The organism is Aliidiomarina iranensis, assembly GCF_003987135.1.
Taxonomy (GTDB): domain Bacteria; phylum Pseudomonadota; class Gammaproteobacteria; order Enterobacterales; family Alteromonadaceae; genus Aliidiomarina; species Aliidiomarina iranensis.
Genome location: NZ_PIPJ01000001.1, coordinates 230,686 through 288,356 on the forward strand (window position 1 = coordinate 230,686; position 57,671 = coordinate 288,356).

General features: G+C 47.0%; 51 protein-coding genes and 1 tRNA gene (2 of these 52 only partly in view). 32 read left to right on the forward strand and 20 right to left on the reverse strand.

What is annotated here, in order from left to right:
- The 15 genes from CWE08_RS01055 to CWE08_RS01125 all read left to right on the forward strand — a co-directional run.
- Positions 1–589, forward strand: partial view of a Brp/Blh family beta-carotene 15,15'-dioxygenase gene (locus tag CWE08_RS01055; RefSeq protein ID WP_126764815.1) — the 3' portion only. 239 nt of this gene lie to the left of the window's left edge; 589 of the gene's 828 nt are visible here — the last part of the coding sequence; its start codon lies off the left edge, out of view; its stop codon occupies positions 587–589.
- Entirely contained in the window at positions 582–1,571 is a 990-nt protein-coding gene (gene fni / locus CWE08_RS01060; RefSeq protein WP_157981209.1) for a type 2 isopentenyl-diphosphate Delta-isomerase, read from the forward strand. The genes CWE08_RS01055 and fni overlap by 8 nt, the downstream gene beginning before the upstream one ends.
- 85 nt (positions 1,572–1,656) lie before the next feature.
- Positions 1,657–3,741, forward strand: coding sequence for a TonB-dependent receptor (locus tag CWE08_RS01065; RefSeq protein ID WP_241973796.1), 2,085 nt, complete (start codon positions 1,657–1,659; stop codon positions 3,739–3,741).
- Between the two features lie 30 nt (positions 3,742–3,771).
- Complete coding sequence (locus CWE08_RS01070; protein ID WP_126764818.1) at positions 3,772–4,860, forward strand: hypothetical protein; 1,089 nt, start codon at positions 3,772–3,774, stop codon at positions 4,858–4,860.
- Between the two features lie 30 nt (positions 4,861–4,890).
- A complete protein-coding gene (locus CWE08_RS01075) occupies positions 4,891–5,433 on the forward strand; it encodes a response regulator transcription factor (protein ID WP_126764819.1) in 543 nt (180 codons plus the stop codon).
- 127 nt (positions 5,434–5,560) lie between these two features.
- A complete protein-coding gene (locus CWE08_RS01080; protein WP_157981210.1) occupies positions 5,561–6,103 on the forward strand; it encodes a c-type heme family protein in 543 nt (180 codons plus the stop codon).
- A gap of 36 nt (positions 6,104–6,139) precedes the next feature.
- Entirely contained in the window at positions 6,140–6,409 is a 270-nt protein-coding gene (locus CWE08_RS01085) for a DUF2798 domain-containing protein (RefSeq protein WP_241973797.1), read from the forward strand.
- 212 nt (positions 6,410–6,621) lie between these two features.
- Positions 6,622–7,266 carry a peroxiredoxin gene (locus CWE08_RS01090; RefSeq protein WP_126764821.1) on the forward strand — a complete coding sequence of 215 codons (645 nt, stop codon included), beginning with the start codon at positions 6,622–6,624 and terminating at the stop codon, positions 7,264–7,266.
- A 172-nt stretch (positions 7,267–7,438) separates the two neighbouring features.
- Positions 7,439–8,308: an MBL fold metallo-hydrolase gene (locus CWE08_RS01095; RefSeq protein ID WP_126764822.1), complete on the forward strand. Its 870-nt coding sequence runs from the start codon at positions 7,439–7,441 to the stop codon at positions 8,306–8,308.
- Positions 8,309–8,389: 81 nt separating this feature from the next.
- Positions 8,390–9,157 carry a sulfite exporter TauE/SafE family protein gene (locus CWE08_RS01100; protein ID WP_126764823.1) on the forward strand — a complete coding sequence of 256 codons (768 nt, stop codon included), beginning with the start codon at positions 8,390–8,392 and terminating at the stop codon, positions 9,155–9,157.
- A 372-nt stretch (positions 9,158–9,529) separates the two neighbouring features.
- The gene (locus CWE08_RS12360; protein ID WP_126764824.1) at positions 9,530–13,498 is read left to right on the forward strand and encodes a S8 family serine peptidase; all 3,969 of its coding nucleotides are present in this window, start codon (positions 9,530–9,532) and stop codon (positions 13,496–13,498) included.
- A 128-nt stretch (positions 13,499–13,626) separates the two neighbouring features.
- Complete coding sequence (locus CWE08_RS01110) at positions 13,627–14,073, forward strand: hypothetical protein (protein WP_126764825.1); 447 nt, start codon at positions 13,627–13,629, stop codon at positions 14,071–14,073.
- Positions 14,074–14,171: 98 nt separating this feature from the next.
- Positions 14,172–14,855 (forward strand): 2OG-Fe(II) oxygenase, encoded by a 684-nt coding sequence (locus CWE08_RS01115; protein WP_126764826.1) that lies wholly within the window; start codon positions 14,172–14,174, stop codon positions 14,853–14,855.
- A gap of 29 nt (positions 14,856–14,884) precedes the next feature.
- On the forward strand, positions 14,885–15,469 hold the full coding sequence (rrtA, locus tag CWE08_RS01120; protein ID WP_126764827.1) for a rhombosortase: 585 nt from the start codon (positions 14,885–14,887) through the stop codon (positions 15,467–15,469).
- A gap of 46 nt (positions 15,470–15,515) precedes the next feature.
- A complete protein-coding gene (locus CWE08_RS01125; RefSeq protein ID WP_198677029.1) occupies positions 15,516–16,118 on the forward strand; it encodes an SAM-dependent methyltransferase in 603 nt (200 codons plus the stop codon).
- A gap of 43 nt (positions 16,119–16,161) precedes the next feature.
- Here CWE08_RS01125 and CWE08_RS01130 read toward each other — a convergent pair whose 3' ends face one another.
- The 4 genes from CWE08_RS01130 to CWE08_RS01145 all read right to left on the reverse strand — a co-directional run bounded on the left by CWE08_RS01130 (position 16,162) and on the right by CWE08_RS01145 (position 23,210).
- On the reverse strand, positions 16,162–19,215 hold the full coding sequence (locus CWE08_RS01130; protein ID WP_126764828.1) for a ligand-binding sensor domain-containing diguanylate cyclase: 3,054 nt from the start codon (positions 19,213–19,215) through the stop codon (positions 16,162–16,164).
- Positions 19,216–19,305: 90 nt separating this feature from the next.
- On the reverse strand, positions 19,306–20,040 hold the full coding sequence (locus tag CWE08_RS01135) for a TVP38/TMEM64 family protein (protein ID WP_157981211.1): 735 nt from the start codon (positions 20,038–20,040) through the stop codon (positions 19,306–19,308).
- Positions 20,041–20,065: 25 nt separating this feature from the next.
- Positions 20,066–22,321, reverse strand: a complete 2,256-nt coding sequence (locus CWE08_RS01140; RefSeq protein WP_126764830.1) for a glycosyltransferase — start codon at positions 22,319–22,321, stop codon at positions 20,066–20,068.
- A 1-nt stretch (position 22,322) separates the two neighbouring features.
- Positions 22,323–23,210 (reverse strand): LysR family transcriptional regulator, encoded by an 888-nt coding sequence (locus CWE08_RS01145; RefSeq protein WP_126764831.1) that lies wholly within the window; start codon positions 23,208–23,210, stop codon positions 22,323–22,325.
- 114 nt (positions 23,211–23,324) lie between these two features.
- Between CWE08_RS01145 and CWE08_RS01150 the strand changes: the two genes are divergently transcribed.
- From CWE08_RS01150 to CWE08_RS01160, 3 genes are read left to right on the forward strand one after another with little or no spacing between them, the layout of a single operon-like run.
- A complete protein-coding gene (locus tag CWE08_RS01150; RefSeq protein ID WP_126764832.1) occupies positions 23,325–24,881 on the forward strand; it encodes an NADH-quinone oxidoreductase subunit L in 1,557 nt (518 codons plus the stop codon).
- Positions 24,868–27,330: a YbcC family protein gene (locus tag CWE08_RS01155; RefSeq protein WP_157981212.1), complete on the forward strand. Its 2,463-nt coding sequence runs from the start codon at positions 24,868–24,870 to the stop codon at positions 27,328–27,330. Before CWE08_RS01150 ends, CWE08_RS01155 begins: the two co-directional genes overlap by 14 nt.
- A gap of 10 nt (positions 27,331–27,340) precedes the next feature.
- Entirely contained in the window at positions 27,341–28,147 is an 807-nt protein-coding gene (locus CWE08_RS01160) for a DUF6671 family protein (protein WP_126764834.1), read from the forward strand.
- A gap of 10 nt (positions 28,148–28,157) precedes the next feature.
- On the opposite strand, the gene CWE08_RS01165 is transcribed toward CWE08_RS01160, so the two are convergent.
- Entirely contained in the window at positions 28,158–28,583 is a 426-nt protein-coding gene (locus CWE08_RS01165; protein WP_126764835.1) for a DUF4920 domain-containing protein, read from the reverse strand.
- A gap of 32 nt (positions 28,584–28,615) precedes the next feature.
- Positions 28,616–28,777, reverse strand: a complete 162-nt coding sequence (locus CWE08_RS12145) for a hypothetical protein (RefSeq protein ID WP_157981213.1) — start codon at positions 28,775–28,777, stop codon at positions 28,616–28,618.
- Positions 28,778–29,104: 327 nt separating this feature from the next.
- Between CWE08_RS12145 and pgsB the strand changes: the two genes are divergently transcribed.
- Genes pgsB through pgsW form a run of 3 tightly spaced genes read left to right on the forward strand, consistent with a single transcriptional unit; the run spans position 29,105 to position 32,047 of the window.
- The gene (gene pgsB / locus CWE08_RS01170; protein WP_126764836.1) at positions 29,105–30,310 is read left to right on the forward strand and encodes a poly-gamma-glutamate synthase PgsB; all 1,206 of its coding nucleotides are present in this window, start codon (positions 29,105–29,107) and stop codon (positions 30,308–30,310) included.
- The gene (gene pgsC / locus CWE08_RS01175) at positions 30,307–30,882 is read left to right on the forward strand and encodes a poly-gamma-glutamate biosynthesis protein PgsC (protein ID WP_126764837.1); all 576 of its coding nucleotides are present in this window, start codon (positions 30,307–30,309) and stop codon (positions 30,880–30,882) included. Before pgsB ends, pgsC begins: the two co-directional genes overlap by 4 nt.
- A gap of 13 nt (positions 30,883–30,895) precedes the next feature.
- Positions 30,896–32,047 (forward strand): poly-gamma-glutamate system protein, encoded by a 1,152-nt coding sequence (pgsW, locus tag CWE08_RS01180; protein WP_126764838.1) that lies wholly within the window; start codon positions 30,896–30,898, stop codon positions 32,045–32,047.
- A 112-nt stretch (positions 32,048–32,159) separates the two neighbouring features.
- On the opposite strand, the gene CWE08_RS01185 is transcribed toward pgsW, so the two are convergent.
- Positions 32,160–33,527, reverse strand: a complete 1,368-nt coding sequence (locus CWE08_RS01185; protein ID WP_126764839.1) for an amidohydrolase family protein — start codon at positions 33,525–33,527, stop codon at positions 32,160–32,162.
- 455 nt (positions 33,528–33,982) lie between these two features.
- Between CWE08_RS01185 and CWE08_RS01190 the strand changes: the two genes are divergently transcribed.
- Positions 33,983–34,501: a DUF805 domain-containing protein gene (locus CWE08_RS01190; protein ID WP_126764840.1), complete on the forward strand. Its 519-nt coding sequence runs from the start codon at positions 33,983–33,985 to the stop codon at positions 34,499–34,501.
- Positions 34,502–34,662: 161 nt separating this feature from the next.
- Positions 34,663–35,298, forward strand: a complete 636-nt coding sequence (locus tag CWE08_RS01195; protein WP_126764841.1) for a hypothetical protein — start codon at positions 34,663–34,665, stop codon at positions 35,296–35,298.
- A 21-nt stretch (positions 35,299–35,319) separates the two neighbouring features.
- Here CWE08_RS01195 and CWE08_RS01200 read toward each other — a convergent pair whose 3' ends face one another.
- The 3 genes from CWE08_RS01200 to CWE08_RS01210 are packed head-to-tail and all read right to left on the reverse strand — an operon-like array spanning position 35,320 to position 38,102.
- Complete coding sequence (locus CWE08_RS01200) at positions 35,320–36,585, reverse strand: amidohydrolase family protein (protein WP_126764842.1); 1,266 nt, start codon at positions 36,583–36,585, stop codon at positions 35,320–35,322.
- 28 nt (positions 36,586–36,613) lie between these two features.
- Complete coding sequence (locus CWE08_RS01205; RefSeq protein WP_241973798.1) at positions 36,614–37,369, reverse strand: ABC transporter permease; 756 nt, start codon at positions 37,367–37,369, stop codon at positions 36,614–36,616.
- The gene (locus CWE08_RS01210) at positions 37,356–38,102 is read right to left on the reverse strand and encodes an ABC transporter ATP-binding protein (protein WP_126764843.1); all 747 of its coding nucleotides are present in this window, start codon (positions 38,100–38,102) and stop codon (positions 37,356–37,358) included. Before CWE08_RS01210 ends, CWE08_RS01205 begins: the two co-directional genes overlap by 14 nt.
- A 168-nt stretch (positions 38,103–38,270) precedes the next feature.
- Between CWE08_RS01210 and CWE08_RS01215 the strand changes: the two genes are divergently transcribed.
- Together CWE08_RS01215 and CWE08_RS01220 are read left to right on the forward strand one after the other, a co-directional pair.
- A complete protein-coding gene (locus CWE08_RS01215; protein ID WP_126764844.1) occupies positions 38,271–39,353 on the forward strand; it encodes a sensor histidine kinase in 1,083 nt (360 codons plus the stop codon).
- Complete coding sequence (locus CWE08_RS01220; RefSeq protein WP_126764845.1) at positions 39,350–39,946, forward strand: response regulator transcription factor; 597 nt, start codon at positions 39,350–39,352, stop codon at positions 39,944–39,946. The genes CWE08_RS01215 and CWE08_RS01220 overlap by 4 nt, the downstream gene beginning before the upstream one ends.
- Positions 39,947–40,083: 137 nt before the next feature.
- Here CWE08_RS01220 and CWE08_RS01225 read toward each other — a convergent pair whose 3' ends face one another.
- Entirely contained in the window at positions 40,084–40,830 is a 747-nt protein-coding gene (locus tag CWE08_RS01225) for a hypothetical protein (protein WP_126764846.1), read from the reverse strand.
- Positions 40,831–40,902: 72 nt separating this feature from the next.
- Between CWE08_RS01225 and CWE08_RS01230 the strand changes: the two genes are divergently transcribed.
- From CWE08_RS01230 to CWE08_RS01245, 4 genes are all read left to right on the forward strand, one after another.
- Positions 40,903–42,123, forward strand: coding sequence for a sensor histidine kinase (locus CWE08_RS01230; protein ID WP_241973815.1), 1,221 nt, complete (start codon positions 40,903–40,905; stop codon positions 42,121–42,123).
- Positions 42,120–42,800, forward strand: a complete 681-nt coding sequence (locus CWE08_RS01235) for a response regulator (RefSeq protein WP_241973799.1) — start codon at positions 42,120–42,122, stop codon at positions 42,798–42,800. The genes CWE08_RS01230 and CWE08_RS01235 overlap by 4 nt, the downstream gene beginning before the upstream one ends.
- A gap of 294 nt (positions 42,801–43,094) precedes the next feature.
- Positions 43,095–43,370 (forward strand): helix-turn-helix domain-containing protein, encoded by a 276-nt coding sequence (locus CWE08_RS01240; protein ID WP_126764848.1) that lies wholly within the window; start codon positions 43,095–43,097, stop codon positions 43,368–43,370.
- Entirely contained in the window at positions 43,370–44,008 is a 639-nt protein-coding gene (locus CWE08_RS01245) for a HipA domain-containing protein (RefSeq protein ID WP_241973800.1), read from the forward strand. Before CWE08_RS01240 ends, CWE08_RS01245 begins: the two co-directional genes overlap by 1 nt.
- Positions 44,009–44,063: 55 nt before the next feature.
- Here CWE08_RS01245 and CWE08_RS01250 read toward each other — a convergent pair whose 3' ends face one another.
- From CWE08_RS01250 to CWE08_RS12450, 8 genes are all read right to left on the reverse strand, one after another.
- Positions 44,064–44,249 carry a transposase gene (locus tag CWE08_RS01250; protein WP_126764849.1) on the reverse strand — a complete coding sequence of 62 codons (186 nt, stop codon included), beginning with the start codon at positions 44,247–44,249 and terminating at the stop codon, positions 44,064–44,066.
- Positions 44,250–44,328: 79 nt separating this feature from the next.
- Positions 44,329–45,015, reverse strand: a complete 687-nt coding sequence (locus tag CWE08_RS01255; protein WP_126764850.1) for a response regulator transcription factor — start codon at positions 45,013–45,015, stop codon at positions 44,329–44,331.
- A complete protein-coding gene (locus CWE08_RS01260; RefSeq protein WP_126764856.1) occupies positions 45,012–47,696 on the reverse strand; it encodes a sensor histidine kinase in 2,685 nt (894 codons plus the stop codon). The genes CWE08_RS01255 and CWE08_RS01260 overlap by 4 nt, the downstream gene beginning before the upstream one ends.
- Positions 47,697–48,431, reverse strand: a complete 735-nt coding sequence (locus CWE08_RS01265) for a TorF family putative porin (protein WP_126764858.1) — start codon at positions 48,429–48,431, stop codon at positions 47,697–47,699.
- Between the two features lie 22 nt (positions 48,432–48,453).
- Entirely contained in the window at positions 48,454–49,056 is a 603-nt protein-coding gene (gene kdpC / locus CWE08_RS01270; RefSeq protein ID WP_241973801.1) for a potassium-transporting ATPase subunit KdpC, read from the reverse strand.
- Between the two features lie 10 nt (positions 49,057–49,066).
- Entirely contained in the window at positions 49,067–51,064 is a 1,998-nt protein-coding gene (gene kdpB / locus CWE08_RS01275) for a potassium-transporting ATPase subunit KdpB (RefSeq protein WP_126764860.1), read from the reverse strand.
- A gap of 5 nt (positions 51,065–51,069) precedes the next feature.
- Positions 51,070–52,797: a potassium-transporting ATPase subunit KdpA gene (kdpA, locus tag CWE08_RS01280; RefSeq protein WP_126764861.1), complete on the reverse strand. Its 1,728-nt coding sequence runs from the start codon at positions 52,795–52,797 to the stop codon at positions 51,070–51,072.
- A 9-nt stretch (positions 52,798–52,806) separates the two neighbouring features.
- The gene (locus CWE08_RS12450) at positions 52,807–52,887 is read right to left on the reverse strand and encodes a potassium-transporting ATPase subunit F (protein ID WP_420837069.1); all 81 of its coding nucleotides are present in this window, start codon (positions 52,885–52,887) and stop codon (positions 52,807–52,809) included.
- Positions 52,888–53,033: 146 nt separating this feature from the next.
- On the opposite strand from CWE08_RS12450, the gene CWE08_RS01290 reads away from it, so the two are divergent.
- A complete protein-coding gene (locus tag CWE08_RS01290) occupies positions 53,034–53,237 on the forward strand; it encodes an NAD-binding protein (RefSeq protein ID WP_126764863.1) in 204 nt (67 codons plus the stop codon).
- A 416-nt stretch (positions 53,238–53,653) separates the two neighbouring features.
- Here CWE08_RS01290 and CWE08_RS01295 read toward each other — a convergent pair.
- Positions 53,654–53,730: transfer RNA gene (locus CWE08_RS01295), tRNA-Arg, on the reverse strand.
- A gap of 164 nt (positions 53,731–53,894) precedes the next feature.
- Between CWE08_RS01295 and CWE08_RS01300 the strand changes: the two genes are divergently transcribed.
- Together CWE08_RS01300 and CWE08_RS01305 are read left to right on the forward strand one after the other, a co-directional pair.
- Entirely contained in the window at positions 53,895–56,663 is a 2,769-nt protein-coding gene (locus CWE08_RS01300; RefSeq protein WP_126764864.1) for a bifunctional diguanylate cyclase/phosphodiesterase, read from the forward strand.
- A gap of 127 nt (positions 56,664–56,790) precedes the next feature.
- Positions 56,791–57,671, forward strand: the 5' portion of a protein-coding gene (locus CWE08_RS01305; protein ID WP_126764865.1) for a leucyl aminopeptidase family protein. The gene runs 664 nt beyond the window's last position; 881 of the gene's 1,545 nt are visible here — the first part of the coding sequence; its start codon is at positions 56,791–56,793; the stop codon falls past the right edge of the window.

Here is a 57,671-nt window from a genome sequence, read left to right on the forward strand (position 1 = left end):
CCGTGATTACTACCCTCAACAACACGGGCTAGCCCTTGCTGCGGGTACTATAATTTTAGGGCTGCCAATGCTGTTTAACGCAACTATTGTAAACACTATCTTCAATCAACTTATGGTAACTCCCGTGCAAGCTGAGTGGATTATAAATATCACGCTTGTGTTCATGGCGGTTGCCGCCGGGATGATTTTTCTAGATTTGCTGAAATCGGGGAAAAAAGCGCTGAGCCAGAGAGCTAACCTAATCATTGCGCTCGGAGCACTGTTTTGGAGTGCTGTTTTATTTCACCCTCTCATCTATTTCGCACTATTTTTTGCCTTATTACATAGCCCAAAACATATGCGCGAACAGTGGGCGAAACTCGATAGCAACCAACGCAAAACAGCGCTTGGCGTGATTGCTGCACTTACAGTAATGCCTATATTGGCGGCGGGCGTTGTTGGCACTATGCTGCAGGGTACATGGGACCAACGCCTTATTACGCTTATATTTATTGGTTTAGCAGCCTTAACCATGCCGCACATGGTTTTGTTAGAACGGGAGCACCATGCACTCGGTATGGCCAACAGGGATGATAAAACGGATGGATAGAAAGCAATCACACATTGATTTAGCTCTTGAACAAACCTTTGCCGCCGGCTTTGATGATATTCAATTACCACACTGGGCTTTGCCTGATTTCAATTTTTCTGCCATTGATACCCGTTGCCAATTCCTAGATTTTCAACTGGCGGCACCGGTTATGATTGCTTCGATGACCGGGGGAACCGCGGAATCCGCGATGATCAATAGAAATTTGGCAGAAGCGGCTCACGAATGTGGAATTGCCCTAGGTGTGGGCTCCCAAAGAATTAGTGTTGAAGAAAAAAATGACCAAGGCATTAGTAAACATTTGCGCAAGTGGGCGGGAAACGCGCCACTGTTTGGAAACGTGGGTTTAGCAAATTTAATTCAATGGGCGGATCGTAACTGTTTGAATCGGTTAGCCGAACAAATCGGCGCCAATGCCATGATTATTCACCTAAACCCGATGCAAGAGATTTTCCAAGATAACGGCGATACCGATTGGCAAGGGAGCATCGCGTGCTTGTATGAGAGTATCGAGCATTGTGAGCTACCCGTTATTGTGAAGGAAGTTGGCATGGGTATCACCCCAGAAGTGGCTAGGATCTGCCAACAAGCGGGGGCTTCGGCTATTGATGTGGCGGGCTCAGGTGGCACGAGTTTCATTGCCATAGAAGGGGCGTTGACAAAGGATGCTCGCAAGCAAGAAGCGGCAAAAATATTTGCCGATTGGGGGTATTCTACAGTTCAGTTGCTACAGTTGTTGCAAAAGCAACCCGTTGAGCTGCCGATCATTGCATCCGGTGGTATTCGAAGTGGCCTAGATATAGCAAAGTGCTTAGCGTTGGGAGCATCGGTAACCTCCATTGCTGGCGCTATCCTTGCGGCGGCTCGGCACTCTACGGCCGATTGCATTAGTGTAATCGAGCAGCTCAAATACGAACTCGCAATCGCCTGTTGGGGAACGGGCTGTAAAAATATCGCGGAGTTGAAGCGAGTGTTATTGTAATACTACGTGACAATTTGACGCGTTCAGCTAACTGCTTTGCAGGCTTATACTGATGAGCATCGAAATCAAGTTGGAAGCGTTATTCATGCCATTTTTTTATAGAATATCTCCCCTCACTTTAGCCATTCTTTTTAGTTTTCCAGCAGCTGCAGATAACATAGAAGTTATCGAAGTACGTGGCGAAAATCATAAGCATAGCGAAGATATTGGTGCCGTTGATCGCTTGTTGCGCGAACAAGGCGTTGATTTTTCATCCGCTGGCGGTGTATCGGCACTGCCGGTGATGCGCGGTTTGATGGGCGATCGTATTAAAGTATTGATTGATGGTACCGATATCACCGCTTCATGCGCAAACCAAATGAATCCGCCACTCTCTTATGTTTCTGCAAACCAGGTACAAACCGCACAAGTAGTTGCCGGCGTAGCGCCAGTGAGTATGGGTGGCGATAATATCGCGGGCGTAATCCGCTTGAATACTATAGCACCCGAATTTACCGATAGTTCTCAGCTGAGCTGGCGTAGTGGGGGAATCTCTGCCGAATACCGAAGTAACAGCGATGCTCAGGTTTATGCAGCCGATGCACGTATTGCCAACGATTGGCTAAGTTTCAGTTACAGCGGTTCTTTTGAAGATGCGAAAAGCTATGAGGACGGCAACGGTGAACGCGTGCTTGATACACTTTATCGCGCTGAAAATCATGCCATTACTGCCGCGGTAAAAGATGATGAGCAGCAACTGGCAGTAAAATTAACGTATCAAGCGATTCCTTTTCAAGGTTATCCAAATCAATACATGGATATGACCAATAACGAAAGTTTTGGAGCTACCGCGATTTATCAAACAGCAATGGGAAATAGTGATTTCTCGGCGCAAATTCATTGGCAGCATGTGCAGCACCAAATGGGTTTTTTCACCGATGAAAAGCCCGGAATGATGCCTATGGATACCGAAGCGGACGATTATAGTTATCAATTACGTTGGGAAATACCTTTAGCTAGTGATCATCAACTACGTGTTGGCCATGAGTTCTTTGATTATCGTTTAGAAGATTGGTGGCCAGCCGTTAATGGTTCAGCCATGATGGGGCCGAATGATTACATTAATATTAGTGATGGTAAGCGCCAACGGATTACCGGGTATTTAGAATCTGAGCGGGCTTGGTCGAGCCAGTGGCTAACATCAACTGGTATTCGAGTTGAGCGCGTACAAACCAATGCGGGTGAGGTGCAGCCTTATAATCGGATGCCGGGCATGATGGGCATGCCCAATCTTGATGCAGCTGCGGCTGATGATTTTAATAATGCCAACCGCAAACAAAGCGATATATTAATTGATGTAAGCTTACTCACCACTTATGCCTTTAATGACCAGCATACATTGAGTATTGGTATGGCTCGGAAGAATAGGGCTCCCAATTTGTACGAGCGCTATTCATGGGGCAGAAGCCCGATGGCGACCACGATGATAGGCTGGTATGGCGATGGCAATGGTTATGTTGGGCGCATTGATCTGGAACCGGAAACGGCTCATACCTTTAGTTTAAGTTACCGTTTTCTGGCGGAGAATGGCCTTTGGGATATAGAACTAGCGCCGTATTATACGCGAGTAAGTGATTACATCGATGCAGAAGTTATCGGTGAAATAAATCGTTCGAATGAGCCTGCTGGGGAACGCAATGTTTTACAATTTACCAATGTAGATGCCAATTTGTATGGCTTTGATGCCTATGCTAATGCACGTGTGATGGAATCAGGGCGTTTTGGTGATTGGTTTATGCAAGGTAAACTATCGTTAACGGAGGGTGAACGCCATAGAAGTAATGAAGCCCTGTATCAAATTAAACCGATAACGGCGTCTTTCTCATTGTTGCAACAGTGGCAAAACTTTGAAAATACTCTGAGTTATGAATGGGTAGGCGAAAAAGATGATGTAGATACCCGCCGCCTAGAGAACACCACTGCAAGTTATGGCTTAGTGAATCTAAGTAGCCGCTGGCGGGGTGATAATATTAGTGTTGGTTTGAGTGTGTTAAATCTCTTTGATAAATACTATGAAGAGCCACTAGGTGGTGTGAGTATCGCTGAATTTAAGGCGAATAATGCAGCGGGATTTCGACAGTTGGCGGGCGCAGGGCGTTCAGTGAACCTTGCTGTAAGCTATGTTTTTTAGTCGTTATTAACTTAAGGCGCAGAGAATAATATGTCGTTCTTGTTGGTTTGGGCTTATCGCCGCTCAATGCGGCCATCGCCTTGGTTGGCGGCGCTCCTCCTGATACTGGATGTGCTTGCATTTAATTCTCTGATTGCGGTTTACGGCGCGGCGAGTAATCCATTTAATGCGGTGTTACTGATTCCCGTTGTGATGGCGTTTATTCTGCTGCCTCCGGTTTACGCAGTATTTATACTCTTGGTGAGTGTAGCAGCGCAAACCCTACAAATTTGGTTGTTACCAGTACATCACCATGACGCAGAGATGGTTTCGCACTTTTATGCCATGGTGTTGAGTTTTGTGATCACTAGTGCTGTTATTGCGGGCGTTATTTTTTACTTCCGTTATCAACTCACACAGCGGGAAGCTTCGATTCAACAACTGCGTGAGCGGCAACTCCGCGATGAGCAATTATTGGCCATAGGCACTGCGGCCGCCCAGTTAACTCATGAGGTAGCTACACCAGCGCAATCGCTGCGCTTCTTACTAGAGGAGGCAGCGGAGCAAAAGCCAAATCCGGATTGGTTGGCGCCGATTGTTCATGAATTTTCTAGAATTGAAACAGAGCTAGAAAATTGGCGTGGTGTTGCCGATGCTATTCGCGAAAAGCGGCGCTCCGATTATTTAATAAGTGAGATCTGGCAAACCTTGCAACATGTAATCAGTATTACGCGGCCTGAAGTGGAGGTAAAGTGGTTACCTTATGCTTATACAGGGCATGAGCTCATTGAAGCTGATCCCACGCTAGCGCCTGCATTATCAAGCATAGTAACCAACGCATGTGATGCTGCCCTTGAATCAAATACCCCGGTTACGGTTAGTTTAACGTTGGCTAGAGGTAGGGTTTTGATGGCGGTAAGTAATTACAACGCTTCGCTCAATGAGGCGCAATTAGCGGCGTTGGGTTCGCGAATTATTGCAAGTGATAGTGGCTTTGGTGTGGGTGCGGTAGTGAGCAATGCCACCATAGAAAAATTTGCCGGTGAGGTTGTTTGGCAGCGAGAAGGACAGCAGGTGGTAACGCAGGTGTCCTTGCCCATAAAGAGCCTGCCCATAAAGAGCCAGCCCAATCAAGATTGAAATTAAAGCTGAAAAATAAGGTTTTTTGTAGTGTGTGCTAGCGTATTTATTATCGATGACGATGAAACCTTTCGCGATATTTTGGAACGTCGTTTTGCCCTGAATACCGATTTTCGCGTGCTAACCTTTGCGGAACCTGCGCAGGCCTTGGCACAAGCACAAAAGGAAGTGCATGCGATTTTTTTGGATATGCGGTTAGCGAATAGCTCCGGTTTAGATGCCATTCAGAGTTTACGAGAAAGGTTTCAACCGACACACTTAATTATGCTCACCGGTTATGCCAGCATTGTTACTTCGGTTGAGGCTATGCGCCGAGGCGCAACTGATTACTTAGCAAAGCCAGTTGGATTTGCTGAGTTGTTGAATCGAATCACTGGCGGTTCTGGTGTAAATAGCAATAAGAATGATGAGGCGCCAGATTTACTTACCCCCGCTCAAGTTGAATGGGAACATATTCAACGTGCACTTATGCTTCACAATGGCAATATCACTGCAGCGGCAAATTCACTAGGGATGCACCGGCGAACCCTGCAGCGAAAATTACAGAAATACTCACCACACGGCCGGCGATAAAATCGAAGATATTTGCACGCCAGGGAATGGTAATCTAAGCTTATATATATTAGCAAATGCTAAATTAATAAGCTCTAAACTATTAAACGCTTAATTAAGAATTAACTCGAGAGGAAAACAAATGAAAATGAGATCTAAACTCTTATTCGGTGTATTTATCAGCACCTCGATACTAACAATGGCTACCAACGCCGCCGATAAAGAAGCCGCTAACGATTTAGCCATGGCGTTACAAAAAGACCTAGGTACGGTTCTAATGACAGCCATGATGGAAGATGGGCCAATGGCAGCGTTGCACGTATGTAATTTAGAGGCTCAGGATATTACTGCTAATCATGACGGCGACAAGGCTAAGGTAACCCGGATCTCCCATCGGAACCGGAATGCTTTAAATGAGGTGCCTGAGGAGTTTGCCGAGAAATACGCTGAACTGATGGATAACTACCAAGCTAGTGAAGGCAAGGCCAAGGCTGTTGATTTTATAAGTGAGGGTGAACAGCACATTAGTATGCGTGCAATTCCAACAGCGCAACATTGCTTAGCTTGCCACGGCGGAAATATCGAACCGGAATTGAAGGCCGAAATCGACCGTTTGTATCCAAACGATGAAGCCGTTGATTTTAACTTAGGTGAAATGCGCGGCGCATTTTTAATTGAGTGGCAAGAGTAGTGCTGGATAATTTTTAGAATTTACAGGAGTGAAACATTGAAAGATCATCCGTTTCCATTAATTGAAAAGTTTCTCATGCCGTTCATCTTATCGGTATTAATGACAGCAATTATTTCTCTGGTAAGCACTATAAAGGCCTTGGGTTTTGCCCAAATAACGTTCGCTAATTGGCTTTCGGCATGGGCTTGGTCGTGGATTGTAGCGTTTCCAACCTTGCTTATCGTGTTGCCTTTAGTGAAAAAAATAGTGCAGTTGCTTGTGCAATGGAAACTAAAACGTATGAAAAGTGATAAATCCACACTTTAATTTAGGCATAATAAATCAAATTAAAAAGATTAATATCATTAGCTTACGTAAGATAAACGAGAGTAAAAAATGCTTAATCGGAAAAACCTATTAAAGCTATCTAGCGTTCTTAGTTCCAAATGTTATATGCTTATGCAATATTAGTAGCGTCTAATTTAGAGAGGCGTTATTAAAACGGCTCACATTACGGTAAGTCCATTTGGAGAAATAAAATGTCTGAAGTAAATATCAAGTTCCCAGAGCTCAACAAACCAGCACCAGATTTCAATGCGAAAACCACTCACGGTCAAAAATCGTTAGCGGATTACAAAGGCAAGTGGTTGGTATTATTTTCACACCCAGCTGATTTTACGCCGGTATGTACTACTGAGTTCTCTGCTTTCGCAACACGCCAACCGCAGTTCGAAGCACTTAACTGCGAATTACTTGGCCTTTCGATTGATAGCGTTCACTCGCATATTGCTTGGGCGCGCAACATTGAAGAGAACTTCGGTGTAACGATTGGCTTCCCAATCATCGCCGATTTATCCATGGAAGTTGCAAAATCTTACGGCATGATTCAGCCAGGTGCGAGCGATACATCGGCGGTTCGCGCTACCTTCATTATTGATCCAGAGGGTATTTTACGCGCAATGGTTTACTACCCAATGAGTAACGGCCGTAGCGTAGATGAGTTTTTACGCGTACTGAAAGCCTTGCAAACTAGTGATGAGCACAAGGTAGCAACTCCTGAAAACTGGCAGCCAGGTGATGATTGCATTGTTCCGCCACCAGCAACAATGCAAGAAGCGGCCGAGCGTAAAGATCAAGGCTATGAATATACCGATTGGTATTTCAGCAAGCGTGCAATTAAGTAAGCAGTAAGTAATTACTGAGAGTTTTACAGCAGCGCGGTGATTTTTTCTCCGATTGTTTGCACCGCGCTGCTTTTTTAACCTTTGCTCTGATAATCTAATACGTAACAGCTACTATTCTTTGCATTTACGATTTTAAAGGTAATCGAGACACCATTTTCTTTTTGGAGGTAACATGGCACAGCAATTTACTGTAAAGGCCTTTTTAGACAACGATAGCGAAACATTCAGCTATGTTGTAGCCGATCCGGAAACCGCTAAGGCCGTGATCATTGATCCGGTTCTTGATTTTGATTACAAATCTGGCCGCACGAAAACGGAAAGTGCAGAAGAGATATTAGCTTTTGTGAAGGCTCAAGGCTTACATGTTGAGTGGGTTCTAGAAACGCACGCTCATGCCGACCACTTATCGGCAGCGCCATTTTTTCGTGAGCAACTCAATGTAAAAGTAGGTATTGGCGCCGAGATTAAGCAAGTACAAACTATCTTTAAAGAAGTATTTAACCTGGAAAAAGAATTTCTGCCCAACGGTGAACAATTTGATCGTTTGTTTAACGATGGTGATGTGTTGGAAGTAGGGAACTTGAAAATTCGTGCACTTCACACGCCGGGGCACACCCCAGCAGATTTAGCCTATATCATTAATGAAGAGGCGGCGTTTGTAGGCGATACTCTGTTTATGCCTGATGTAGGTACTGCCCGTTGCGATTTCCCTGGTGGCAGCGCAAAAACATTGTATCAATCAATTCATAAATTACTGGCGCTACCAGAATCTATGGAGATGTATATTTGCCACGATTACCCACCTAAAGGGCGTGAGCACGAATATTTAACGACGGTAGGTAAGCAAAAAGCTAACAACATCCATGTGGGTGGTGGCGTGAGCGAAGCTGATTTTGTGGAACGGCGAGAAACTCGCGATGCAACCTTAGAGATGCCGCGTTTAATTTTGCCATCAATACAGGTGAATATTCGCGCGGGGCACATGCCCCCAGCCGAAGAAAACGGCACCATCTACATGAAAGTGCCGATTAACCAGTTATAAATCATTCCAAAACTATGTGGGGCCAAGTTCTTGGCCTCACTTATTTCACTACCTTGTTTTAATATCCTGAGGAACTAGGAAATGGTAAACGCTGTGCTAGGTGCCATATTAATTGGCTTAAGCCTTGGTATATTTGGTTCTGGCGGATCAATTTTAACTGTGCCGGTGCTGATGTATCTGGTTCACATGCCTGCAGATATGGCGATTGCTTCTTCGCTTATCATTGTTGCCGGTATCAGCTTATTCGGTGCTGGCCTGCATATCCGGAAGAAACTCATATCGTGGCCTCATGTTTGGCTATTCGGTATTCCGGGAATGTTGGGTACCTATGGTGGCGCATGGGCAGGTACCGTAGTTGATCCTCGCTGGCAATTACTTTTGTTTGTGGCATTAATGCTCGTTGCCTCTGTGTTTATGTGGCGCAATAGCCAGAGCGCTATAGCGGCTGAAGCTTCTGCTTTACCGAAGAAATTAAATATTCCTAAGGTTGCCGCTGATGGCTTGGTTGTGGGAGCTATTACTGGGTTTGTTGGTGTGGGAGGCGGCTTTTTAATTGTACCTGCCCTAGTGCTTATGGGGGGATTGGCTTTACCTTTAGCTATTGGCACAAGTTTGTTGATCATTACATTGAAATCAGTGATTGGCTTTCTGAAATACTACGAAGTGTTGCATGCGGCTGAGCAACAATTTAATTGGCCGGTAATCAGCCTACTAATCGCAGGCGGTATTCTCGGTAGTGGGGTTGGAGTTTATATTGGCACGCGTTTACCAAAGCAGAAACTGCAAAAAGGTTTTGCGGTATTTCTGGTAATCATGGGTATTTTTGTACTCATGCGTTCAGTGTTGTAACCATAGATCATAGAGCCCGTTAATGTTCAAATGTTTGAATTAACGTTGTAAGAGAATGAAAATATTTGCAACGGGCTGTTTAATTTTTCAACGAAATTTGTAAAAAATTGTAACGAAATATTAATATATCAAGAGATTTGTAAAGGTAGCATGCCTTAAAATTTAGTTCCCCTATTGTAGTTTTCTCTCTCAATCCACCGTTATACAAGGCCTTCAGAGATTCCTGCTGAGGGCTTTTTGCCATTTTGTGGCCAAATCCATGGCGTTGAATGTAATTTTCAAAATGTTAGCCTGATGTTGCAAATGTATTAGCTGGGATTAAGTGGTACTGGCTCGTACATCGCCTTGGTTAAAAATAAAAAGGAAGCCAAAATGGAAAAAACAACAAACAGCCTGCCTAAGATATCTGTCGTTGCGTCTGTGGTAGCGGCGGCGCTGTCGTTGGGTGTTGCATCTGCCCAATCGGGCAATGATGCGAGAGTTATCGTAGATAATTTCAAACAACACTCAGGGTTCGTAAAGCCTGAAACTCTGAATAGAGAGCAGCAACAAGAATACCCTGATTATTACATTGTTGAACTTGAATCCCAGCCCATTGCGATGCGTTTCGGTGATGCTGGTTCAGTTACGCAAGGAGCACCAGCAAATCGCTTAAACCTTGAAGCAAGCGATGTTCAGCAATACGCCAATCAATTGCAAGCCGAACAACAACGAGTAGCTCAGCAACTACAAAATCAGGTATCGGGCCTGAACGTGGTGCGCCAACTTTCGATTGTTTCGAATTCACTTATTGTTGAGGTTCCAAAAGGTGAAAATGTAATCCGGCAGATGAACCGGATTTCGGGTGTGAAGCGTGTGCATGCACACAAAATGTATTATGCCAACATGGACACATCGCTCGATCTTATCAACGCGCCAGTAGCTTGGGATCTTATCGGTTCTCGTGATGAAGCGGGCGAAGGTGTGCGCATTGCCATTATTGATGGTGGGATTAATTCTGGTCACGAAATGTTTGCGGCAAACGGACATACGCGCCCAGAAGGGTTACCCAACGATGATTATTGTTCCGTTGTTGATGCTAGCTTCTGTAATGATAAGTTAGCCCTTGCGCGTTATTACACGCCAACTTTCCAAGTTCATCCTGATGAACATATCAGCCCAGAAGATTTCGGCGGCCACGGTACACACGTAGCTGGAACCGCAGCGGGTAACCATGTTTCAATTTCTTATAACGGTGTTGAAACCGCCTTTTCTGGGGTAGCTCCGGGTGCCACATTGATGGCATATAAAGCGTTGTTCAACGACCCTGCAGGCCAAGGTGGTGGTTCTAACATTATGTTAGTGCAGGCGCTTGAAGATGCCGTTGCCGATGGTGCCGATGTAATCAATAACTCTTGGGGCGGTGGCCCAGGAAACCCTGAAGCGAGCCCATACTATGCTGCCTTCCAAGCAGCTGAAGCAGCTGGTGTTGTAATGGTAACAGCGGCTGGCAACTCAGGCCCAGCAGCCGGTTCAATTGGGTGCCCTTCATGTATCGAAGAAGGCTTAACCGTAGCTTCAACTCAACATGGCCGTGTGTTTGGCAATCAAGTTGAAGTGGAAGGTTTAGAGAACGCTGTTATGGCTTACCCGGGCGATGGTGATTTTACCATTACCGATCCGATTTCTGGCCCAATGATTTGGGCGGGTGCGGTAGCTGAAGATAATGCTTTAGCCTGCGCGCCATTCGAAGAAGGCTCTCTTGAGGGCCATATTGTATTCACCATGCGTGGCGAGTGTGCATTCTCGGATAAAGCCAATAACCTTGAAGACGCTGGCGCCATTGGTATGGTCATGGGTAACAATGAGCCGGGCATTATTATTATGACCATGCCTGAAGCTACGCTCCCTTCAGTTACCATCGAACTAGCTGGGGCCGAAGCCGTAACCGAGTTATTGCAAGATGGCTCAGTTGTTGAAGGCACTATTTCAGCTTCTGAGGCTATTGTTAACGATAACTTAGTTGATGTGATGTCTGGCTTCTCAAGCCGCGGACCAAATTTCGACCCAAGCTTCTTAAAACCTGATATTGCAGCACCTGGTAGCGATATTTTGTCTGCAATTGCCGGTGAAAATGATGCTTACAGCGCGGCCTATTCAGGCACGTCGATGGCATCTCCTCATGTAGCTGGTGCAGCTGCATTATTGCGTCAAGTTCGCCCGGAGCTCGATGCTAAACAAGTTAAATCAGTATTGATGACATCTTCTAACCCGAATGTTCGCAAGGAAGATGCTGAAACGCCAGCGGATGCATTCGATATTGGTGCGGGCCGTTTAGACATCGCTGCAGCGATGAACACCGCCATTGCGATTGATGGGCCTTCAATTGTGGGCACAACCTGTGTGGTTGAGTGTACATTTGAACGAACAGTTACCAACCTATTAGGTGAAGCTGGCGAATGGCATGGTGAAGTAGCGTTTAGCCCAGAAAGTGGTTTATATGCTGAACTTAACAACGATAGCTTAAGCTTAGATGCCAATGGCAGTGCAACATTCCGCTTAACTATTGATGCTCGCACTGCAAATGAAGGTTGGCAGTTTGGCCACGTGATTTGGCGTGATGCTAGCGGCCAATATGCCGATGTACGCATGCCGGTAGCCGTTTCGCCTTCTTCGGCGGATAACCGCGCGGTACTCGATACCTTTGTAACCAGCGGTGAGGCCATAGTAGGTGAGCCAATGAGCATTCGTTCTATGGTTCGTGATGCTGGCTTTGAAATTCCAATGGTGAGCTTGATTTCGCGTGCACCTGAAGGTACGTCAATCGATCCAGAGTCAGTACAAACAGAAGCTGAGTACTCAACGATTACAGGTTCAACGGTAGCCGGTAACAACAGTGCGGTAACCGTAGCTGCAACAATGAGCAGTGGCAGTGAACCAAGTGCCACAATTGAGCCTATTGCGTTCCCATACGCCGGGCAATCAATCACCGAGTTAACCGATGATTACGCCACAGTGTGTGGTGCCGATCAGGATTGTGATGAAGTAACGGTTGGCCTTGATATTGGTATGTTCGGTGGTTTTGAATGGGATGGTGTGCAAGTTGATTACATCAGTGTTTCCGAAAACGGTTTCATTGCATTAGGTGATCAATCTGTAGGTGGCACATTTACACCACAGGAACTACCAAACGGCCAAGCGCCATTTGGCAAGCTTGCGCCGTTCTGGGCTGATTTTGAAGTAGCAGGCCCAGATGCCGCCATGCACTACAATCTTATCGAAGACGCTAACGGAGACCTTTGGTTTGCTTGGGAATGGCATCAAGTTCCTGAGTTCCTAGGTGCGTTAACCGGTACTGGCCCCTATACCTTCTCGGTATGGATCAAGCTTGGTAGCGATGAAGTAGTATTCAACTATGTGGATATTACTGGCCCAGGCTTCTGGGGAACTTCGGTTGGTGTTGAAGATATGTCGAGTAACGTTGGTATCAGCCAATTCTTCGGTAGTGAGGGAACCCTACCGCAAAATGGTGATAGCTGGATTACTTCAGTAGATTCACAAACTGGTTATGTAGCCGTTGATTATGATGTAACCGTGGATAACTTCGGTTCAGTAAGCAACGCCAGTGTAAGTGGCTTGCGAACTGATAACATCAGCTATGATTTAGCTGATTACGTTTCAACCGAAACGGAAGCCATGTTCGCCTCAGTTACTCTGGATACTTATAACGGTGATCTTAATGCAGTAACACCTATCTTTGTATCGCCAGCAGGGGAAGTTACAGTAGCTGTAGTTGAGGAACCCGCTCACGGCACCGTTAGCTTTACCGGCACTGAGTTCACCTATGTTGGTGATGGCGAGTTTACTGGTGAAGATAGCTTCAGCTATCAATTAGTAGATTCAGCCGGGAATACTTCAGAAACAGCAGAAGTAATCGTGAACGTGGAACTTGAGCCTCAACCACCAACGGTGTCGGTGAGTGTTTCTAGCGGTTCCGATAACACTGGCGCTGCAGGTAGCCCATTCGTTCCTGGCGATGGTGTAACGCTAACGGCCAACGCTTCGGATCCAAATGGTGATGCACTAACCTATACTTGGGCGCAAACATCTGGAACCAGTGTAGATTTGAGTGGCGGTACAAGCGCAGCGGCATCCTTCACTGCGCCAGATGAAACATCAACCTTAGTGTTTGAGGTTACCGTTTCTGATGGTGAGTTCGAAGCAACGGAGAGTGTGAGTGTTAACGTTGAGAGATCAAGCAGCAAGAAATGGTACGAGGGTAACTTCGGCGCCGCTCTTGTGCTACTTGGCTTACCGTTAGTATGGTTACGCCGCCGTGCATTGCGCGTGAAACGTGGCTAATCCCCGTTTAAAAAATGAACTTGGGTGAATACCACTCGTTCATTTTTTAGGAAACTTCAAAAGGGGCCATTATTGGCCCCTTTTTGTTGCTATGATGAGTGAAAATGGAGAGAGTAAACGGAGTAATTATGAAAAAAATGAATTTAATATGGTTAATGCTTTTCAGCCTCTCGCTTGCAGCTTGCGGTAATCAAGAAGATATAAGCTCTGCAGCAACAGATGAATCCGCAGAGCAGGCATCAGAACAGCCTGTTGCAGTAAGTGAAGCAGAAACGATTCCGAGCCTATTGAGCGCTATTCGCCAGCAAGTAGGTAATCCGGTGGCGAGTACTGTAGAAGAGTGCCGGGTGGTTGGGCTTGGGCAACGGCCTTGCGGCGGGCCCGAGCGTTTTCTAGTATATTCAACCGCTACTACTGATGAGGAGCAACTCATGGGTTTGGTAGAGCGTTATAATGCTTTAGCCCGTGAGCAGGTTAGCCGATCTGGTATGGTAGGCACTTGCGAAGTGTTACCTGAACCGGGCTTGATTTTGCGCGGCGGTGTTTGTGTGGCCGCTGAAAAAGCGCTTATGTAACGATCGCCGCTTAACCGTTTTGGTTATTTGGTGCATGGCTAGTTGGAGCATGATTAATTGAAGTATGATTACTTGGAGTTTGGTGGAAGGCGCTTGGTATGAATTTTATTGAAGTATATGAAAATGCGCTGAGCCCAGATTTATGTGCACGGCTGCGGAAAATTTTTGATTCTGGCGTGGCTAGGCCAGGCGCTACGGGCCATGGGGTTGAGCCGGAGAAAAAAATTAGCGAAGACATCGTATTGAATCAATTCCCCGAGTTCGCTGGGTTGCTTGAGGAAGTAAGTACGATAACTGCCGATCATATGGCGCGTTATTTTGCAAAATATCATTTTGCGCTAATTGCTCCGTTGGCTCTTACGGTGCGCGATGAGAACGGGCAGCCGGTAGCGCTTACCCATGATAACTATGAACAGTATGGCCGTGGTAAAGAGGGCCAGTTCATGCGTTTCCTTTATCGGTTAGGGCCTATTCAAGCGCAAAAATACAAGCAAGGTTTAGGTAACTATAACTACTGGCATTGTGAAGTGTATCCACAAAAAGGCAGTGTAGAGGCATTGCATCGAACTCTGCTATTTATGTTCTATTTGAATAATGTAGAAGAAGGTGGGGAAACCGAATTCTATTATCAGAATGAGCGGATTAAACCTCGAGCCGGTAGCATGGTTGTGGCACCGGCTTACTTTACGCACACGCATCGAGGGCTTGTACCAAAATCATCCGATAAATATATTTTAACGAGTTGGGTATTAATGAACCAAAGCCAACATTTGTTTCGCTAATCAGAATTGACACCATGGGCGCATAAAGGATGCAGAAAACGTTAAAGTGGTGGGTGGCGCAATGGCAGTACTTTCTATTTATTGGGCTACTGCTCGCAATTTGGCAACTACAACCCATGTGGATGGCTTACGACCGAGAAGCCATGCTTCAGGGCCAATGGTGGCGCTTACTCACCGGCCAGTTTTTGCATCTATCTTTTGCTCATGCACTTGGGAATATCCTAGGTTTAGGCGTGGTTTGGTTATTGTTTGCTGATCATTGGCGCGGCTGGCGATTTGTATGGTTAGTACCCATTTGTGTGCTGGGTTCAAATGCCGGTATGTTGTTTCACCCACAAATTGAAAATTACGTTGGTTTCTCGGGTGCGCTGTATGGCTTGATTGCCTTCGGCGCGCTGATGGATTGGTTCCATCGTATACCCTATGGTGGGTTTATTACTCTGGGCTTAACAGCGAAAGTAAGTTATGAATATTTTCTACAACCGATCGAGTTTTTGGCTCTCAATGATTTAAGTTTACTTGCCGTTGAAGCACATTTTTATGGCGTGCTTACTGGTTTTTGTATGGCATTCATAATTTACCTTTTGAATTCAGGTAAATCTTCCGGAAAGTGATGAGCGTATTAAAACTGAATTTATAAGAAACAAGGAGTTTTTAATCGTGAACAACATATGGGATGAGCGTTACAGCAGAGAAGATTATGCCTATGGTACAGAGCCGAATGATTTTCTTAAACAAGCCGTAGCTAAAATTGATATTCAGCCGGGTTCGAGGGTGCTTTGTCTTGCCGAAGGCGAGGGCAGGAATGCGGTTTTTCTTGCAGAATCAGGATTTATCCCTCTGGCAGTTGATTATTCTAATGTTGCCCTAGAGAAAGCTAATAGGCTCGCGGCTGCGCGAAAGGTTATTATCGAAACACGTAAAATTGATTTAACCAAAGAGGACTTACCTGATGAACAATTCGATCTAATTGTGATGATATTTTGCCATTTGCCCTCCGCACCCAGTATAAAGTTATATGAACAAATAAAAAAGCATCTTAAATCGAATGGTTGGCTGCTGCTCGAGGGCTACACAGAGGCGCAGTTAGCCCGCAATACAGGCGGGCCAAAGGACGCTGATTTAATGTTCAGCAGCAAAGAACTTAATGATCATTTTGCAGAATTTAATATCGTTCGGAGTCAAGAATTAGTTCGGCCAATTATCGAAGGTACTTTCCATACCGGTGAAGGTGCTGTTTGCCAATTTATCGCGCAGAAATAGAAAGATAAGAACTTTGGTTGGGCCTCAATGTCGCCAGTATTCCTCACAGATTTTTGTGAGCATAGGCGTTAACGCGGTTTCGGCCAAGTTTTTTACCTTGGTATAACGCGATATCCGCGTATTGCATCCATTTATCCAGCGAAGTATCTGTTACATCGCCTTGGTAAACACCAAAAGTAGCGGTAACATTTAGGCTCTCTCCTTGATAATCCACTCGCATACCCTCAAGCCTTGAGCGGAGTGATTCGCACACCTGTGAAGCGCCCTTCAACGGAGTATCGGGCAGCAAAATCGCAAACTCCTCACCACCCCATCGGCCAACAATATCTTGTTCACGTAAACATTCTTTGGCTAACTTACTCACCGCATGAAGCACCTGATCGCCAGCGTCATGGCCATGCTGATCGTTAAACTGTTTAAAATGATCAACATCGAACATAACTAGCGTGAGCGGTTTTTTATCTCGTTTAGCTTGGGCAATTACGGTTTCAAACTTCGCGGTGAAACCTCTGCGGTTAGGTAGTGTAGTTAAATAATCTGTTTGCGATTGCTCGCGCAGTTTCTGGGCTAGTGCTTCAAGTTCTTGCGTACGTTCTTTTACTTGTTTATCTAAACGGCGATTCAAGCGTGCTAAGGCAGCGAAGCGAACTTGCGCGATCACAACGAATGAGATTAACAGTAAAATGCCCGCAAGTAGCCATACCCAGGGGCTGGCCCACCACGGGCGCTCTACTACAATACGTATTTGTAGTGGCTTTTCAGCGGTAAGACCCAAACTACTTCGACCATCGATCTCCAGCGTGTACTCACCAGTAGGCAAGGTTGTGAAGGTTATTTGCCGAACTTCCGACCAAGCACTCCATTCATCGTTCAAACCGAGTAATCGATAACGGCCTGCGTTTGCGGTAGCGCCCTTAAAATCGAGCACACTGTAATGAACCACAACACTTCGATGATTACGCGCTAAATAGAGCTCAGGATTACTGAAGTGAAGGCTCCCAGTAATATCTTCATCATCTACGGCAATTCGGCTTAAGCCAATGTTCGGCCGTGAGCGATTAACTTCGAGTTCGTTTGGATTGAATTCAACAGTGCCTTTTACTGTACCGGCGTAAATACGGCCATCTGAGTTAACATCAACAGCAGCCCGCAAGAACTCGAAGGCGGATAATCCATCATCGTCACCAAAATTTAAAAACTGCTCACGTTCGCGTTCATACAGCGAAATGCCGCGGCTTGTGGTAATCCACAGGCGATCGACGGCTTCTGCCTCAATGCCCGGGGCCTTTGTTAAACCGAGAACGCGATCGGAGGGTAAGCCATTCGCTCGAGTATAGTTTTTGATTTGTTTTTCATTTAAATCCAGTTTTATCAAACCATTTTCAGAACATAGCCAAAGCTCGTTATCTCGGTGCAAAAATAGGCATAGAAGGCCATCACTAGGCAGATCGCCGCGCCAATTATCTTGCTTAGCTATCTCCTGAAAAGGATGCCATTTTTCACTATTTAGGGGCTTGAACCAAAGCCCAGAAAATCGGGTAACTAGCCAAAGGCCGATATCTTTTTGCTCTACCAAATCATAAACAAGGTCGCCGCGTAAATCGTTGAGGGCCGTGAAGTGCCAGCCAACTTGAGGCTCCTCTGAGGCCGGAGTAATATCGTAATAAGCGAGGCCTTGGCCCCAAAACCCAAGCCAGAGCCGTTGCTTTGAATCCTGAAAAATTTTTGTCACTGCAGTTGATTGAATACCCAGAGCATCGAGTATTTCGGTGGCTTCTGTTAATTGGTCGGTATCTTCGTCGATAAAATACAAAGATGAATTAGTTGCAACCCAAGTACGCCCCGTGTGGTCGGTTTCAACACTCTCAACGCGCCGCGATGCTTCATCGGCTGGAAAAAGCCAATATTGCCAATTTTTCTCAGTTACCTGCCAACGAGCCACACCATTTGGAATTCCGAACCAAACATCATCATTAATTTCTACGTGTACGGTACTGATGGTGCGTTGTAAAAGTGCGCGAAGTGGTTCGGGTGCACTCTCTGCCGTTAATTGGAAATCATTAGTAACGGGTAAGCTGTGGAAAATACCCTGATCGCGGGCACCGAGCCATAATGTACCGCTATTATCGGTGGCAATCCGCCGAATATCCACATCGGTGGCGAGCACGAAAGTATCATTAGTTGTTGGTATATATTCATGTGTTTCGGTATTAACTTGCCATAAGCCGTTCTCAGCGCCTACCCAAAGCTGATTGCTCCCTTTCGGATATAAGGTATTTACCCGCGGAGGCGTTTCACTGTTGTGTGCTGGCGAAAATTGCACTGGGATAAACTGTTCAGTTGCTGGGTTAAATTCGAGTACCCCGCTATCCACACCCACCCAGACGCGGCCATCAATAATTCGTAAAGCACGAATTTCGTTTATTCGGTTGTTACCATAGCGTTCGGGAAAGGGTAGATATTGTTGCCATTCGCCGCCATCTTGATTGGTGCGGTAAAGGCCAGAAGTAGTTGCGAACCATAGATACGCCTGCTGCTGGCTATCTGGTTCGTTTGTCTGTTCGGCGATACGCCAAATTCGTTCTTGGTATAGTGGGTTATCTGTTTCTAAGGCGCGAGCTTGATAATCTTCCACTACCGCTAAACCATTCAAAGTGCCAGCCCAAATACGGCCTTGGCTATCTTCGAAAAGGGTTTGCACGCGGTTATCAGGTAGGGGGCTGTTTTCCGTATTGTATACGCGGAAGCGGTTTTCGTTATGTTGCCAGAATAGCAAACCGGAACCCCAAGCTGCAGCCCAAAGTTCATCGTTCTGTGTCATCACTACTGCGGAATAACTTACCCGGCCGAGCTCATCATTTTCGGCACTTGCTGCCCACCGCGTGAGCTGGTAACCATCGTAGCGCAGCAAGCCGTCGGTATCGCCGGCGAACCATAAAAAGCCACGGGGATCTTGAAAGATATCGTAAACGGAGGATTGCCGGCCGCCTAATTCATCGGCAAACCGTTCAAACGAATGTTGCTGAGCCCATGCTGAAGAGATAGCGCATGCAACAATAACCCAAGTTGCAAGCAAGAATCGGGCAACAAAAACCATATACTGTGCTCATTTAAAATGTACGTTCCTATACTAAAGCATTTTAATGGAAATAGGCACAGACCGAGATGATTTCAACACGTATTTGGCCTACGGTTTATTTTTGGGTGGCTTAAATTTTTCCTTCTCGTTTTGCTGAAGTTTACGCCGTAGCCAGCGCGGGCCGAAAATGATGATGAACGTAATGGCCGCAAGAATAAAAATACTTAGTGCAATACTTCGCCCGTCAGTGCCTTGCATTACTTTACTTAATTCACTACCAGCAAAATTTACCAGTGCTAAGCCAGGGATGATGCCAATAGCCGAGCCGAGTAAATATGGCCGAAAACGAATATGTGAAGCGCCGGCCATTACATTGGTGAGGGTGAATGGTGCTATTGGTAACAAATTGATTATGATCATGGTACGAACCCCTCGTTCCCCCATAAATCGGGAAATACTTTGCAGGCGTTTACCACCAAACCGCAGCAACACGCGCTGGCCACTAAGCCGGCCTACTTCATAACTTACTATTGATGAGGCTAGGGTGCCCAAAGTGGCGTAGCAAAACCCCCACCAAGGGCCGTAAAGGAAACCGGTTAACACTACTAAAATGGTGAGTGGAAACATAACGAGCAAGAGCACTACGAACACAGCTGTAATGAGCGGCCATAACCAAAGTTCGCCGTGCCAACTACTAGCCATAGCAAGTGCTGATTGCGCCTGTTCAACGGATAACACATTGGTATTCCATGCAAAGCGCCATATGAGTGCTAGAAGCACTAATACACTGAGAAAACCAATAAATAACCAGAGCGCTGTTTTGCTATTTTCTTTCCGCTTCATCGTATTATGCGCCTTGTTGTAAACCTTACCTGAGCCAAGGTTGCCCCTCATGATGTTGCGCTAAAATGTAACCATAAAACTCACGGATGCGTTTAGTTACAGGTGCAACATCATAATTTTGTGCAAATGCTTTTGCTTGTTTACCAAGAAGAGCTCGTTTGTCGTTATTTTCCAGTAATTCATTTATGCGGCGAACCCAAGCAATTTGGTTGTGGGGGGTTTTGTAACCGGTATTACCATCTTCGATTACATCATCAATGCCACTGGAACGCACAGCTACCACAGGAGTGCCTGCGGCCATGGCCTCTAGGATAACCATACCTTGTGTTTCCGATTGCGAGGCGAATACGAATAGATCAGCGAGTTCATAATATTGCGGCATAATTTGCGGTTCTACATGGCCGGTGAGAATCACGTTATTGCCTAAATCGAGCTTATCAATGCACTTTTGTAACCGATTTTTATATGGGCCATCGCCTACTAAAAGTAGCTTGTAATTGCTGTATGTATTCTCTCTCAACGCCAGCGCCTCGAGCATAAACTCAATATTCTTCTCTTTACTCAAACGAGCAACGCTCACTAAAACTTTGGTATCTTTTTCGATACCATACTTATCTTTTAACGCCTGAATTACACTAGGCTCTGCTGCTTCAAAGCGTTTAGCTTCAATGCCCGTGGGTTGCACTAAGGTGTTAGTGCGAACGCCAATGAGCCGCAAGTATTCTTCGGCGGAATGGGTAGGCACAATGACGCCTTGGCACTTATTTGAGAAGCGGCGAATTAACCAGTGCGAGATCAAATTACGGAATATCAATCCGGGTAAAGGCACAAAATGCGCGTAATGTTCTAAACGTGTGTGATAGGTGTAAACCACCGGTACGTTTAAGAGGCGGCCCATAAATTGCCCAAGCCAGCCTAGCCCAAAGGGGTGGTGAACATGAATAATATCGGGTTTGAAACGCCTCACCGCTGAACTGAGCCGCCATGATAAAAAATTAGCAAAGCGAAATTCGCCCTTCGCGCCACTTGATATCAGCGTGGAGGCACGAACGATATCACTTTCATCATCCCATTTTTGACGATAGGTAGGCACAATGGCGAGCACCTGATCGCCGAGATCCTTGAGGCCAGTGCGCAAACGTTCGATAGAAATCGTAACGCCAGAAACAAACGGGAAATAGTTATTGGAGTACATCGCTACCCGCAAAGGTTTATCAAGATGCGGCGTTGCATCGATATCAAAATCCGGATAGTAATCTTGATCGCATATTACGTTGCGATAAATATAGGAGGCAAATATAAGAAGCACCCCCACTATCAAAAGTAGGCGCCAAATGCTCACATACACAAAACTATGAATAGCGCCCCAAAAGCTCACTATGGCGCGCCGCCACCAAGGCCATGCATTTTGAATATGCTCTGGCGTGATTGAAATTTGCCCAGATGCGATCTCTACACGTAAAAAATGATGGCGATTATCGCTTTGATCGAGCATTAGGCCACCGGCACCGCCGGTGATCACATAGCGGACATCGTTTTCTTCAACTTCACTAAACAAGGCCAAGTTACTTGAAAACACCACATCAACTTGGTGTGTTTCAAAACGCTGTTTTAGTGCCTCCGCAAACGTTGGCTCAGCGAAATAATCATCGATTTGAAAGAGTGCCGTATCTTCAAATTGCCGGTGCAAGGGTAAACCGATAAATACAATTCGATGTTGCGATTGTTGTTGAAATACGCGATCTAGCCAACTGAGTTGCCAGTTATATGGGGTTTTTCCAGTGCCATCAAGAAACACAAAATGAGTATCGCCAATTAAAACATCGTAAACATAGGGCCCGAATTGTTCGTAAAAGTTGAAGCTGCCGAAATCGCTTTCTTCATTTTCACCGAAAGTAAGTAAATAAGGTATTTCTAGTTGTGCGAATAGTTTATGTAAATTCCGATAACTTTCGGGCTGTCCGCCAGCAATGGCGTTCCCAGCCGATACCATAAACTCGAAATCACCATTATTTAATAGCGGAATAATTTCATCTCGAAAAATAGCGTGAGAGTTTTTAATGTTGCCCACTACGGCAAATGTAAGCCCCTGATCGCTATCAGTTTCATTGTTCGCGGTAATTGCTTCGATCTGGGCCTGGTGAACTGAGCGGATCTCGGGAGTTGCGAAATAGATATACACCTGATAACCGATTAAGCCAATAATGAGCGCTAGATTGAGCCAGTAAATGATTTTCCAGATTAATCGTGTTTGCGAATGGCTTCGCGATGTTCGGCCCATCCTAGCCTCCTAAACTTTGCTGCAGAAGTTCTCGCACTACATCATTGTGCCGTTTATGTTGTAAGGTTAGCGCATAAAAATGCTCATAACCATGAGATAAATGTTGAAACACCTGCAGCAGATTGTTAGCGATTTCATCGCGTACTACAACTGGGGGTAGCACCGAGAGCGCGCCGCTATCGCGAGCAAGAAGCCGCAGCATAGCCATATCATCGGCTTCAGCTTGCACCTGAGGCTTAAATGAAAAGCTGGCGCACAAGGTATCGAATATATTGCGTATTTCTGTGCCTTGAGTTGGCAAAATCCAATGTGAATCAGCATAGCCGTTTGGAAACTCGCCATAGTTTTCGGGCTTATTTGTTGGGCCGATAATGGCTAATTGTTGCCGGGAAACGAGCAGGCTATTCCAACGGCTTTTCTTTTTGCTTTGTGCCGGCAGTAAATTAGTTAGGGCGAGATCAAGAGTTTGGTTTGATAGCCCCTCAAGCAGTTGCTCCATACTCTGGGAATGTAATGTAAAAGTGGCCTGATTATTAGTTAACAGGGGCTCTACGAAACGTTCCACGAAATTTCTTGAAAGATTTGCCAATACACCAATATTAATGTGCACTTTGTTGGCCGAAAAACCTGAGTTGATTAGGCTCTCTAAGGTTTCACCAATGCTAAAAATTTCACTGGCGTACTGCAAAATTCGTTCGCCCTCAGGGGTAAGCGTTAAAGAGCGCTTTTCGCGAATAAATAAGGGGATGCCTACCGATTCCTCCAGCTGTTTAATTTGCATGGATAGTGCCGATTGGGAAACATGCAACTGCTGAGCAGTAGCAGTAAGGCTGCCGCTGGCGGCCACACGCCAAAAATAATAGAGGTGTTTGTAGTTTAACCGGCTCATGGAGGCTTCGAGTAATTAGTTAAGAATAAAAGAACTATAACATAAGATTAATCTATTTTATATATCATTGAAGATTTGCCACACTCCATAAAATTTTTTCAGAGTGGCAGGTTGATGATCGCAAACGAGATATTTCTTTGGCTTAGCGTAGCGCTTTTGGCTTTGGCGGCTTGGCAGCAAACAGCGCGCCGATTACCCCTAGTTTTGGCCGGTGTTAGCGCTACCGTAGCCAGTGCCTTGACCCTTTTTCTCGATACCGACGCAACAGCTTTGTTGCAACTAACCCCCTTGCGAGTAGTTATTTTGGCCATGATTTTTGTTGTGGCATGGGCGGTTATTAATTATTCAAAACAAGCCATTGCTGAGGAGCAAAACGCGCACCGCTATTGGCGTTGGCTCTATGCCACACTAGCCGCAGTTATTTTGGTGATTGTAAGTAATCACTTACTACTGCTTTGGGCCTCATGGGTGGCAATTTCACTATCGTTGCACCGTTTACTCGTATTTTATCCAGAAAGGCCTAGAGCGAAACTTGCAGCTCATAAAAAATTCATCATTGCTCGCACCGCGGAATTTTGTTTGCTCACCGCCATTGTTTTATTAGCTATTCATTTCGATACGTTCTTGCTTGCCGACATACTTGCAGCTTGGAGTGAAGATCCTGTTTTAACCACTGAGCTAGAAGTTGCTGCGGTATTAATTGCCATTACCGCATTACTCAAGTGCGCACAATTACCGGTGCATGGGTGGCTCATTCAAGTAGTAGAGGCGCCCACTCCGATTTCAGCTTTGTTGCATGCGGGCGTAGTGAATTTAGGCGGCTTTATTTTGCTGGTCACGGCACCAATCGTATTTGCTGTGCCCATGGCGCAATGGATAGTGCTTGTGGTGGCAGGCTTTACCGCGGTGTTAAGTGCATTGATCATGATTACTCGGGTGAGTATTAAGGTGAAGTTGGCCTGGTCGACAAGCGCGCAAATGGGCATGATGTTGGTTGAAATTGCGTTGGGGCTCTACGAGCTAGCAATTGTGCACTTACTCGCGCATTCCATTTACAAAGCTTATGCATTTTTAAGCGCGGGAAGTGCCGTAAACCAAACCCTGCAACGCCGGCTCGCCCAAGCAAAAAATGCACAATGGCACGATTGGCTGCTATCACTGGTTTTGGGCGCTGGGTTCGTAACTTTAGGTGCCACGGGATATGCACTGTTTAGCGAAATGATGTTTGCTAAATCAGCGGAAAGCCCGCTGAGTGTGCTGCTGTTGTTCACTGCGGCCTTAACTATGTTGCTGGCTCAGCGCCATAGTTTAGAAGTTAACGGCAGTATCTTGCGTTTTAGTGCACTGGCACTATTGCTCGTTTTTGCTTACTTTGGCTTAAAAATAGCCGCTACACCTTTTGTACCAGCCCTCTACCCGAGTAGTGCAGCTTTTTTAAGCCTGCCTGACCTTTGGGTTTCACTACTCATTCTTTTGCTCGTGGTTGTGAGCATGTTGCTGCACATATTTCCGGAGCGAAACATTTCTCAGAAGCTCTCGATGATCTTGTTCGCGGGGTTGTATTTAGATGAATGGGCCACTCGTTTCACGCTAGCTATTTGGCCAATCTATCCGCGTGCCAATGATAAGAGTAAACGCCATCAGAAGGAGAAAGCGAATGCTCACAGATAATGCAGAACACAAAGATGGTGAGGTTGAGCTGGCTGCTATTTCTAATGCTTGTCGGAGGATTGCCCCAACTTGGCCACTGGATCAGAGCATTGCGGTGAACCCCTGGTGGGAGTTTAGAGATCAAGGTTACGGTGAAACCGCGCAGCATTTGCAACATATTGCCGCCGTGGATGGCTTTGCGGCACCGGAATTTTATTTAGATGCTTACTCACGAGGTGAAATTAGTGATTGGGCGATTGCACGAGCAGCTGAACGTTTACAGGCAGCTTCGGGTAACACGGATCCCGCGCCATTTTTTCTGCAGAGTTTGAAGAACCAAGGCAAGCGTGATCACCTCGCGCTATTCTCAGGCCAGGTTGATAAGTTTCGTGATAATCATTACATGCGCTGGCAAGAAGAAATTGTGCACCAAATAAGCCAGTTTTGTGCGGCCCATTTTCAATCTTTACGGCCGATGTTGGGGAAAAGCAGTGCACGGGAGAAAAAATCGCTATACGCCCACTGGCTCGAAGTTAGCCGTGTTGATTATGGGTTATCGATTGTGCTTTCTGCACCTAAGTTGCGGCCTTTATTTCGCGAGTTACCTGATAGTGCCGATGCGTTAATACAATTTGTTGTGGCGGAGCTTAATTTGAGCCCTGACGATGTGGAAGATTTCGCGCTCGCTTGCCTCTACGATGTCCACGGCTGGGCATCCTGGGTAGCTTATCGGCAGTGGCAAACCCATACGGCAACAGGCGATGATTATTATTCGGCTGATGTTGAATCAGCAGAAATGCGTGAGTTGTTGGCGATTCGTATGGCTTGGGAATGGCTCGTGTTCACCTATGTGAAACGTTACGACAACGGCTTGTGTGCGCTCGCTAGTGAAGCATGGCGAAAGCAATGGCGGCAACGCAAAGGCAAAGAAAATGATACCGAAACTGTGCGGGCCGAAGAGGTTTGGGGCTTAGCCTTAGAGCTAGAATATCAAAAACGCTTAGAGCAAAAACTACCGAAAGTAGCCACAGAGAAACAAGAACCAACGAAAACTTGGATGCAGGCGGTGTTTTGCATTGATGTGCGCTCTGAGGTGATACGCCGAGCGCTTGAGCAGCAGCATGATGGCATTGAAACTAAGGGGTTTGCCGGCTTCTTTGGAGTGCCATTGGCGTATCAGCCGAAAGGTAGCGCCCTTGTTCGTTCACAAACACCGGGCTTGTTGAGCCCCGCGTTGCGGGTTGAGGAATGGCTTACCCAGCAAGAGTTACATGCGCGATTAACACGCTTAAACAACAAAGCACGCTTACAAACTTGGTCATCTGCGGCGCCAGCTGCCTTTTCTATGGTGGAGAGCATGGGCCTAATTTATGGCCCGAAATTGCTCAAAGGCGAAGTGCTTAGTAATTCGGTGAATGATTTAAGCCATGTACAAAATTGGCAAATCATTGCCGAGAGCGATGAGTTAGATGTTCAGGCGCTTACGGATGTTGCCGAAGCTGTTTTACAAGCAATGAGTTTCAAAAATTTTGCGCCCTTAGTTTTGTTGGTTGGCCATGGTAGTGAATCACGGAATAACTTACAGGCTTCGGCACTTGATTGTGGCGCCTGTTGCGGCCAAACCGGTGAGGTAAACTCGCGTGTGTTAGCCCAAATTTTGAATCATCCGAAAGTGCGTGCTGAATTACCTAAGCGTGGCATTGATATTCCTGAGGAAACGCGTTTTGTGCCCGCGTTGCACAACACAACTACTGATGATATCCGCCTTTTAGATACGTTGAAACTGCAAGATCTGCCCATGCCGCTAGAGGATGTTTTGGCGGGTGCGCGAAGCATTGCACAACGAGAGCGTTTAACACGCTTTGAGCCAGCTAAAGCTGCGTTACCGCAGAAGGAACAAGATGGCTTGTTGCGCAAACGTGGGCGTGATTGGTCGCAGCAGCGCCCAGAGTGGGGCTTGGTGAATAACGCAGCGTTTATCATTGCACCGCGCAGCTGGACCCGACATGTAAATTTAGAGGGCCGCTCGTTTTTGCATGATTATTGCGAAGCAAAAGACCCCGACAAGAAAGTACTTACGCTGCTAATGACTGCGCCCATGATCGTAACCCACTGGATTAATATGCAATACAACATGTCGGTTTGCGAACCGCTCAAGTTTGGAAGTGGTAACAAAGTTCTACACAACGCGGTGGGCGGCAGTATCGGTGTATTTGAAGGTAATGGCGGTGATTTACGCATTGGTTTAGCAAGGCAATCAGTATTTGATGGCGAGAAATGGCTACATACGCCGCAAAGGCTAACTGTAGTAATAGCCGCGGAGCAGGATTCGATTGCTGATGTTGTAGCCGAGCATAAGGTTCTTCAACAACTGATCGATAATGATTGGTTGCACATCTTGCAATGGCAAATTGGCCAGCCTCTCATGCGCTTTTATAAAGGCGAATGGCAGCAAAATATCGAAAACTAAGGAGTACTTTGTGGCGTTTGCGATTTTGGTAACTCAACATGAAAAAGGTAAGTTGATTGCGCCCGTTCTTCAGGAAATCGGTATTCGAGTAGTGGAAAACTCATCGTGGGATACGGATCAGCTTGGTACTTTTGCGGGTGAAGTAGAGCGTAGATTAACACCACATGAATGTGCGTTAGAAAAAGCAAAACAGGCAATCAAGCTAACCGGTTTAGGTATTGGCTTGGGTAGTGAGGGAAGTTTTGGTGGCGGCCCATTACCCGGCGTAATCAATTGGAACGAGGAAATCTTGTGTTTTTACCAACCAGAACACGAACGAGTGATATATGCTCGAGCGAGTGGCGCGTTCCCAGGAAAAAGCTTTGTACTTGAGCAAATTAGTGATTTAGAGCACGTTGAGGAGCTAAGCAACCAAGGCCTGCATTGGATTGTTAAAATCAACGATGAAATATTGAAAGGGCTGAACTTAGCCATGCTAACGGAGGCACTTACGATTGCTGATCAGCATGGGCTGTTAACATGGCCGATTAAAGTTGAACCCGATCTTCGCGCCATGTATTGCCCACCTCGGCAACAAATGATTAAAAAAGCGGCAGAAGATTTAGCCCGGCGGCTGCAAGCCCTGTGCCCAGAATGTTCCGAGCCTAATTTTGTTGTAAAACATCAGGAAAAAGGATTACCGTGCGAGCTATGTTCGCTCCCTACGCAATTGCCCAGCCATGAAGTTTTACACTGTGAAGCCTGCGAGCACACAGAGAAACTTGGGGTTGCTGCTACAAGTGCAGATTCGCAACATTGCCAATGGTGCAACCCCTAAGCCTCAGTGCTTATTCTCCAGCTACTCGAACCCCAGTGGGGCGCAATTGAAATAAAGTACGTGGATTCTCACTACCTTCTTCAGGTGCCAATTCAACTGTTTCTATCGCACCATAGGCCCAAGCAGTTTTGCCACGAGCAGCTATTGGAAATACCATTTCACCATCGTTCACTTTGATACGAAATAGCTCATGGTCCGCTGTGGTTTTTAAACTCATCCAACATCCCATGCGTTCGCACGAGTTGGTGACAACGCCTTCTATCAAAATGTTTTTACCGATATAACTTTCCGGGTTTTCAAAGAAAGTTTCTAAACTTGTTGTCTCGATGTTCGGGATAGTTTCACCGAAAGATAGGCCGTTGCTGTTGTTTGCCTGTGCGGAAGTAACAAATACTGTTAATGCAAACAAAAGGGTAGTAATCAGAGAAGTTCTCATTTTTAAGTATCCTATTAACGATTGATATTTGCCTACAGATTTTTCTTGTACTCACGAATTTTGAATTTCTTCTCACCAGATAAGGGTAGTTCCGCTTTTTCTTTTAAGGTACAAGAAATCGGAATTTGCTTGTCAGTTTGTTGCTCGTTCAGTAAACCTCTCGTGAACATAGCAGGAAGTTGTAATGTAATCATTTAGTTTTCGCTCCTAATCCTACAGAGCATATCTAAAAGCACATGCTCAATAAAACGAACGATAATGAGAATAATTCTCATTATAGAAAAGATCAAGTGCTAGAGTGAAAATTTAGCCTTCCGAACAATTTTCTCATCTGAGTAACATAATCTGCTTTTCAGCAAAGTGAGTTTTGCGCGGTTCTAGTTTCTAAGTGCCAAATAGTTGTAAGACTCAAACGCTCAAATGTAAAGCCTCAGTAAAATCAGGCACCTTCAGTGGGCAAAATCTGTGAAATAGCGTTTACTTACTACGAATCTTTACACTTTTACGCAGGAAACCTATTTATGGTGATTCCAAATACAGTAGGTATTGTTCTGGCATTGTGGTGTTTTTTAGTGCTAGTGGGGTTGTTTGAGGCTTGGCGTCATCGAGCGCTAGTTCGCAAAATCCCTGTTCGCATCCATGTGAATGGCACTCGCGGAAAAACCAGTGTGACACGGTTAATCACGGCAGGGCTGAGAGGTGGTGGAAAGCGCGTATGTGCGAAAACTACTGGCTCGGCCGCGGCACTTACAGATCCCGAAGGTATCGAGTTCCCTATTTATCGCATAAGTGGTGCCAACATTATTGAGCAGATGCGCACAATGAAGCGCATGGCATCGCTGCAACCAGAGATCGTTGTTATCGAGTGTATGGCTTTGCAGCCGCATTACCAATCACTCTCTGAATTACGCATGATCCGTTCAACTATTGGTGTTATCACCAACGCCCGGCCGGACCATTTAGAAGTAATGGGGCCAGGTGAGCGGGATGTAGCCTTAGCGTTAGCGGGCAGTGTGCCGGTAAAAGGGGATTTTTTCACGGCGGAGCGCGATCTATTGGATGTATTTGAACATGCAACGCAAGATCGCGGCACCACCTTGCACCCGGTAAAGCTTGAGCAGGTAGAGGCGATTAGCGAAGAAACGATGGCAAAGTTTACTTATGCGGAGCATGCGGAAAATGTTGAGTTAGCGCTGCAAGTTTGCGAGCACGTTGGCGTGGAGCGGGAAGCCGCATTGAAGGGAATGCTGGCGCTCGAACCTGAAGCTGGCGCAATGCAGGTGTTGAAAGTGAATTATTTCCAACGGGATATCACTTTTGTAAATGCTTTTGCGGCCAACGACCCGGAATCAACTGGGCGCATTTGGGAACAAATGGTGGAAAAACATGGTAATGAACGCCGGCGAATTCTACTTATTAATTGCCGAGCCGATCGGCCTCATCGCTCGCAACAACTAGCCCAAGCGGCACCAGATTGGCCCCCCGCCGATAAGTATATTTTGATGGGGTCTGGAACATTGCTGTTTGTGCGTGAAGCGGTGAAACGAGGAATACCCGCGGACAAATTACTAATAATGGAGAACGCCGCAATGGTAGATATCACCGAAAGTTTGCTTGAGGAAAGCGGCAACCGAGCGTTAGTGGTTGGCGTTTGTAATATACACGGCGGAGGCGAGGATGTTGCACGTTTCTTCCAAAACCGAGCCATCAGTAAGGATGATTTATGATTGCATTAAATATTTTAGCTGTATCTATTGGCATAGGTTTGTTCTTCACCTTGCTGTTAACTCAAACCATGGGCTTAGCGGCAGGCGGCCTAGTTGTTCCTGGTTATATGGCTCTGCAACTAACAAACCCATTGAACATTGCGGTAACCATTGTTGCTGCGCTCATAACCTATTTTATTGTGCGGTTGATCGCAAGTTACGTCATTATTTATGGCCGCCGACAAACGATTATTATGATTTTAACGGGGTACTTAATTGCCGGTGTATTAGATGTTTTTCTGGGCAGCATGATTACCTGGATAGATTTAGACATGATCGGTGATGGTGCAGATGGTGAGGCAAAAATTGCAACCTTAGAATCTTCGATGCTGATGTCGGTAATGGAAACCGATATTGTTGGCTACATTATTCCAGGATTAATTGCTATTTGGTTTGATCGCCAAGGCGTGTTGCAAACTTTGTGCGGCCTTGCAGTAACCGCTGTTCTCGTGCGCTTAGCGCTAATCGTGTTGATGCCTGAAGCGTTACAGGTATATGAAGCACAACAACAATTTTCTATTCCCGGCTGGTAAAGGAGCACCTGATATGAGTAGCTTTTCGAAAATGTATTGGCGGTCCTCTGGCGTTCCAGTTTGGGGCCTGATTTTTTTAACCGTTGCCGCAATCGGTGCGCTCCTTGCAGCTGAGAATCTGCGCGCAAGAGATCAAGTGGTGGTTGATAATTATGCCACTATGGTTGCTGCTGCGAGCAAAATGCGAGAGGGGATGGAGCTATTACAGCCCCTTCGGGCGCAAATACATCCTATTAGCCCAGAATCTGATCCACAGCGCTCAGGTATTATTGGCCTAACTAATAGCGATATCACCACTACGCGTGGCGGTTTAGAATCGAAACAAACCAGCATTAACCCAAATTGGGCAGCCGTAGGGGTTAAATTACTCGCGGATGCTGGGGTTGGTGAGGGTGATTTAGTGGCCATGACGATTTCAAGTTCGTTTCCGGGAATTAATTTGGCGATGTATTCAGCGCTTGAGGCTATGGGTGCCGATGCCATAATTGTTGCCTCAGGCTCATCATCGCAATATGGTGCAAACGTACCCGGGTTAACGTGGATCGATATGGAGCGTGAACTACGAAACGCAGGCGTTTTAAACTTAAAAAGCCTCACCGCTTCGATTGGTGGTGTAGAGGACCGTGGCGCAGATATATCGCCAGAAGGCATTGCATCGATTGAACGGAGTATCGAACGTGCCGGCATTCCTTTATTAGCCCCCACCAGCTATGAAGAAGCGGTTGCTAAACGTATTGCTATTTTTCGGGAAAATTCAGCCGATAGGCCCATCAAAGCTTTTGTTAACGTGGGCGGAGGCGCAACTATCGTGGGCCCTCCGGGTATTGATAATTATTTTTCATCAGGCTTGATCACCAGTGTATCGGCACGTGCATTCGCAGTAGAAACCGTGATGGGTTACTTTCTCCGTGAAAATATTCCATCAATTCATATGATCGGAATTAAAAATATGGCTGAACGGCACGGCTTACCGATCGCGCCAATAGCTGAGGTGCCTGTTGGTAACGGTGGCATTTATAGTGCAACTTCTTATCGCAGGGGCCTAGCTTTAGCTTTAGCAATCGGATTATTTGGCCTAACTTGGTTAATTGTTCGTTCAGCTCGAATTACCAGTATTTGGCGCCGTACTAGTGAAACCGCGAAGGGTGTTCGGCCAATGGTGTGATACGGCGAAGTGATTTAGTAAGGCATAATCTATGAGGCGCCTCTAGTTAGGCGCCTCTACTTTATGAGCGAAATTATTACCCTGTGTAAGCGAGTGAAAACGATTTGCCAGGCTAGTTGTAGCGTTCGCTAATCTCGCTCAACTTTGCATCGATAGCTTCCCGGCTCAACCATTGGCCTCTAACCAAAACACCTTGTAGATTTTTCAATGCGTGCGCAGATTCGAGTGGGTTGTCTTTCAAAAGCATAAAATCAGCGCGCTGATCGGCTTTGATGTGGCCGAAATTATCGTTATCCGCAAAATAATCACCGGCGGCAACAGTAGCTGAGTAATAGATCGCTTCTAGTGGCATGCCGGCTGCTTGCATTTTTTCGATTTCGTGGTGAATTGAGAATCCCGGAACGCTAAAGAGCTGTGGCGCATCTGTACCGAAAATGATGTTTGCATTGGCATCGTGCAGTGCTTTGAGCAAAAGCTGGCGATTTTGTTGTTGAATTTCCGCATGGCTTTGATTGAAATACGCCATGCTTGGTCGGTTATAATAGTTGAGCCAGTTTTGACGAACCGATTGGGGCACGAACATGAGCTCAGGATATTGTGCTAATTCAGCGGGATCTTCTGCGCCAATTAAGGTCGACCATAATGCTTGTGTTGGCACTATAGCGGTTTCATGGGTAAGCGTAAGATTAACTAGAATTTGCAATTCCTCATCGCTGATAGGGCGGTTCAGTGCATCCACATATTCAAGATAACCATCAAGATGATCAATGGTGCGTTGGCCTTCAGCGAGCGCATTTATGAGGCCAACATCGGCCGGAACATGGCCCGCAAAATCCATGCTTGCTTCCCGAGCTGTGCGCGCTAGAGCCTGGTACTCGGCAAGTGTTAAACCTGGGTGGATTTTTAGCAGATCCCAGCCATCGTTGTTCTGAGTTAACACGCGCCGAGTTGCATCCTCCGCTGATTCAATACTATTGCCATTAAAACTGGGCCCAGCCAGATAAAGAGTAGGGCCCATGCGCGTGCCATCGGCAATATCTGATTTTAACTGCAACTGATGTGGATAACCGAGCATGCCGCGAACGGTTGTTACGCCGTTGGCGATATATAAAAAGAGCATGTCATCAGCATAAGTGGCTGGCAGGTCACCGAAATCAGTGGCCGGTGGCACGTGGCCATGCATTTCTGTGAAACCAGGCAGGATATAGCTGTTATTACCATCGATTCGCTGAGTGCCTGTGGTAAGCGAAGGTAGTGATTGAGAGTCTATTACTAGAGCAATTCTATCACCTTGAATGACCACAGCTTGATTGCTGGAGATACGCGCATCACGCCCGTCCCATTCGATGACATTTACATTCGTGATCACCAAACTCGCATCCAGTGGTGTTTCACTTGCAGTATTCTGCGAAACACTCTGACAACCCACCAGAAACGAAGCAATAATTAGAAAAAAGAGAGAGCTAAGAAATCTATTCATTCAGAACACCGGTGCAGTTAACAAATTAGATTCAATTATCTTAGACTGCTGGCCCCTTATAAGCCAAACAAAAATCAGCTAAACACTGCACGGCAAAACACTGCACGGCAAAACATTGCGCTGCTACACAAATACCCGCCACACACATATCTGCTACACACATATCTGCTAGAGAACGCCTGATTTAATGTTGAAGTCGAGCTGATGGCGCAAGGAATGAGGTTGCAACTAGCTAGTTGCCATTATTACAACCATTGTGCTTTTTGCTTGCAGTAATGTAATGATGATACTCCCGTGCCGCATGCATGCCCTATAAATGCCGTAGCGCAAATTCTTAGTTGTGGTAAGTTGCAGTTAATCAATTGCACTCAAGTACTCAAGTACTCAAGTACTCAAACACTCAAGCAATTAAGCGAGCAAGTGAGTGAGTAAGCACAACAAGGAGTTGCTGCGGCATGAATATTAATAGCGAAAAAGTAAAACAATTACGCACGCAAAAGGGCTGGTCGCAAGAGCAGCTCAGTGAGTTTTGCGGTGTCAATTTAAGAACCATTCAGCGTTTAGAGAAAAGGGGCACGGCGTCACAAGAAACAGTGAAAGCCTTGGCCGCCGTATTTGCAGTCGATGCGCAAACATTTACGGCTTCAGACCAACCAGCTCCGAAGCGCGCGTTTACAATTATATTGAATACTCTGAAAGACTTTGATGATTTTCAAAGCCGCGCAGAGCGCTATGAATTTTGGTGGTTCTTTATTTTCTTTGTACTTGCTTTAGCGCTCGCTGAAACCATTCACTTGGCAGTGGCAAGCGCAGTAGCCATTATTCTTCTAATTCCCTTCCTTGCTGTTTCGACCCGCAGGCTCCGAGATGCCGGCCAAAGCGTCTGGTGGCAGCTCATGTACCTCGTGCCGTTTGGCGTGCTGCTTGTTCTTTATTATTTGGCGATGCCCAGTTTAAGAACTAAGAATAATTGATGCTCCTTGATTTCTAAAAAATCCAACCCTTGTGCTATATCTTTGTCATGGATATTCATGAGGGTAAAGATATGAAGGTGTTTCACCTGAGACTGAAAACTATAATTTGTGGACTGCTATTCACGCTATTTTGTAATCCAGCATTGAGTACTGAAGACGTTATGAAGCAAGCTGGACGGTGTGCTGTGAATTATCTGCAGGTTTCTCACGCATCGGCAGCCAACCGGGTGATCGTCGACTATGAGCAAATTGATGTGAGAGAACGTGCTTGGCATTTAATTCGAACTTATCAACTCAATCCCTCAATATCTGGAAGTGGGAATAATTTTGCGGTGGATCTCAATCGATTCGTGCAAGGTAAATCGAATTCCTTGCAGTTAGGAGTGAATGGAAACGTTGTTTTGTTTCCTGAGGCCTCAATAAAGGACGACCTTGATTCACAAGATAGAAGTGCTCAACTAAGTGCTATCCAAACATTGGCAGCATGCGATGATCTTTACGGATTCACGCCAAAGATAACGGCCATCGATTTAACCAGTGACTTTGACTGTGCTGTCTCATACTGGTTATTAGGAGCATTCAATCCTGCGCAGCGCGCAATGGCGTCGGAGCGTACGAGATTTGCTATGCGTAGACATATTCAAGTTAACCCTGATACGAATGCCGCGCAATTGGAACAACAGGTGTTGGCTGAAGGGCAAAGTCGTGGTCGCCGAATCCAGCAAGGGTTGGATTCAGCGAATGTTATTCAGGAAACGCTCGGCAGGTGCGAGTCACAATATGGGCTTGGACAATGAAGTGGTTGCTAGACTGGCGAGTCATTTCACTCTAAAGCCATTTTTCCAAATTCCTTTTGGTGTGAGCAGCGTATCAAGCTGTTCGAAAGGTGAGTCTTGTAGAAGCAGCATATCGGCGCGCATGCCGGGTGCTATCATGCCACGCTCCGGTAAGTTAAACGCCAGTGCCGGTTGTTGTGTTGCGGCGCTGAGCACTGTGCTCGCGGGTAACCCGGCTTCTTCAAGCAACATAAGCTCAATGATTAAAGACCAGCCGTGTGCGGTGTTCGGATTTGGCGCATCACTTCCCGCAAGCACTGAAATGCCGGCACTGTGGAGCTTTTTAGTCGTCTCGAGCAAGTTTGAATAAAAGTGCGCTGGGAACTCTGTGTTATTAAACGTTCGTGAGAGCGTTGCGCGGGCGGAGCGCTCTATATTTAAATCGTCGTTAGAGAATAAAGCACGTTCATTAATACTCCCGCGCAACATGCCCTCATAAACCACCATAGTAGGAATGACAAAAACGTGATTGTCCTGCATGAGAGCCACCAGTTCGTCACTAATCACTTCATCGAAGAAGCTGTGAACAAGGCCGTCGGCGCCGGCTTGAACGGCATCCATTGCCGATTGCGCATCGGAGATGTGTACTACCGCCATCAAATTTTGAGCATGCGCGGCTTTAATGGATGCTTCCAACTCAGATTTTGATATCGAGGGCGCATGTGCATAGCCTGCACCTTCGTGGGTGTAAACAATTTTAATAAAATCTGAGCCGGTATTGATGCGTTCAGAGATAAGTGACATCGCCTGATCGGGGTGGCTGAGTGTACTGACTTGAATGCCATATTGAGTACCATGACCTTGTGGAGCTGTTATAAGCAGACCCGCGCCAAATAGGTCTGCTTGGTTGGAAAACTCTCTATTGCTTCGTGTGGACTTATGTTGCGCAAGAAATCTCGGGTCGCCGAACATATCTAAAACGGTGGTGACGCCGCGTGCAAGGTTGTCCTCAAGCGCGCCTCCCCAAGCATGCACATGTGCATCGATAAGGCCGGGTATCACCCATTGATGGTTACCTTGGATGAACGCTAAGTCACTCTCGGGTTGAGCGTTATGGAGGGCAACAATCATGCCGTTTTGAACTTCAATGAATGAGGCTTCTACCACTTCTGTACCATCGAAGATCTGAACAGGTCCTAAAATAAAAGACTGCCCCTCTGTTTTGGGGTTATGAGCAGGCGTGGGTAGCAAGAGGAATACGGATATCACTGCAACCAACGGGAGTAAGAGAACGATTTTTTGTTTCATGGTTAAGTTCCTCAAATCTGAAGCGTGATTATTTGCTGAGTCTATGAAAGCGATAACGGGCAATGGCGATGAATAAGGCGGTAAATCCGATAAGCAAAAGTAAATGTAACCACACCGGTTGCTGTAAATCGGTGCCAATCACCTTGTGAGAGAGCTGTGCATAGTGAAACGCCGGTAGGGCATAAGCGAGTTTGCCTACAAGGTCTGGTAAAAACTGAATCGGTATCCAAAGCCCCGAAAGAAAAGCCATCGGTAAATAGATGAGATTTACGATTGCTGGCGCTGCTTTGTCAGATAGGTATAAACCAAGAATAAGTCCTATAAGTGCAAATGGAAGTGAGCCAACGATAAGCACTGCAAAAAGTATAATCCACTGCCATCGCCAAAGCTCAACATCGGCAAGCGTTGCGGCGACGACAAAAAGTATAATTGCAATCATTGCAGCGAATACGGTGCTACTGAATAATTTTGCCACCAAGTAAGCGCTAAAAGGCATAGGTGAAATGCGCTTTAAAGTAAGCCAGCCATGTGCGCGATCGCTGGCAACAGCGGTTGCGAAGTTAAACATGGCAGGGCCCATCATGCCAAAGCATGCGTAGGAAACCAGCATGTATTCACTTTGGGCAGCGCTAAAGTTAAAAACCACACCAAAGAAAATATAGAAAACCACGGGAAATAGAATCGCCGGTAGAAAAAATGCGGGCGTTCGCCACAGGCTCAGTAAGTCATAAAGACTCTCTTTTAAATAAACTTTGTGAATTTGCATTGAATTAGCGTGAGCCATGAGCTTGCTCCTTAATAAATGACAAATAGGCTTCTTCTAGGGATTGCTGATCGCCAATGACGGCGGCTAGGGTGTCTTCTTGCATGACTTTACCCTTGTGGATTATCGCGACGCGGTCTGCGAGTCGCTCGGCTTCCTCAATATAATGGGTGGTCAGCACAATGGCGCACCCTTGCTCCTTGAGCGCGTTAATTTGGCGCCACAGTAGATGGCGCGCTTCAATGTCCATACCGACCGTTGGTTCATCAAGGAAGAGTAAATCGGGCTTTCCGGCCAAGGCCAGTGCGAAAAGCACTTGTTGGCGTTGCCCTCCAGAGAGTTTGCCAAAGCGTTGATGAGCAATTTTTTGTAATGAAAAGATTTCTAGAAGTTCAGCGGGCGTATATCCGCCTGGATAATAACTGCAGAACAAATCGAGTTGCTCAAATACGGTGAGGTTGGCATTGGCCGAGCCGACTTGCATCATTACGCCGATTCGAGCCTTGAGTGACAAAGAGCGCTCTGAGTGCGTGGATACTTCGCCGAGAATTTCCATGTGTTCACAATTGAACTCATGCAAGCCAAGTGCGCAATGAAGGGTGGTGGTTTTGCCCGCGCCATTCTTGCCTAATACCGCAATTACTTCGCCTGAATATGCGCGAAGACTCACTTGGTTAAGCGCTAATTTTTTCCCGTAATATTTGGTAAGCGACCGAATATAGAGAGCCGGTTTTTGTGTTACTTGAGAAGCCATCAGTTCACGCCTTTTATTTGTTAAACATACTTGGTTGAATGCCAGTTTAGGGAGGGCTAAGGGCTGCCGGCAGTTGCAAATGTCAGCAATTACACATGACAACTGTCACTAGTGTTTAGTTGGGGCAGATCGCATAATGAGAATAGAATTATTTAGAGTGAGGCAAAAATGACCGCACAGAACACTCAAGATGAGCGCAAATACGCGTGGATTTATCTATTTAATTTAGGCTTCTACGTGTTGCCTCTGGTGCTTTTTCCTTATCCGCTCTGGGAAATTGCGGTGCTCGTTGTTGCGCTTATCGTTTTTGTGGGGCTGTATTTATATTGCTTTAATTTGCAGCCTGAGCAAATGCTGCTACCCATCCTCGCTATGTACTTTCTTGCTGTGGCTACCACGCCGCTGAATCCAGGTTCAGTCGCGCTATTCAGTTATGTTGGTTTTTTCGTGGGCTTCGCTTATCGATGGCCCATCGCACTTGCCAGTGTAATTGGTATTGTTGCAACTCTTGCAGTGTTTCAATTTGGTGTAGGTACACGTTGGGATTTGTTCTTCCATTATGGTGCTGTGATTGTAATTACGGTAGCCATTTTTGGGCGTGTAGAGCGTTTGCGGCAGCGCCATGCAGAGGCAGAGCGAAAAAGCCAAGAAGAAATAGAGCGCCTCGCAACGCGAGTGGAACGAGAGCGTATTGCTCGCGATTTGCATGATATTTTGGGCCATACACTCTCAAGCATTGTTTTGAAGTCTGATCTAGCGCAAGCGCAGTTGGCTAAGCAACAGTATAAGCAGGCAGGTGTGCAATTAGCCGAATTAAGTGAAATAGCGCGCGCAAGCCTCTCGCAAGTGAGGCAAAGTGTGTCTGGCTATAAGCATGGCGGATTGAATCTTGAGTTAAACCGGCTCGTACAGCGCCTCAAAGATGCAGGCTTTGACACTCAGATTTCGGGGCAACCGCCGGCTATGGATACAGAAAGAGAAACCGCGGTGGTGTTAGCATTAACGGAATTGGTCACCAATATTATTCGTCATAGCAAAGGGCAGCGCTGTGAGATTCACTTTGATGAAAGCGCCGATACCTACCAGATAAAGATTGAAGACAATGGCCCCTGCACAGACATAAGCACTGGAAATGGTTTGCAGGGAGTTCAGTTACGAATGCATGAGCTCGGAGGTTCAGTGAAGGTGAATACCCAAACGGGGTGCGCGGTATCGCTACTCTTTCCGAAGTTCATTGAGGGGCCGCTATGAAAATTCTATTAGCCGAAGACCAAGCCATGGTGCGTACCGCATTGGCCAGCCTGATGCAATTAGAAACCGACTACGAGGTAGATGAGGCGAGTGATGGCAGGGAAGCGAAAGAAAAGCTGCAACGTAATACTTATGATGTGTTACTCACCGACATTGAAATGCCACACCTCTCCGGTTTAGAACTTGTGCAATGGGTAAAACAAGCTCAGCCAGACGTGCGCTGCGTAATTATGACTACGTTTAATCGTGCGGGCTATATAAAAAGGGCTATTGACGCTGGCGTGAACGGTTTTTTGTTAAAAGATGCCCCGATAAAAGTGTTAATAAGCTCATTGCAGCAAGTGATTGCTGGGCAGCAAGTCATCAGCAACGAGTTGTTAATGCAAGCCATTGGACACCAAGATCCGCTCACCGAGAGAGAGCGACAAGCGTTGCGCCTTGCCGGAGAAGGTTTAAGCACACAAGTTATCGCGCAGAAGCTATTTATTGCCGAAGGTACAGCACGTAATTACCTCTCCGAAGCTATTAGTAAGATGCATGCGAGCAATAGAGTGGAGGCCGCCCGCATTGCGCATCAGAAAGGTTGGTTGTGAGCCTTCGCGTTTAGCAATTCATACAGTGCTTTGTCGTTCTCCTGACCAAGCGGCTGTGCAAGTTGGCGATGTGTTTCAACACCCGCAAGAGCGCACACGGCAAGCGTAAAAATAAGTACGATTTTCGTAATAAATCCTTATTTAGTGACTAAAGATTGAGCTTTACGTGGCGGGTCATATTTCTTTGAGAGTTTGGCGATGAAGAATGACCCAATAACTCCAGGCGCGAGCCAAAGGGCGGTTTGCATCCAGCCACTAGCGTTCAGTAACAAATTTCCACCAAACACGATAAAAGCCGTGTAGGCACCAATTCCAGACCCGAGATAGGCCCCCAAATGTTCACGCAACCAAGCCGTTGGAGACACGTTTTTGCGATAGATATAAATCAAGTTAGACACACCAATTACGAGCCCAAGTGCGCCAAATACAATGAGTAGAATGAGGTTGTTTAGGAGCCCAAAAGCGCTGAGTGCTAAGCCATTGATTGCAAGCACTCCGTTGATGGCTAGAGGTAAGGGGGTTTTCAGGCCATCACGCTTGCGTTTGTGCTCAAGCACTTGATTTCCGTGGATAATGGCGCAGTGAATTAAAATGCCAAGATGAATCAGAAACCAAGCAAAAATATAGGTTTGTTGTAATCGCACTTCTGTGAGGTGGGGAACCGCCGCAAGTTCAGGTTTTACGGCCGTACTGAACAAAAGCACCATTACGGAAGCAAAAATGCCAGTGAACGCAACCACATGCATACTGGAGCCATAGATATTGCCGAATTTTTTGTGATTTAAACCGCCTTTACGCGTAAGCACAGGCACCCAAAACAGGCAGAGAGCGAGTGCTCCAGCCAGTACGTGAATTGCTACAGTAAGTTGGTAGATGGTTAACATAATTGCCACTCCTCCGAGAATATAGGGGTGAAGAGCAGGCCTCTTTCACCTTGGAGGAAATTTTAGGTGGCAATGAAAATGCACGTTAGTGACAGAAGTCACAACTTTAAAAATGACTTTTGGCCTATTGGTGATTTACACGCTTGCTTGCATACTGAAGCAATGGAATTGAAAAAATTACAACTAAATGCTGATCGATTAAGCGGGATTGGCACCGTGCTGGTGGTGGCCGCTTTCGACTTATGGCTGTTGCTCTCAACGACCAACGCAACTACCTCAAGGCTTGCTTTGTTGGCGTTACTGTATGCAACTTTTACGGTTACATTCTTCATCAATACAAGCGACGAATTACCGCGCTCGAGATGGCTCCGGCACTTAATAATTGGTGGTCAATTTGTAGTAATTTGTTCAGTAATGTACACCACACCCAATATGTTTAGTGCTATTTTATTAGTGGTGTGGTCGGCGCAGCTCCCTTATTTTATGCCTGTTCGCTGGGCGCTTTGGCTCACGCCAATCTGGAGTTTTGTTGCGTGGAGCACGCATGCTTTGCGTTGGCAGCCCGACGGCATTGTCATTACTGGGGTGCTGTTCACTACGTTTAATGTGTTCGCGCTTATTATGATGGAGTCGCGGCGCAATGCAGAATTCCAAAAAGAACGGGCAGAGCAGGCGAATCGAGAGCTTATTGCCATGCAGTCACTGGTGAAAGAGGCGTCGCAACAGGAAGAGCGGTTGCGCATTGCCCGCGACATTCATGACCTTGTAGGCCATCATCTTACCGCGCTTTCCGTACAACTGCAGGTGCTGGCGCGCAAAGTACCTGAAGCACTGAACGTCGAAGTAGAGCGTTCTCGTACGATTTCGACATTACTGCTCGCAGATGTGCGTGTTGCCGTAAGCGAAATGCGTGAACATGAACAACTAAATTTGCGCGAAGCACTTGAGGCTCTGGTCAAAAATTTACCGGGCATTGAGGTTTCATTGGCATTTCCAAACAAAGTTGCGGTACTCAATTTAGAACAAGCGCTCGCAATTTTGCGCGGTGTTCAGGAAAGCGTGACTAATAGCGTGCGACATGGCAAAGCCACCCAGGTAGGAATTGAGGTGCAGCAATCCGAACGCGAACTTGTGGTGCGTGTTAAAGACAACGGTCAGAGCAGCAAACCGATCGAATTTGGCAACGGCCTGAACGGCATGCAGGAGCGGCTAAAAAGCTTCAATGGCACTGTAACCGTTGAGCGCCAAACGCGCGGCGTTTTGATTTGCCTCAGAATCCCGGTGGGTTTATGAGAACTTTGCATTCACCCGAAAAGCACCGAGTTATGTTAGTCGATGACCAAAAATTAATTCGACAAGGCTTAGCGAGCTTACTGTCGCTTTCAGCTCACATTGAAGTAGCGCATGAAGCTGCAGATGGTGAAGAGGCGCTTGCGCGGGCCAAAGCCCATGGCAGCGATATTGATATAATTCTGCTCGACTTAAGAATGCCGAAAATGAATGGTATTGAGCTTCTACAAGCCATGCGTACAGACAATATAAAAATTCCGGTTTTGATTCTCACCACCTTTGACGACCACAATATGCTTCTAGATGCGCTGAAAGCAGGAGCGCGAGGGTACCTACTTAAAGACGTAGAACTCGAAATGCTGGTGAGTGGTATTGAGCGAATAATCGCTGGCGAGTCAATGATTCAACCCACCATTACCACCTCGCTTTTAAACGGATTACAAGGTTTACATTCTGAATTTGAGGCATTTGACACACCAGAGGCGCTGTCCCCAAAAGAATTAGAAATACTGCGCCTCATTGCAGCAGGCTGTTCAAATAAGGAAATTGCGGAGGCCTTGTTTAAATCGGAAGGCACGGTGAAAAATCAAGTTAGTGCCATTATGTCGAAGCTTGGTGTACGAGACCGAACGCGCGCAGTTTTAAGGGCTATAGAGTTGGGGCTTATCGGGTTTTGTTAACGCTAAGGGAACTTTTTGCTGCTCTCTGTCACTAACTAGCTCCTCAGAATAACAAGTTCTAATCAGATGAAAGCTTAAGGTAGCTCGAATGAGGAAACGAGCTACAAAATATTAAATTGAGCGATGGGCCCTTAGTTCTTGTGAGGTTTTTGGGCAGCTTCGAAACTCCCCAGAAAAATATTCCTATACCGGCCCCTATAAGAACTAACTATACGCACTCGCGTATGAAAATTAACTTATATGCAAGTGCGTCTAAAATAAGATTTATATGAACTCACTTATAAAAAGAGCGCAATGAAAATTACTGATCCCAAATCATTATCAAACTACATACGAGATAAACGAAGAACTCGCGGCCTTAGTCAAGCAAAGGTTGGTGATTTAGTTGGGCTTAGGCAAGGAACGGTTTCTAAATTTGAATCAATGCCAGAGAAAATGCAGCTTGATACTTTGTTTCGTTTACTATCAGCTTTAGAGCTTGAGTTGTCAGTAAAACCTAAGAATAGCAATGACCTGAAGACTAATTCTAACTCTGTGTTGCCCGATGCCAAATGGAGTGAGGATTGGTAATGAATACACTCGCTATTTATATGAACGGCTACCGCGTAGGCTACTTGAGCCGAAGTGATTCCGGCGCTCAGGAAAAAACAGCCCTTCTAAAAATAGACAACGTATGGTGTATTCCAAAAGGTAACACCCCAACTACACACATCATCAAGCTTCCTGTTGGGAAGATTCAAAGCCATGATCACACGATTGACCTGACGGATAGCGTTGAGAATGAGATGTTGTGCCTAAGAATTGCAAAAGCATTTGGTTTTGATGCGCCCGCAAAGAACTTCTCTATACACATCGAGCCCCATGGTACCTACCGGTTAACACCGCTTTATGACATCATTTCTGCTCATACTGCAATTGGTGGAAACGGCCTGAATATTCCTGATTTAAAACTTGCGATGAGCTTGCGAGGGTCGAGTGGAAAGAAATGGCGTATCTACCAAATTTTTCGGCGGCATTTTTTAAATACCGCAAAAGAAGCTGAATTTAGCCCGAGCCGAATGAGCGAAATCATCACAACCCTATGCAATAAAGTGGATGATGTTATTGAACGAGTGAAAAATGATTTGCCGGATGATTTTCCGACGCGCGTTTCGACTCCTATTTTTGAGGGTATGCTTGAGCGTAAACGTCGACTTCTGATCGAATGAATCTACCCGATTGGTAACGTGAGTATTTTCAGCGAATAGAAGGTGTATAGAATACTCAGGCCTTACCAAAACTCACAACAGGTTTTAAGATAAAGGGAGTTAGGGATGAATACTTTACACGCCATTTATGAAACGTTGCGTTACCAATGCCGTACTTACGGCAGATATCTTTCACCGGCATTCCGGCCTCGGCTTCTTTTAAAATCGCCACAATCTGGCTTTCAGCCATGCGTTTGCTCATCGTAAAGCTCCTTTCTTTTAGTTTAAAAGAAATTCTACGAGTGAGCTGTACTATTTTTTTTGGGTAGTTACAGAACAGCCTACCGTGCGAAGATAAGCCTGTAGCCTACCCCTGGGTCGGTGAGAATGTAGCGGGGCGTGGTGGGGGAGTCGCCCAGCTTTTGGCGCAGATGGCTAATCACAATGCGTAGATAGTGGGTATCGTGAACATGGGTTTCCCCCCAAATCACCTTTAAGATTTGCTCTTGGGTAACGACACGGTTACGTAGCCTGGCAAGCAGAGACAGCACGGCATATTCTTTTGGTGTCAACTCGACAGGTTCGCCGTTGATAATGACCTCCCGCGAGGCGAAATTGATATAGAGATTGCCGTCGTTGATGTCCGTCACAACATCGTTCTTCTTGCGGTAATCGCGCAGGCACCCGCGCAATCGTGCGAGCAGCTCTTCAACACTGAAAGGCTTGGTCACGTAATCCTGGGCGCCATTGTCGAGACCTTTCACTTTTTCGGCGTCAGCATCGCGCACCGAAAGAATTAAAATGGGCACGTCGGTAAATTCTCTGAGCTTTAACAGCACCTCCTGACCATCAATGTCAGGTAGGCCAAGATCAAGAAGAATAGCTTCAGGCTGATGGCGGGCGGCGAGTTTGATCCCAGCGGTTCCACTGTCAGCTTCGACCACCGTATAATTCTCGCTCTGCAGCGTAATACTGAGTAAACGACGAATTTTTGCTTCGTCATCAATGATTAAGACTTGTCCGTTCATGATATCGCCTTGTTTGATTGGCTGGTGTTGGGCTGGTTTCTTTGATCTAACGGCAACCGAATAACAAAGCACGTGCCCTGGTCGGTGATACGCTTGTTGTCGACGAACACTTCACCGCCGTGCGCACCAATCATCCCCCGGCAGATGGCTAAGCCCATCCCCGTATTATTTTTCTTAGAGTCGCCGTCGGCAACTACGTAAAACATATCAAACACTTTTTCTGCGACTTCGTCCGAAATCCCGGGGCCTGAATCTTTAATTTCGATTTCCAGATACTCATGAGTCCACAGATGCTCAATACACACCGGAGCGTCAGGGGGCGAGAAGCGCGCGGCATTTTCGAGAATATTAAAAAGGCCCTGTTCTATCAATGCGCCGTGGACGTATATCGGTGCATGCTTGCCGGACACGCTGACCCGCAGTTCAATGTCAGGATAATAGCGCTTGAGTCGTTTGGTGGTGCTCGAAATGACATCATCCATCTCAACCCAGTCACGTTCAAGTTTTAGTTCGCCGTAACCCAGGCGTGTCATGTCGAGAAGGTTCTGAATGTAGTTTTCTAGCCGTTTGCTCTCACTGATAATGCCGTCGATCAGTTCTATCCGGTCATTCTCGCTGATTTGCTGAAAACGAAAGCGCAGTAATTCTGCAGACCCCATCATCGAAGATAGCGGTGACTTAAGATCGTGAGATACAGATGACAGCAAGGCGGTGCGAAGTTGCTCTACTTCCATTGATATCTTGGTGTTCTCCAGCGCGCTGGCCAGCTGAATACGCTGCAGGGCAGTACCGCACTGCTGCTGCATGGACTCGAGCAACTGTTGCTGAAACAGTGATAATTGACGTACCGAAGCCGGGACCTTGAGTACGGCTACTGCGTTAGGTCGGGACTGAGTGCCGAGTGGCAGCAAAACCTCATCGAGGGAAGACAGTGTATTTGAAAACCGTCCCGCGGTGTTGCCATTCGTAAACACCCAGTCGATGCCTGCTCGCAGCTTGTCATTGAGCTTCAGGTTTCCCTCGACACATTTCATCGCTCGGCTATTGTCACGAATGACCACTGCCGCCTCTACTTCGATCATGTTCTGACACACCCGGTGAAACGTTTCGAATACCTGCGCCTCGGTGGTGACCTTGGTGAGAGTCTCTGCGGAATCGCGGAGGGTGTCAGAGAAACGACTGGATTCGTTTAGTAGCATGAACTGGCGACGTAAGCGGGAAGCAGCGGGGCCGCTGATTAGGCCAATAAAAAGCAAGAACACCAGTGTGGCGACATCATTCTGCTCATCCACCGCAAAGGTATAAAAGGGTTCTGTAAGGAAAAAGTTGAACGCCAAGAACGCTAACAATGCCGTTGCGAGCGCTGGTCTGGAGCCGAATTTTAGTCCTGTGGTGACAATCGCCGCCACGTAAATCAGTGCGACGTTGCCAGCACCGACCACCGGCAGTATGGCTAACGCTAAGACAGTGGCTACCACGGTGAGCAATGTACCAACCAGATAACCCGGCTTTTGCCCAAGAATCGGCGTTTGTCTGAGTGTGCGGCGCGGACTCACGGACATTTGTGGGGGGTGATAAATTGACACCTCAATATTCAGGTTTGACTCAATGAGCTTGCGGTATAAAGGCTTTGACCAGACATTGAAACGCCAGCGGCGGCGGGCGCCGACGAGCACGTTACTAATGCGTTGCTCTTCCAGAAACTTCACTGCGGCGTCGTAGCTGGTGGCACCCTTTAGGGTCATGGTTTTTGCACCTAGCTCTTCAGCAAGTTCAAGATCACGACGTAACTGCATGCGCTGAGAGGTGCTTTGTGGCCTGCCCGTATCAATCCAGACCACGTACCAGGGCATATGACGACGATCAGCAATTTGCCGGCCCAGGCGCACCAGGTAGTCATGTTGAGAGTTGGCACTAATCAGTACAACCAGTTTGTCCTGAATGGTGTAGGACGGCGTCTTATCTTTTAACACCAGCTCGTCTGATAAGTTAGTATCAACCCGCACCAGAACTTCCCGAATCGCCATTTCGCGTAAGGCAATCAGGTTTTCCAGCGAAAAAAACTGCTCCAAAGCAGAGCGAGCATATTCGGGCAGATAGACTTTACCTTCCTGCAATCGCTGCACCAATCCGTCAGGTGGCAAGTCTATCAGAATAATCTCATGGGCAAGGTCAAAAATATAATCCGGCACTAGTTCTGTGACTCGCACGCCAGTGACCTGACGAACGACATCATTCAGGCTGGCCATATGCTGAATATTGACCGTGGTATACACGTCAATGCCTGCAGCGAGCAGCTCCCCAACGTCCTGGTACCTGAACTTATTGCGGCTATTTGGTATGTTGGAATGGGCAAGCTCGTCGACGATGATCAGCGCTGGCTTTTGTTGCAGTGCGGCGTCGATGTCGAACTCAGTCAGTGGCGTCCCCTGGTATTCAACCTGGCGTAGAGGCAGTTGCTGAATACCTTCAATCATGGCCTGGGTTTCTTTGCGGCCATGAGTTTCAACCACGCCCAGTGTCACCGAAATGCCCTGATTCAGACGCTCTTTCGCTGCGCTAAGCATCGCGTAGGTTTTACCTACACCTGGCGCGGCGCCCAGAAATATCGTGAGTTTGCCTGACTCTGAGGACTTCAATTTGCGCAGCAAACGCTCGGCTTTAGACTGGGCGCGCATCATTTAAAAACTCCGGGATAGATTCAACAGCCATTGGGAGCCACAGTCTGCGCCACACTGGGCAGATGACACCGAGGTGTTCACGTAGCTAATGCTGGATGACCAGCCATCGGCAAAATCACGGCTCAAAGTTAGCTGCCCGTCCCAGTAATCCCGGTCATTATTGACAGGAGCCCCAAGAAAGCTGGCGTAATCGGAAGCCGATGAAAAGCGATTATAGCCTGCGCTAATACTCAGTTGCCATCCATCATAGTCAAAGATCGGTGCTGACAGGTAAAGATACTGGTAGCTACCCACGCCTGCACCAAAATAGTTATCGCTATGATGCAGGCCAAAGGTGAACTGATAAATATCGAGGGCTGCGAAAATTTCCGCATAGTCATATTCATCGGCGCTTGCTTCCTCAGGGTAATGGTAATAGATGACACCGGTATCCAAGCTTGTGGAAGCACTGAGTTGACCACGCCAACCAAGCGTCCCATCTACTTCAAGGCTACCCTCACCAAAATTCACATTAGAAGCCCATACGCTGGCGTAGAGCCCAGATGTGTGCTCGGTAGCAAAGGTGACCTGAACAGCGGGGCCGCGGCTGGTCTGAGAAATACCACGAAAAACATAATTTGTGGTTAGCGTGGCGTCACCGGAGACTTGCCATTTACTGGTCTCAACCGCCTGAGTAGCAGAACTGAACAAGCCTGCAAGCAGCGCGATTGTGATACTTACTGTCTTAGTTTTCATTGAGTCTGTTCCTCGAAAATGTTTATTGATTATCAAGCGCAAGATTGAGCGTCAGCACGTTGACACGAGACTGACCCAGAACACCGAAAGACGGTGTCGCCGTGTGCTGCGCTACCAGCGCGGCGATATTTTCTTGTGCGAGGCCACGGGCACGCGCGATACGTGGTATCTGTAGTGCCGCCGCCTGCTCAGAAATGTGTGGGTCAACGCCAGAACCGGACATTGAAATCATGTCCACGGGGATATCAGCGAGTGCAACGCCTTCCCGCGCGCTCACTGATTGACTGAGCTGACGCGCGATCGCGCGCAGTTCCGGGTTACTCGGAGCCAGGTTGCTGCCGCCTGTGTCGGTAGGTAAATGCGCGACCGAGCTTGGCCGGGAATGAAAATACGTATCGCCCGTGAATGGCTGGGCAATTAAGGTTGAACCTCTCAGTTCGTTGTCTTGATATATCAGACTGCCGCGCGCCTGTTCAGGAAACACGCCGAGACCAGCTAAGGTCGCCACGGTGGTGTATAAACCGCCGCACAAAATTAATCCGGATAGCGCAAAGATCGCCGATTTTTTGAATTCGCCGGACATGCGCACGTTTTCCACAAAACCTGGTGAAGTGTGAGTATTCATAATGTATCTCCTAAACAATAGTAGCGAGGATCATGTCGATGAATTTAATCGCGACAAAGGGAACAACTAGGCCGCCTAAGCCGAACATCAGCATGTTGTTGCGTAGTAGCGTCTCGGCGTTAACGTTACCCATCTTGACGCCTCGGGTGGCAAGCGGTATTAGCACAGGAATAATCAGGGCATTGAAGATCAAAGCTGATAACACGGCGCTGGTGGGGCTATGGAGGTTCATGAAGTCTAAACCTGCGACCACTGGCAGGGCGCCGGCGAAGACCGCAGGGATAATCGCAAAGTATTTCGCGACATCATTGGCCAGCGAGAAGGTGGTCAGCGAGCCCCGAGTCACTAAAAGTTGCTTACCAATTTCCACCACCGAGATTAACTTGGCAGGGTCTGAGTCGAGGTCGACCATGTTACCGGCTTCTTTGGCTGCCTGTGTTCCTGAGTTCATTGCCAGACCGATATCAGCCTGGGCTAACGCTGGGGCGTCGTTGGTTCCGTCCCCGACCATGGCGACCAGCAGACCCTGGGCTTGATAGTCCTTAATCAGCGCAAGCTTGTCCTCAGGTTTGGCTTCTGCGATAAAATCATCGACACCCGCCTTAGCCGCTATGACACCCGCGGTCACTGGATTATCACCGGTAACCATCACGGTTTTTACGCCGAGACTACGTAGCTTGGTGAAGCGCTCTTTGATATCTGGTTTAATCACATCTGACAGGGCAATCACACCCAAGATTTTGGATTGGTTAGCCACGACCAGCGGGGTCGCGCCTTGCTTGGAGACACTTTCGGTAACAGGGTCCAGGTCTTTGGGAATGGCGAGATCTCTTGCTTTAGCCCAGTTGACAATGGCATCGCGCGCACCTTTCACTGAGATCTCATGCTCGGATAGCTGAATGCCCGACAAACGCGTTTCTGCGGAAAATGCAATGATCTCGTAGTCACCCTGCAGCACTGGCTTTTCAAACCGTGATTCATGTGCCAGCTTAACGATAGACTTGCCCTCAGCAGTCGAATCTTGTAGGGATGTCAGCACACTGGCGTCAACCAGCTCTTGCATTGTCGCTTTACCGACGGGGAGGAAATCAGTGGCCTGGCGGTCGCCGTATGTGATGGTGCCGGTTTTATCAAGTAACAGAACATCAATGTCACCGGCAACCTCTACCGCTTTACCTGATTTGGCAATAATGTTCGCTTTAAACGCGCGGTTCATACCGGCAATACCGATAGCAGGCAAAAGGCCACCAATCGTAGTAGGAATTAGACATACCAGTAGTGCGATCAGCATCACCATATCCAGACTGACGCCGAGGAATCCAGCCATAGGAGGTAGGGTAACCACAACCAGCAGGAACACTAACGTGAGGGCTGCAAGCAATACAGTCAGGGCGATCTCATTTGGTGTTTTCTGCCGCGAGGCACCTTCAACCAGAGCTATCATCCGGTCAAGAAAGGTTGCGCCAGGCTCGCTGGTAACCCGAATTACCAGGTTGCCGCTCAGCAGCGTGGTACCTCCGATTACACCGGAACGGTCGCCACCAGCCTCGCGGAGCACTGCGGCTGACTCACCGGTTACCGCTGACTCATTGACCGTGGCGATCCCTTCGACGATTTCTCCGTCGACCGGAATGACTTCGCCTTCCTTGACGGTAACCAGATCGTTCTTTTTCACCCTAGAGGCATCAACGAAGGTTTCCTGATCTTTGCGGATCAGTCGCGCTTTTAGCGCCGTGCGCGATTTCTTCAGGCTCTGTGCCTGGCCCTTGCCTTGCTCTTCAGCTACGGACTCTGAGTAATTTGAAAAACATAAGGTCGCAAACAGGATCAATGTCGTGGCTAACTGAAAGCCAAAATCCTGCCCGGTGACCAGACTCGTTAGGGTAAACGCAGCTGTGATTAGCGTGCTTACCCAGACCACAAACATCACTGGGTTGCGCATTGCTATGCGCGGATGCAGCTTACCCAGCGAGGTTTTTACAAGCGATAAACTTTTAGGGTTTAACATAGTTCTTACTCCACGAAAGCGTTGCCAGAGGCGATTTCAAGTCCTTCACCAATCGGGCCGATGACCGCTGATGGTAAGAAAGACAGGAAGTTAATAATCAGGATGACGGCAATCACGGTGACGCAGAACGTAGCGCCGGATAGCTTGATGGCATTCTCTTTCGCTTTGGTTTCGCGCTTGCTTGCCATCCAGCCGGCGATAGCCAGCGGCAACAGAATAGGCAGGTAACGACCAAGTATGAGCGCAACCACCGCTGTGACATTCCACCAGGGTGAGTCATCGTTGAGGCCCTCAAATCCTGAGCCGTTGTTGGCAAAGGCTGAGGTGTACTCGTAGAAGACCTGAGAAACTGCGTGAAAGCCCGGATTACTGTTTCCTGTCAGGGCAGGGAAGGCCACGGTAATCGCGGTGAGCCCCAGGATCACCATCGCGGGCAGAACAATAAGCATACCAAGCGCCTTGATTTCCTTGGTTTCGACCTTGCGCCCAAAGAGTTCTGGGGTGCGCCCAATCATCAACCCGGCGATAAAAATGGCTATCCACAGGTAGACAATAAAGTTAATAAAGCCACTGCCAATACCACCCCAGGTTGAGTTGATCAGCATGCCAGCTCTGGTCACTAAACCTGCCATCGGGTTGAGTGAATCGTGCATGGAATTCACCGAACCATTGGACGTCTGTGTGGTAAGCGTGGCCCACAGCGCAGAGGGGTCAGTGCCAAACCGCACCTCTTTACCTTCCATATTGGGGCCGGCAGCGCTGAGCCCTGCAAGTGCTGCATTCTCTTGCCGCTCGCTGTAGACGCTTGCTGCGACCATGGTGACGCTGAATGTAGCCATGACGGTAAACGCCAGAGTGCTCAGGCTTTTTCTACCGATTAGTCGCCCGGCCATGAACACAATGGCGATGGGTACTAGGATCAAAGATATCGTTTGCAGCATGTTACTGATTGGCGTGGGATTCTCGTAAGGATTGGAGCTGTTCGGACCGAAGAAACCGCCGCCGTTAGTGCCCAGCTGTTTAATGGCAACCATCGCCGAAACCGGGCCACGTGGGATTTCCTGCACTTCAAGCCCTGCTTGAGCATCGACTGGCGTTGCCATGGCGGCGCCTGAGAATGTACTAGGAACCCCTTGCGATGTGAGCAGCAAGGCGAGTAATAGCGCAAGCGGAATTAATACACGAAGGGTTCCGCGAATAACATCGGTATAGAAGTTACCAAGGTTACGGGCTTCGCCCTCTTTGGCGGTTTCGCTATTAAGACCGCCGACCATACCTCTGAGGATTGCGACGCAGGCTGCCAGACCAATCGCCGGGGTCAGAAACTGAAGGGTGACGATGAGCACACCCTGTGACAGGTACGTCAGCTGTGCCTGACCGCTGTAGTGCTGCTGGTTGGTATTGGTGAGGAATGATACCGCCGTATGTAAAGCTAAATCCCATGACAGAGGACCAATATTGTCCGGGTTCATCGGTAATAGATGCTGAAACTTCAGTACCGCGAAAGCGATAACTCCGAGCACCAGGTTGAAAAGCACGAGTGACTTGGCGTAAGCCTTCCACCCCATGCCCTGATCTGGATTAATGCCCGTTACTTTATAAATAACGCGTTCGACGGGAGAAAATACAACATCTCCCCAGTGCGGACGAGCCGAGTATACGCTCGTCATGTAATGTCCCAGAGGCCATGCGAGAAGTACTGCAAGCCCCAGAATAATGGATATTTCTAACATCACTGACTCCTAATATTTTTCAGGATTTTTAATGACATCAAGCAGATAGAGCATCAGCGCTACGGATATCAGAAGAAGTAAAATATGCATGGGTAACTCCACGTGATTGAGAACAGATATAGTATCGGTAAGAGGTGTGTAAAATCGCTAGAGCGAAAATTGGAAAGGGCGTAAAGAAGTCATAAAATCTGCGGAGGGATGAGCTGAAGGTGGTAAACAACTCTTACGGGTTCTTTATGGCAGCTTTGCGCGCGATCGAGCCCTTAGCAGACCGTTTAACTCACACCGTCATTGCAGATACGACCGACGAGCGGGCACTAAACGACCTGAACTTGCAGAGCTGTGACGGTATCATCGTCGCTATCGGTGAAGATCTGCGAGCCAACTTGATATGCCCCCTTAATTTGATCATCCTTTCATCAAGATTATGCGATCATTGAAAATTGAGCGAATATTGAACTTTACTATTGGATAGCTAACGTAGAGTAGAACAAAGGTCAAAAACCGTAGTATCAAATATCCGAGCAAAAATATTTTGTCACGGATTTGTCACGTATGTGGCACAGGCTAATTTGAGGATGGTTTGAGTGATTTGGGGTAAATGTCATCAGTGAGTTGAATGTGAGCGCAGCTCATACAAAATAGAGTAATGGGGTTATAGGGGGGTATGTTTGGAAGCCTTTGATGGCGCGCCCGAGAGGATTGATTTGCGCCATCCATGGCGCTCACCCTGCGGGCGCACTCGCGATGCTCGCGCGTCCAAAATGGCTTCCTGCCATTTTGTCGAACCTGAAGAGGTTCTCACCTACGAACACACAAACATAAAAAAACCACCGCGAGGGTGGTTTTCTTATGTTGGCGCGCCCGAGAGGATTCGAACCTCTGACCTCTGCCTCCGGAGGGCAGCGCTCTATCCAGCTGAGCTACGGGCGCATAATTGGTGCTTGTTGAGCAGGCGGGGATTTTAGGGAATTTCGGTGCTTATGTCCAGTGGTGTGGGGAATTAATCTAATTTATCCTAGATTGGTAAGAATCATTGCGTAAACTGGATTTAGTGTTAAATTGTGGCTTCTGTAATTTAATTTTGAGAATTTAGCTTGAGTGCCAAAGAAGCGGGTAAGCAGGCTCGTGAAGAGCCTGGGATTATTCCTCGATCGTCAGTAACACACTCTTACACGGGCTCGCTTCGGGCTGTGGTAAATGTTGCTGCGTGGGCTTTATTTGGCTTTTTTTTGGTGATTTGTGTTGGATTGTGGAATCGCTCGGTTACTGCGAGCCAGCATGAGTTGAAGCACTCAGTGGAAATGCTTGAGCAGGGAATTAAATCCTATTTTGCGAGCACTGAGTTATTTTTGGATACAGTTGGTAACGACCTTGTTTATAACGGCCTTTTTTCGGATAGAGCGCAAGCGCATCGGCATTTACAGCGAATTACTAAGCGTCAGGAAAATGTGCGAGGCCTTGCGTTTATAACGCCCGACGGTGAGTTTTGGGTTACGGATTTCGCACCATTAGATGAATCTTTACCTTCGTTGCTTGATACGGAGCTCGCTGCTGCTGATTTTGCAGAATTTTCAAGCAATCCCAAGTTTCATATGGGCAGACCCTACTATTTTGAGTTTTTCGACACTTGGATTATCCCTGTTCGAGCACCTATTTTTTCTGAAAGCGGTGAGTTTTTAGGATTCATGGCAATGGGGATAGAGCTTTTGGAAGGGCTTCCATTATGGTCGAATATTGTAATTCCCGCCGGTATTCAAGTTTCCCTTATTCGCTCAGATAACTATTTAGCTTACTTACATCCATTATTGCTTGAGCACACGGCAGATTCGTTATCGAGCGTTTATAATGCAAAAATATCTCAGGAACTTCAGGTGCTCATGGGTGAACCGGAAGGTGTTTATCAATATCAACGGTATCGATTGCATGATTCTGGTACTGAGCAAACTTATGCCTACCTGAAGCCGCTCAACGATTATGAACTTACGGTAATCGCGGTGCGAAATCGAACACAGGTTGTTTCTGATTGGTTTGATAGTTTAATCATTCCGTTTGCAGTACTTTTCGCTGCTTTTCTTGCGCTTTGGTTTGCAGCACGGCGAGCGCGCTTTTTTCTGGAAAACGCAGAACAGGAAATTCATGATAAGCAGGGAGCTCTGCTCCACAGCCTCGAGCAATATGGAAAACTAACCGCACTCACTCCAGCTGGTGTTTATCAGATCAAGGTACACGAAGATGGCACTCGGGAATTCATTTATTTAAGCCAGCGGGCTCGCGATTTGTTTGCTATACCACTCACCTTACCGCTTGCTGATGCCCTTGAACATGTAGTTGCATGTACCCACCCGGAAGACATTGAGAGCTTTGTGGTGGCGGAAGAAGAGGCAGTTAAAAATAGGCATACTTTGCACTGGGAAGGGCGATTTATTGTTCGCAATAAAGTGATTTGGGTGGCTATTGAATCAGAGCCTGGTGAACCAGGCGACTTAGCAGAAGTTTGGCATGGTGTGATGTTAGATGTTACCAAGCGAAGAGAAACGCAAGAGCAAATAGAAGAGCTTGCGTATTATGATGTGCTCACCCACCTACCTAACCGAACGCTCCTGCAAAAAAGATTACAAAAGAGCATTTGGGCTGCCCGCTATAAAAAACAATATTCAACTGTGCTATCAGTTGATTTAGATAACTTTAAAATATTGAATGATAGCTTGGGCCATGAAGAGGGCGATCGCGCTTTGTTATTGGTGGCGCAACGGTTGATGGGCTTGGTTAAAGAAGAAGATACGGTTGCACGAATGTCGGCAGATGAGTTTATTATTCTGCTAACTGGTTTGGGTACCTCTGAAGGTAATGCAATTGCTCGTACTCAGGATTTTATTAGCCAATTAAATATTCAGATGCAAAATCCGTTGGCACTGGCAGGCGGCTCTTATTTGTTAACGGCAAGTGTTGGTATAGCACTGGTTGGCCCGCAATCAGAAAATATAGAATTTGTATTACAACAAGCTGATCAGGCCATGTATGAAGCGAAAGATGCAGGCCGCAACACAAGTGTGTTCTTTGATGATGATTTGCAAACCCGATTAAATACACGTTTGGAAATGCAACGTGAATTACATCGCGGTATTGTTGAAAACGAGCTTGAATTATTTTACCAAACAAAAGTAAATTGCCAGCAAACTTGCGTGGGAGTAGAGGCCTTGGTGCGCTGGTTTCATCCCGTCAAGGGCATGATTAGCCCTGTTGATTTTATCTCCATAGCGGAGCAATCCGGTGATATTCTTCTGCTTGGTAAATGGGTAATGCACACCGCGTGCGAAACCCTGGTTGCTTGGTCGAATGATCCTATACGTTCTGATTGGACCATGTCAGTAAATGTTTCTGTAAGGCAGCTCAAAGCAGATAACTTTGTTGCCGAGGTAACCCAGTGCTTACAAGATACCGGTGCGCCGGCAAATAAACTAATTCTGGAAATAACCGAATCAATGCTGCTCGGCAATACCGAATCGATTATCGTGAAAATGCAGGCACTGAGAAGTATAGGCGTGCGTTTTGCGCTCGATGACTTTGGTACCGGCTATTCAAACTTGAGTTACCTGCAGCGGCTGCCCCTTGATCAGCTGAAAATTGATCGGTCATTTGTGTCTACCAATCAAGATCAAGCAACCGCAGGTTTGGCGCAACCACAGCTCACGCAAAGTATTATTTCACTCGGCAAGACCTTGGGCTTAATCGTGGTTGCTGAGGGGGTAGAAACGAAAGCGCAATTTGAAGCCTTAACTAGCCAAGGCTGTGATATTTTCCAAGGTTTTCATTTCAGCCAACCAACACGTTTAAACGCACTTCCGCAGCCGAACAAGAAATAACCCTCGCATAACTCGGTGCCCTTGCTATGCAACGGTTTATTCCTGCACTTTGTCGGCTTTTGCTTGCGTAAAAACCAGTTTTTTTGCACTCTAACCTTCGATTTTTTTGCAACATGGGATGTAACTAATGAAAACTCTGAGCTGTTTTGCAGCAGCATTGATGCTGTTGGCGGCGCCTGTGGCGGCTTCCGCGGAATATCTACAAACAAAAACGAATTTTACTGAACGTGCAAGTGAAAGTGCAGAAACACTTGTAGTTTTGGTGCCTTCAGATACCCAAGAATTGAGCTTGGCTAATTGGAGCAATGAAACGGCCGCGCAGGTAAACCGCGCCATGCAAGTGCGTGAATTTGATGGCAGCGCGAAACAGCAGTTGGAAATCATTGCCCCTGTAGGCCTTCCGGTTGAGCGCTTGGTATTGATGGGTGTGGGTAGTGCTGCGGAATTACCGCGTGTTGATGCGGAAGAAATGGGTGCGGCTTTAGCGAACCACGTAAACGGTACCAAAGCAGGAATGATTCAGGTGGATACGCGCCTTATCACTGATGCTACTGAGAATAGCCGTGTTACTGCTGCTATGGCCCATGGCGTTGATTTAAGAAACTATCGTTTTGATCGTTTCAAGAGCGAGCCGGAACCTCGCCCAAGCCAAGTTTTTGAATGGTTGGTTGCTGATGCCAATACAGCTGAGGCGCATTATGCAACGAAACGCAGCCTCGCCGATGGTGTGTTTTTAGCACGGGAACTAGTAAATTTACCCGGTAGCACAGGCTACCCAGCCGCATTCGCGGAAATGGCTCGAGAAGCCTTAGAACCACTGGGTATTGAAGTGACCATTTTAGGCCCAGAGCAAATCTTAGAATTGGGCATGGGTTCCTTATATGGCGTGAGCCAGGGTAGCCAGCACAAAGCTCACTTACTGGTAGCGCATTGGAAGGGTAGTGATGATCAACCAATTGCCTTAGTAGGAAAGGGAAATACGTTCGATACTGGCGGTTATAATTTAAA

What these genes read in the sequence shown, in the direction of transcription:
- CWE08_RS01290 (WP_126764863.1), top strand. Translation starts at nt 53,034, where the DNA reads ATGGCAGCTTTGCGCGCGATCGAGCCCTTAGCAGACCGTTTAACTCAC.
- CWE08_RS01165 (WP_126764835.1), bottom strand. Translation starts at nt 28,583, where the DNA reads ATGAGAACTTCTCTGATTACTACCCTTTTGTTTGCATTAACAGTATTT.
- CWE08_RS01245 (WP_241973800.1), top strand. Translation starts at nt 43,370, where the DNA reads ATGAATACACTCGCTATTTATATGAACGGCTACCGCGTAGGCTACTTG.
- CWE08_RS01110 (WP_126764825.1), top strand. Translation starts at nt 13,627, where the DNA reads ATGAAAAAAATGAATTTAATATGGTTAATGCTTTTCAGCCTCTCGCTT.
- CWE08_RS01230 (WP_241973815.1), top strand. Translation starts at nt 40,903, where the DNA reads ATGAAAATGCACGTTAGTGACAGAAGTCACAACTTTAAAAATGACTTT.
- CWE08_RS01135 (WP_157981211.1), bottom strand. Translation starts at nt 20,040, where the DNA reads ATGAAGCGGAAAGAAAATAGCAAAACAGCGCTCTGGTTATTTATTGGT.
- CWE08_RS01070 (WP_126764818.1), top strand. Translation starts at nt 3,772, where the DNA reads ATGTCGTTCTTGTTGGTTTGGGCTTATCGCCGCTCAATGCGGCCATCG.
- CWE08_RS01205 (WP_241973798.1), bottom strand. Translation starts at nt 37,369, where the DNA reads ATGGCTCACGCTAATTCAATGCAAATTCACAAAGTTTATTTAAAAGAG.
- CWE08_RS01220 (WP_126764845.1), top strand. Translation starts at nt 39,350, where the DNA reads ATGAAAATTCTATTAGCCGAAGACCAAGCCATGGTGCGTACCGCATTG.
- fni (WP_157981209.1), top strand. Translation starts at nt 582, where the DNA reads ATGGATAGAAAGCAATCACACATTGATTTAGCTCTTGAACAAACCTTT.
- kdpC (WP_241973801.1), bottom strand. Translation starts at nt 49,056, where the DNA reads ATGAATACTCACACTTCACCAGGTTTTGTGGAAAACGTGCGCATGTCC.
- CWE08_RS01200 (WP_126764842.1), bottom strand. Translation starts at nt 36,585, where the DNA reads ATGAAACAAAAAATCGTTCTCTTACTCCCGTTGGTTGCAGTGATATCC.
- CWE08_RS01155 (WP_157981212.1), top strand. Translation starts at nt 24,868, where the DNA reads ATGCTCACAGATAATGCAGAACACAAAGATGGTGAGGTTGAGCTGGCT.
- CWE08_RS01100 (WP_126764823.1), top strand. Translation starts at nt 8,390, where the DNA reads ATGGTAAACGCTGTGCTAGGTGCCATATTAATTGGCTTAAGCCTTGGT.
- CWE08_RS01185 (WP_126764839.1), bottom strand. Translation starts at nt 33,527, where the DNA reads ATGAATAGATTTCTTAGCTCTCTCTTTTTTCTAATTATTGCTTCGTTT.
- CWE08_RS01255 (WP_126764850.1), bottom strand. Translation starts at nt 45,015, where the DNA reads ATGAACGGACAAGTCTTAATCATTGATGACGAAGCAAAAATTCGTCGT.
- CWE08_RS01130 (WP_126764828.1), bottom strand. Translation starts at nt 19,215, where the DNA reads ATGGTTTTTGTTGCCCGATTCTTGCTTGCAACTTGGGTTATTGTTGCA.
- CWE08_RS01240 (WP_126764848.1), top strand. Translation starts at nt 43,095, where the DNA reads ATGAAAATTACTGATCCCAAATCATTATCAAACTACATACGAGATAAA.
- CWE08_RS12450 (WP_420837069.1), bottom strand. Translation starts at nt 52,887, where the DNA reads ATGCATATTTTACTTCTTCTGATATCCGTAGCGCTGATGCTCTATCTG.
- CWE08_RS12360 (WP_126764824.1), top strand. Translation starts at nt 9,530, where the DNA reads ATGGAAAAAACAACAAACAGCCTGCCTAAGATATCTGTCGTTGCGTCT.
- CWE08_RS01190 (WP_126764840.1), top strand. Translation starts at nt 33,983, where the DNA reads ATGAATATTAATAGCGAAAAAGTAAAACAATTACGCACGCAAAAGGGC.
- CWE08_RS01250 (WP_126764849.1), bottom strand. Translation starts at nt 44,249, where the DNA reads ATGAGCAAACGCATGGCTGAAAGCCAGATTGTGGCGATTTTAAAAGAA.
- CWE08_RS01195 (WP_126764841.1), top strand. Translation starts at nt 34,663, where the DNA reads ATGAAGCAAGCTGGACGGTGTGCTGTGAATTATCTGCAGGTTTCTCAC.
- CWE08_RS01145 (WP_126764831.1), bottom strand. Translation starts at nt 23,210, where the DNA reads ATGAGCCGGTTAAACTACAAACACCTCTATTATTTTTGGCGTGTGGCC.
- CWE08_RS01095 (WP_126764822.1), top strand. Translation starts at nt 7,439, where the DNA reads ATGGCACAGCAATTTACTGTAAAGGCCTTTTTAGACAACGATAGCGAA.
- kdpB (WP_126764860.1), bottom strand. Translation starts at nt 51,064, where the DNA reads ATGTTAAACCCTAAAAGTTTATCGCTTGTAAAAACCTCGCTGGGTAAG.
- CWE08_RS01265 (WP_126764858.1), bottom strand. Translation starts at nt 48,431, where the DNA reads ATGAAAACTAAGACAGTAAGTATCACAATCGCGCTGCTTGCAGGCTTG.
- CWE08_RS01065 (WP_241973796.1), top strand. Translation starts at nt 1,657, where the DNA reads ATGCCATTTTTTTATAGAATATCTCCCCTCACTTTAGCCATTCTTTTT.
- pgsB (WP_126764836.1), top strand. Translation starts at nt 29,105, where the DNA reads ATGGTGATTCCAAATACAGTAGGTATTGTTCTGGCATTGTGGTGTTTT.
- rrtA (WP_126764827.1), top strand. Translation starts at nt 14,885, where the DNA reads ATGCAGAAAACGTTAAAGTGGTGGGTGGCGCAATGGCAGTACTTTCTA.
- pgsW (WP_126764838.1), top strand. Translation starts at nt 30,896, where the DNA reads ATGAGTAGCTTTTCGAAAATGTATTGGCGGTCCTCTGGCGTTCCAGTT.
- CWE08_RS01225 (WP_126764846.1), bottom strand. Translation starts at nt 40,830, where the DNA reads ATGTTAACCATCTACCAACTTACTGTAGCAATTCACGTACTGGCTGGA.
- CWE08_RS01260 (WP_126764856.1), bottom strand. Translation starts at nt 47,696, where the DNA reads ATGATGCGCGCCCAGTCTAAAGCCGAGCGTTTGCTGCGCAAATTGAAG.
- pgsC (WP_126764837.1), top strand. Translation starts at nt 30,307, where the DNA reads ATGATTGCATTAAATATTTTAGCTGTATCTATTGGCATAGGTTTGTTC.
- CWE08_RS01115 (WP_126764826.1), top strand. Translation starts at nt 14,172, where the DNA reads ATGAATTTTATTGAAGTATATGAAAATGCGCTGAGCCCAGATTTATGT.
- CWE08_RS01150 (WP_126764832.1), top strand. Translation starts at nt 23,325, where the DNA reads ATGATCGCAAACGAGATATTTCTTTGGCTTAGCGTAGCGCTTTTGGCT.
- CWE08_RS01080 (WP_157981210.1), top strand. Translation starts at nt 5,561, where the DNA reads ATGAGATCTAAACTCTTATTCGGTGTATTTATCAGCACCTCGATACTA.
- CWE08_RS01215 (WP_126764844.1), top strand. Translation starts at nt 38,271, where the DNA reads ATGACCGCACAGAACACTCAAGATGAGCGCAAATACGCGTGGATTTAT.
- CWE08_RS01140 (WP_126764830.1), bottom strand. Translation starts at nt 22,321, where the DNA reads ATGGGCCGAACATCGCGAAGCCATTCGCAAACACGATTAATCTGGAAA.
- kdpA (WP_126764861.1), bottom strand. Translation starts at nt 52,797, where the DNA reads ATGTTAGAAATATCCATTATTCTGGGGCTTGCAGTACTTCTCGCATGG.
- CWE08_RS01235 (WP_241973799.1), top strand. Translation starts at nt 42,120, where the DNA reads ATGAGAACTTTGCATTCACCCGAAAAGCACCGAGTTATGTTAGTCGAT.
- CWE08_RS12145 (WP_157981213.1), bottom strand. Translation starts at nt 28,777, where the DNA reads ATGATTACATTACAACTTCCTGCTATGTTCACGAGAGGTTTACTGAAC.
- CWE08_RS01210 (WP_126764843.1), bottom strand. Translation starts at nt 38,102, where the DNA reads ATGGCTTCTCAAGTAACACAAAAACCGGCTCTCTATATTCGGTCGCTT.
- CWE08_RS01090 (WP_126764821.1), top strand. Translation starts at nt 6,622, where the DNA reads ATGTCTGAAGTAAATATCAAGTTCCCAGAGCTCAACAAACCAGCACCA.